General features: G+C 63.0%; 57 protein-coding genes, 1 tRNA gene and 4 pseudogenes (2 of these 62 cut by a window edge). 14 read left to right on the forward strand and 48 right to left on the reverse strand.

The genetic code is table 11. From position 1 onward, the window contains the following. The 3 genes and pseudogenes from tnpC to tnpA form a co-directional block, all read right to left on the reverse strand. On the reverse strand, positions 1-99 hold the 5' portion of the coding sequence (gene tnpC / locus P6U27_RS21300) for an IS66 family transposase (protein WP_122401599.1). It extends 1563 nt beyond the left edge of the window; 99 of the gene's 1662 nt are visible here — the first part of the coding sequence; its start codon is at positions 97-99; its stop codon lies beyond the left edge, outside the window. Positions 100-144: 45 nt separating this feature from the next. Further along, positions 145-491 (reverse strand): annotated as a pseudogene (tnpB, locus tag P6U27_RS21305) (IS66 family insertion sequence element accessory protein TnpB). Continuing rightward, complete coding sequence (tnpA, locus tag P6U27_RS21310) at positions 488-889, reverse strand: IS66-like element accessory protein TnpA (RefSeq protein ID WP_074448291.1); 402 nt, start codon at positions 887-889, stop codon at positions 488-490. The pseudogene tnpB and the gene tnpA overlap by 4 nt, the downstream one beginning before the upstream one ends. A gap of 316 nt (positions 890-1205) precedes the next feature. On the opposite strand from tnpA, the gene P6U27_RS21315 reads away from it, so the two are divergent. Then, positions 1206-1970 carry a hypothetical protein gene (locus P6U27_RS21315; protein WP_407192516.1) on the forward strand — a complete coding sequence of 255 codons (765 nt, stop codon included), beginning with the start codon at positions 1206-1208 and terminating at the stop codon, positions 1968-1970. A gap of 109 nt (positions 1971-2079) precedes the next feature. Continuing rightward, positions 2080-2292: a hypothetical protein gene (locus P6U27_RS21320; protein ID WP_407192517.1), complete on the forward strand. Its 213-nt coding sequence runs from the start codon at positions 2080-2082 to the stop codon at positions 2290-2292. A gap of 1152 nt (positions 2293-3444) precedes the next feature. Here P6U27_RS21320 and P6U27_RS21325 read toward each other — a convergent pair. The 6 genes and pseudogenes from P6U27_RS21325 to P6U27_RS21350 all read right to left on the reverse strand — a co-directional run bounded on the left by P6U27_RS21325 (position 3445) and on the right by P6U27_RS21350 (position 8390). Then, on the reverse strand, positions 3445-5703 hold the full coding sequence (locus tag P6U27_RS21325; protein ID WP_407192518.1) for a hypothetical protein: 2259 nt from the start codon (positions 5701-5703) through the stop codon (positions 3445-3447). Next, positions 5690-6019 carry a GTA-gp10 family protein gene (locus tag P6U27_RS21330; RefSeq protein ID WP_407192519.1) on the reverse strand — a complete coding sequence of 110 codons (330 nt, stop codon included), beginning with the start codon at positions 6017-6019 and terminating at the stop codon, positions 5690-5692. Before P6U27_RS21330 ends, P6U27_RS21325 begins: the two co-directional genes overlap by 14 nt. Then, positions 6012-6413 carry a hypothetical protein gene (locus tag P6U27_RS21335; protein WP_407192520.1) on the reverse strand — a complete coding sequence of 134 codons (402 nt, stop codon included), beginning with the start codon at positions 6411-6413 and terminating at the stop codon, positions 6012-6014. The genes P6U27_RS21330 and P6U27_RS21335 overlap by 8 nt, the downstream gene beginning before the upstream one ends. 3 nt (positions 6414-6416) lie before the next feature. Beyond that, positions 6417-7259 (reverse strand): terminase TerL endonuclease subunit, encoded by an 843-nt coding sequence (locus tag P6U27_RS21340; RefSeq protein ID WP_407192521.1) that lies wholly within the window; start codon positions 7257-7259, stop codon positions 6417-6419. Positions 7260-7405: 146 nt separating this feature from the next. Beyond that, positions 7406-8014, reverse strand: a pseudogene (locus P6U27_RS21345) (terminase large subunit domain-containing protein); the annotation flags it as partial. Further along, positions 7986-8390, reverse strand: a complete 405-nt coding sequence (locus P6U27_RS21350) for a phage terminase small subunit P27 family (protein ID WP_407192522.1) — start codon at positions 8388-8390, stop codon at positions 7986-7988. The gene P6U27_RS21350 and the pseudogene P6U27_RS21345, both read right to left, overlap by 29 nt. A 47-nt stretch (positions 8391-8437) precedes the next feature. Here P6U27_RS21350 and P6U27_RS21355 point away from each other — a divergent pair, with 47 nt between their 5' ends. Then, entirely contained in the window at positions 8438-9139 is a 702-nt protein-coding gene (locus P6U27_RS21355; RefSeq protein WP_407192523.1) for a hypothetical protein, read from the forward strand. A gap of 8 nt (positions 9140-9147) precedes the next feature. Here P6U27_RS21355 and P6U27_RS21360 read toward each other — a convergent pair whose 3' ends face one another. The 13 genes from P6U27_RS21360 to P6U27_RS21420 form a co-directional block, all read right to left on the reverse strand. After that, positions 9148-9465 carry a phage head closure protein gene (locus P6U27_RS21360; RefSeq protein ID WP_407192524.1) on the reverse strand — a complete coding sequence of 106 codons (318 nt, stop codon included), beginning with the start codon at positions 9463-9465 and terminating at the stop codon, positions 9148-9150. Between the two features lies 1 nt (position 9466). Then, on the reverse strand, positions 9467-9883 hold the full coding sequence (locus P6U27_RS21365; protein ID WP_407192525.1) for a DUF3168 domain-containing protein: 417 nt from the start codon (positions 9881-9883) through the stop codon (positions 9467-9469). Between the two features lies 1 nt (position 9884). Then, positions 9885-10172, reverse strand: a complete 288-nt coding sequence (locus P6U27_RS21370) for a head-tail connector protein (RefSeq protein WP_407192526.1) — start codon at positions 10170-10172, stop codon at positions 9885-9887. Positions 10173-10189: 17 nt separating this feature from the next. Next, a complete protein-coding gene (locus P6U27_RS21375; RefSeq protein ID WP_407192527.1) occupies positions 10190-10546 on the reverse strand; it encodes a hypothetical protein in 357 nt (118 codons plus the stop codon). Then, positions 10543-10821, reverse strand: coding sequence for an HNH endonuclease (locus P6U27_RS21380; RefSeq protein WP_407192528.1), 279 nt, complete (start codon positions 10819-10821; stop codon positions 10543-10545). The genes P6U27_RS21375 and P6U27_RS21380 overlap by 4 nt, the downstream gene beginning before the upstream one ends. 62 nt (positions 10822-10883) lie before the next feature. Further along, the gene (locus tag P6U27_RS21385; protein ID WP_407192529.1) at positions 10884-11459 is read right to left on the reverse strand and encodes a hypothetical protein; all 576 of its coding nucleotides are present in this window, start codon (positions 11457-11459) and stop codon (positions 10884-10886) included. Between the two features lie 10 nt (positions 11460-11469). Then, on the reverse strand, positions 11470-12600 hold the full coding sequence (locus P6U27_RS21390) for a phage major capsid protein (RefSeq protein ID WP_407192530.1): 1131 nt from the start codon (positions 12598-12600) through the stop codon (positions 11470-11472). A 26-nt stretch (positions 12601-12626) separates the two neighbouring features. Then, positions 12627-13085, reverse strand: coding sequence for an HK97 family phage prohead protease (locus P6U27_RS21395; protein ID WP_407192531.1), 459 nt, complete (start codon positions 13083-13085; stop codon positions 12627-12629). A 19-nt stretch (positions 13086-13104) separates the two neighbouring features. Continuing rightward, positions 13105-13437 (reverse strand): gene transfer agent family protein, encoded by a 333-nt coding sequence (locus P6U27_RS21400; protein ID WP_407192532.1) that lies wholly within the window; start codon positions 13435-13437, stop codon positions 13105-13107. Then, a complete protein-coding gene (locus P6U27_RS21405) occupies positions 13437-14114 on the reverse strand; it encodes a hypothetical protein (protein WP_407192533.1) in 678 nt (225 codons plus the stop codon). The genes P6U27_RS21400 and P6U27_RS21405 overlap by 1 nt, the downstream gene beginning before the upstream one ends. Continuing rightward, positions 14114-15361 (reverse strand): phage portal protein, encoded by a 1248-nt coding sequence (locus P6U27_RS21410; protein WP_407192534.1) that lies wholly within the window; start codon positions 15359-15361, stop codon positions 14114-14116. The genes P6U27_RS21405 and P6U27_RS21410 overlap by 1 nt, the downstream gene beginning before the upstream one ends. 282 nt (positions 15362-15643) lie before the next feature. Beyond that, a tRNA-Gln gene (locus P6U27_RS21415) sits at positions 15644-15717 on the reverse strand. Between the two features lie 310 nt (positions 15718-16027). Next, positions 16028-16348, reverse strand: coding sequence for a hypothetical protein (locus P6U27_RS21420; RefSeq protein ID WP_122403761.1), 321 nt, complete (start codon positions 16346-16348; stop codon positions 16028-16030). A gap of 556 nt (positions 16349-16904) precedes the next feature. Here P6U27_RS21420 and P6U27_RS21425 point away from each other — a divergent pair. From P6U27_RS21425 to P6U27_RS21435, 3 genes are read left to right on the forward strand one after another with little or no spacing between them, the layout of a single operon-like run. Beyond that, positions 16905-18956: a BTAD domain-containing putative transcriptional regulator gene (locus P6U27_RS21425; protein ID WP_160118833.1), complete on the forward strand. Its 2052-nt coding sequence runs from the start codon at positions 16905-16907 to the stop codon at positions 18954-18956. Positions 18957-18971: 15 nt separating this feature from the next. After that, entirely contained in the window at positions 18972-19922 is a 951-nt protein-coding gene (locus tag P6U27_RS21430; protein WP_122403763.1) for a phosphatase PAP2 family protein, read from the forward strand. Beyond that, entirely contained in the window at positions 19909-20889 is a 981-nt protein-coding gene (locus P6U27_RS21435) for a G1 family glutamic endopeptidase (RefSeq protein ID WP_122403764.1), read from the forward strand. Before P6U27_RS21430 ends, P6U27_RS21435 begins: the two co-directional genes overlap by 14 nt. Positions 20890-20981: 92 nt before the next feature. On the opposite strand, the gene P6U27_RS21440 is transcribed toward P6U27_RS21435, so the two are convergent. The 6 genes from P6U27_RS21440 to P6U27_RS21465 are packed head-to-tail and all read right to left on the reverse strand — an operon-like array spanning position 20982 to position 27687. After that, positions 20982-21953, reverse strand: coding sequence for a Bug family tripartite tricarboxylate transporter substrate binding protein (locus P6U27_RS21440; RefSeq protein ID WP_407192535.1), 972 nt, complete (start codon positions 21951-21953; stop codon positions 20982-20984). A 56-nt stretch (positions 21954-22009) separates the two neighbouring features. Further along, on the reverse strand, positions 22010-23140 hold the full coding sequence (locus P6U27_RS21445) for an iron-containing alcohol dehydrogenase (RefSeq protein ID WP_407192536.1): 1131 nt from the start codon (positions 23138-23140) through the stop codon (positions 22010-22012). A gap of 13 nt (positions 23141-23153) precedes the next feature. After that, complete coding sequence (gene pdxA, locus P6U27_RS21450) at positions 23154-24191, reverse strand: 4-hydroxythreonine-4-phosphate dehydrogenase PdxA (protein WP_407192537.1); 1038 nt, start codon at positions 24189-24191, stop codon at positions 23154-23156. Continuing rightward, positions 24188-25294, reverse strand: coding sequence for a four-carbon acid sugar kinase family protein (locus P6U27_RS21455; protein WP_407192538.1), 1107 nt, complete (start codon positions 25292-25294; stop codon positions 24188-24190). Before P6U27_RS21455 ends, pdxA begins: the two co-directional genes overlap by 4 nt. A gap of 2 nt (positions 25295-25296) precedes the next feature. Then, positions 25297-26736 carry an FAD-binding oxidoreductase gene (locus tag P6U27_RS21460; protein WP_407192539.1) on the reverse strand — a complete coding sequence of 480 codons (1440 nt, stop codon included), beginning with the start codon at positions 26734-26736 and terminating at the stop codon, positions 25297-25299. 27 nt (positions 26737-26763) lie between these two features. Next, on the reverse strand, positions 26764-27687 hold the full coding sequence (locus P6U27_RS21465) for a dihydrodipicolinate synthase family protein (protein ID WP_407192540.1): 924 nt from the start codon (positions 27685-27687) through the stop codon (positions 26764-26766). 119 nt (positions 27688-27806) lie between these two features. On the opposite strand from P6U27_RS21465, the gene P6U27_RS21470 reads away from it, so the two are divergent. Continuing rightward, a complete protein-coding gene (locus P6U27_RS21470) occupies positions 27807-28640 on the forward strand; it encodes an IclR family transcriptional regulator (RefSeq protein WP_407192541.1) in 834 nt (277 codons plus the stop codon). Positions 28641-28655: 15 nt separating this feature from the next. On the opposite strand, the pseudogene P6U27_RS21475 reads toward P6U27_RS21470, so the two are convergent. Both P6U27_RS21475 and P6U27_RS21480 read right to left on the reverse strand, forming a co-directional pair. Continuing rightward, a pseudogene (locus P6U27_RS21475) lies at positions 28656-29557 on the reverse strand (ribonuclease Z). Between the two features lie 58 nt (positions 29558-29615). Beyond that, complete coding sequence (locus P6U27_RS21480; protein ID WP_129143172.1) at positions 29616-30224, reverse strand: TetR/AcrR family transcriptional regulator; 609 nt, start codon at positions 30222-30224, stop codon at positions 29616-29618. 200 nt (positions 30225-30424) lie between these two features. On the opposite strand from P6U27_RS21480, the gene P6U27_RS21485 reads away from it, so the two are divergent. Both P6U27_RS21485 and P6U27_RS21490 read left to right on the forward strand, forming a co-directional pair. Next, complete coding sequence (locus P6U27_RS21485; protein ID WP_407192542.1) at positions 30425-31666, forward strand: efflux RND transporter periplasmic adaptor subunit; 1242 nt, start codon at positions 30425-30427, stop codon at positions 31664-31666. Between the two features lie 164 nt (positions 31667-31830). After that, complete coding sequence (locus P6U27_RS21490; RefSeq protein WP_407192543.1) at positions 31831-35019, forward strand: efflux RND transporter permease subunit; 3189 nt, start codon at positions 31831-31833, stop codon at positions 35017-35019. 1 nt (position 35020) lies between these two features. Here P6U27_RS21490 and P6U27_RS21495 read toward each other — a convergent pair whose 3' ends face one another. From P6U27_RS21495 to P6U27_RS21515, 5 genes are all read right to left on the reverse strand, one after another. Further along, positions 35021-35473, reverse strand: a complete 453-nt coding sequence (locus P6U27_RS21495; RefSeq protein ID WP_122403775.1) for a MaoC family dehydratase — start codon at positions 35471-35473, stop codon at positions 35021-35023. 391 nt (positions 35474-35864) lie between these two features. Continuing rightward, the gene (locus tag P6U27_RS21500) at positions 35865-36287 is read right to left on the reverse strand and encodes a hypothetical protein (protein ID WP_122403776.1); all 423 of its coding nucleotides are present in this window, start codon (positions 36285-36287) and stop codon (positions 35865-35867) included. Positions 36288-36299: 12 nt separating this feature from the next. Beyond that, complete coding sequence (locus P6U27_RS21505; protein ID WP_007592399.1) at positions 36300-36521, reverse strand: hypothetical protein; 222 nt, start codon at positions 36519-36521, stop codon at positions 36300-36302. A gap of 223 nt (positions 36522-36744) precedes the next feature. After that, positions 36745-37563: a lytic transglycosylase domain-containing protein gene (locus tag P6U27_RS21510; protein ID WP_122403777.1), complete on the reverse strand. Its 819-nt coding sequence runs from the start codon at positions 37561-37563 to the stop codon at positions 36745-36747. A gap of 38 nt (positions 37564-37601) precedes the next feature. Continuing rightward, positions 37602-39455: a flavin-containing monooxygenase gene (locus tag P6U27_RS21515; RefSeq protein ID WP_407192544.1), complete on the reverse strand. Its 1854-nt coding sequence runs from the start codon at positions 39453-39455 to the stop codon at positions 37602-37604. 177 nt (positions 39456-39632) lie between these two features. Here P6U27_RS21515 and P6U27_RS21520 point away from each other — a divergent pair, with 177 nt between their 5' ends. Next, the gene (locus tag P6U27_RS21520) at positions 39633-41258 is read left to right on the forward strand and encodes a long-chain fatty acid--CoA ligase (protein ID WP_407192545.1); all 1626 of its coding nucleotides are present in this window, start codon (positions 39633-39635) and stop codon (positions 41256-41258) included. A gap of 49 nt (positions 41259-41307) precedes the next feature. After that, positions 41308-42519, forward strand: coding sequence for an acyl-CoA dehydrogenase family protein (locus P6U27_RS21525; protein ID WP_407192546.1), 1212 nt, complete (start codon positions 41308-41310; stop codon positions 42517-42519). A gap of 21 nt (positions 42520-42540) precedes the next feature. On the opposite strand, the gene P6U27_RS21530 is transcribed toward P6U27_RS21525, so the two are convergent. The 5 genes from P6U27_RS21530 to P6U27_RS21550 all read right to left on the reverse strand — a co-directional run bounded on the left by P6U27_RS21530 (position 42541) and on the right by P6U27_RS21550 (position 47747). Continuing rightward, positions 42541-43449 (reverse strand): amino acid ABC transporter substrate-binding protein, encoded by a 909-nt coding sequence (locus P6U27_RS21530; RefSeq protein WP_407192547.1) that lies wholly within the window; start codon positions 43447-43449, stop codon positions 42541-42543. 149 nt (positions 43450-43598) lie between these two features. Then, positions 43599-45032, reverse strand: a complete 1434-nt coding sequence (locus P6U27_RS21535; RefSeq protein ID WP_407192548.1) for an amidohydrolase family protein — start codon at positions 45030-45032, stop codon at positions 43599-43601. Between the two features lie 16 nt (positions 45033-45048). Next, a complete protein-coding gene (locus P6U27_RS21540; RefSeq protein WP_129143166.1) occupies positions 45049-46074 on the reverse strand; it encodes an ABC transporter substrate-binding protein in 1026 nt (341 codons plus the stop codon). Between the two features lie 39 nt (positions 46075-46113). Further along, positions 46114-46890, reverse strand: a complete 777-nt coding sequence (locus tag P6U27_RS21545; RefSeq protein WP_407192549.1) for an ABC transporter permease — start codon at positions 46888-46890, stop codon at positions 46114-46116. Next, a complete protein-coding gene (locus P6U27_RS21550; protein WP_407192550.1) occupies positions 46890-47747 on the reverse strand; it encodes an ABC transporter ATP-binding protein in 858 nt (285 codons plus the stop codon). Before P6U27_RS21550 ends, P6U27_RS21545 begins: the two co-directional genes overlap by 1 nt. Positions 47748-47941: 194 nt before the next feature. On the opposite strand from P6U27_RS21550, the gene P6U27_RS21555 reads away from it, so the two are divergent. Further along, entirely contained in the window at positions 47942-48700 is a 759-nt protein-coding gene (locus P6U27_RS21555) for a GntR family transcriptional regulator (protein ID WP_122403786.1), read from the forward strand. On the opposite strand, the gene P6U27_RS21560 is transcribed toward P6U27_RS21555, so the two are convergent. Further along, complete coding sequence (locus P6U27_RS21560; protein WP_407192551.1) at positions 48697-49113, reverse strand: nuclear transport factor 2 family protein; 417 nt, start codon at positions 49111-49113, stop codon at positions 48697-48699. The two genes, P6U27_RS21555 and P6U27_RS21560, sit on opposite strands and share 4 nt — an antisense overlap. 148 nt (positions 49114-49261) lie before the next feature. On the opposite strand from P6U27_RS21560, the gene P6U27_RS21565 reads away from it, so the two are divergent. Together P6U27_RS21565 and P6U27_RS21570 are read left to right on the forward strand one after the other, a co-directional pair. Continuing rightward, positions 49262-50503, forward strand: a complete 1242-nt coding sequence (locus P6U27_RS21565) for an amidohydrolase family protein (RefSeq protein WP_407192552.1) — start codon at positions 49262-49264, stop codon at positions 50501-50503. 229 nt (positions 50504-50732) lie between these two features. After that, a complete protein-coding gene (locus P6U27_RS21570; RefSeq protein ID WP_407192553.1) occupies positions 50733-51047 on the forward strand; it encodes a hypothetical protein in 315 nt (104 codons plus the stop codon). 52 nt (positions 51048-51099) lie between these two features. On the opposite strand, the pseudogene P6U27_RS21575 reads toward P6U27_RS21570, so the two are convergent. The 7 genes and pseudogenes from P6U27_RS21575 to P6U27_RS21605 form a co-directional block, all read right to left on the reverse strand. Beyond that, positions 51100-51234 (reverse strand): annotated as a pseudogene (locus P6U27_RS21575) (NAD(P)-dependent oxidoreductase); the annotation flags it as partial. Further along, positions 51234-52103 (reverse strand): ABC transporter substrate-binding protein, encoded by an 870-nt coding sequence (locus tag P6U27_RS21580; protein WP_407192554.1) that lies wholly within the window; start codon positions 52101-52103, stop codon positions 51234-51236. The pseudogene P6U27_RS21575 and the gene P6U27_RS21580, both read right to left, overlap by 1 nt. 24 nt (positions 52104-52127) lie before the next feature. Next, a complete protein-coding gene (locus P6U27_RS21585) occupies positions 52128-52811 on the reverse strand; it encodes a 4-carboxy-4-hydroxy-2-oxoadipate aldolase/oxaloacetate decarboxylase (RefSeq protein ID WP_407192555.1) in 684 nt (227 codons plus the stop codon). After that, entirely contained in the window at positions 52808-53521 is a 714-nt protein-coding gene (locus P6U27_RS21590) for a PIG-L deacetylase family protein (RefSeq protein ID WP_122403792.1), read from the reverse strand. Before P6U27_RS21590 ends, P6U27_RS21585 begins: the two co-directional genes overlap by 4 nt. Positions 53522-53591: 70 nt before the next feature. Next, complete coding sequence (locus P6U27_RS21595; RefSeq protein WP_407192556.1) at positions 53592-54476, reverse strand: amidohydrolase family protein; 885 nt, start codon at positions 54474-54476, stop codon at positions 53592-53594. 31 nt (positions 54477-54507) lie between these two features. Next, positions 54508-55218, reverse strand: coding sequence for a TetR/AcrR family transcriptional regulator (locus tag P6U27_RS21600; protein ID WP_129143156.1), 711 nt, complete (start codon positions 55216-55218; stop codon positions 54508-54510). Positions 55219-55310: 92 nt separating this feature from the next. Beyond that, positions 55311-55497, reverse strand: the 3' portion of a protein-coding gene (locus tag P6U27_RS21605; RefSeq protein WP_407192557.1) for a mechanosensitive ion channel family protein. Its footprint extends 935 nt past the window's final position; 187 of the gene's 1122 nt are visible here — the last part of the coding sequence; its start codon lies beyond the right edge, outside the window; it ends in the stop codon at positions 55311-55313.

Below are 55497 nucleotides of genomic sequence, written 5' to 3' on the forward strand. Positions count from 1 at the left end.
TGCCACATCGCGTTCAGCCTGCAACGCCTCGCGCTCGGCCAGCAGCGCAAGGTAGGCGCTTGCGAGATCCGACGGAAGATCGTCCGGCTTCGATGTCATGAAGTCATTGAATCAGATCGAGCATCAGATTCAAACCCAAAACGATTATCCGACCCGCGTCGGGCGCTGGGTTTCTTGCGGATTGCGCCAGTCGATCCCGGACAGCAGGTAGCTCAACTGCGCCAGCGAGATCGTTACCGCTTCACCGGCAACCGATGGCCAGATAAACTTTCCTCTCTCGAGTTTTTTGTGAACAAGCAGGCTCCCTGACCATCGTGCCAGATCACCTTCACAAGATCGCTGCGGCGACCACGGAAGACAAACAAATGACCGCTAAGCGGTTCTTTGTGCAGCACCTCCTGCACTTGGAGGGCCAGCGATGGAAAGCCTCTGCGCATATCCGTGTAGCCTGTAGCCAGCCACACTCGCACATTCCCTGGTACAGAAATCATCGGCGTCCAAGCACATCGAGGACCCGCGCCAACGCCTCCGGATCGACGTGCGCATCCACCCGGATGCACCGTCGGTTGCCGAGATCGATCTCTATCAATCCAGTACGCGCAGCTGCCGCCGAACGAACTCGGCCATCAACCGTAGGCAAAAGCTTCGGAGTTTCTTCAGCCGAGGCTGCTACGGCGGCGATCTGCACCGGCGTAAAAGATGGCGCAACTTGTTCCGATGTCCGTGCTTGGCGACGCCAGGTAAACACCAGGCTGGCCGCTACTCCGTTGCGCCGCGCAACCTCAGTTACCTTCGCGCCCGGTGCCAGCGTCTCCTCGACAATCCGTGCCTTGTCGTCCTGCGACCAACGCCGCCGCCGCTCGAGCCCGCCCAAAACCTCGACCCGCATCGCCTGATGACCTTAAAGCTAGACTTAAGGTCACACGCTTCGCGAATTACCACCCGTCACGCAAGACGGTCCTCGTCGGAGGCGTACCACGGGAATCGAGATGCGCGATTTGCACTTTGCGGGCAAGCTCAGAAATTCTGCTTTGACGAATTATAAGCGGGTCCTGACATGCAAACTGGAGTAAAATCATCAACTAGAATGCGTGCGAAAAATTTTCGCGTAAGCGAGTCCTTACATTGCGCGCCGATTGCTCGCCCGCTAGAGTTGATCCATTTTAAGGTTGCTATCACGATCGATTTGAGCACGGGGGCGAATAATGACGCGCACAGGTGCCTTCTTTCTTGGAGCCCTTGGAGGGCTTTTGCCGATACTGGTGAGTTTGCTCACATTAGACTTAGCCCCGATAATTGATCACCATGAAACTCTAACGCTGGGCAACTACATCGGTTACGGGATCAGGGTGTGCGTGCTCCTCACACTCGGCGGAACGGTAGCGGTGCTTAACAACGAAGTAAGACAGCCCTTTTCACTCGTCCAGCTCGGCATCGCGGCACCTGCCTTGGTGACGTCTTTCATAAATGCAGCTCCCGCTGCCGCACGGCCGCAGCAACAAGCATTCTTTTCAATCATATCATCCGCCTATGCGAGCGACGCTGAACCCAAAAATTTTCGAGTGGCAGGCGGATTTCTCGGCGAAGTGTTAGAGGGCATTCAGCCTGGGTTTGGGCGCAATGGCATTCAACAGAACCAGATGAACTCGGTGGCACCCCAGGTGCAGCAATCAGCGCCTTCAATGCAGGCGCCAAACTATTCCCAGCCCTACGGTGCGCCGACACCAGGCTCGCTGGGGAACTATTGCCAGACTCAAGCCGGCATCTTTGGTCCGGGCCCGGTGAGCCCGATCGGGACATACTGCACGGCCAATACCGTTTACGGAGTTCTTCCTGGTCAGGTCGTCAATCCCGCCGGTGGACCGGTTCAGTATTTACCTCCCTCTGCGCCGTCGGCGACATCCTCGATTCCGTCTCAGCCGGTCCCAGCCCCTACAGCAACCCCAAATGTTGGAACAACCAAGGATTAGCATCAACTGACCTGAACAAACGCATTCCAAGGGAAACTTTCTCCCTTCAGAGAATAAGCAAAGAGCAACAGCTCAATTGCCTATCCCGAAGGGAGAGAAGTTCTAGGCATTGCCGAAATTCACCACCTTCAACGGCTACACTAACGTCTTTGCCGACAAAGACGGCCGTCGATACCTCAGCGGCATAGTTCATCCTTCAGCCGAAGCCGCGATAGCAATTCGATCAGTTAGTCAGCCTGTCGGTATCGCCGTTGGCGTGGCCCAGGTGATCTGGGATGAACCGGATGGCGCCGCATGGAAGCCATGGACGAGGAAGACATGATCCGCCCCGTAGCTCCCCGTAACTCCGTTGCGCATCCCGTTGGAGCGACCGGGTCCTCTTGCCTTGCACTCGGCGCAGCTTGCGGCTGAACGCGCTCCGAAGCTGCGATACTATTACTAGTTGACAATCCCAATTTGCCAACAAAGATCGAGGCGTTGCTTAACTGGGAGGATCTTGTGAAGGACTTTGCATTTGTTTTGATTGCGGCCGCGCTCTATTCGACCGCCGCTTTAGCTGATAGTCCGCTTGACGCTTGCGTCGGGAAGAAGGGAGAGGAGAAGGTCGACTGTATGCTAGACGTCATTCGGAAGGACTACGTCTACGTCGGTAGGACCATACGGCTGAACCATGAGACTGCTATCCCGAAGGGGTGTCTCTCTGCCACAACTACCAAGCCTGGCTTTCCTCAGGTCATTCCTATGCTTTGCGACAAGGACAATCGTCAACATTGGAAAGTTGAGGACTACGCTCGATAGTAGAACCCGAGCTAGTCAAACACCATTCCAAGGGAAACTTTCTCCCTCCAGAGACAAGCAGAGAGCAACAGCCCAAGTGCTTATCCCGAAGGGAGAGAGGTTCGAGGTTCATTCCATCGAAGGTTAATCTGGAGCGTAGCGTTGGTGATGACCAATGCGGCGAGGTGGCGTCCCGTGCCCTCGCCTTAAACTCCGCATCTCGATCGCAAGCGATCACGCGGTTATCCGGCCGTAGCCGGATGCCCAACCATCTGCCAGATGTCCATCAACAGAGTGGTTGGAGAAGGTTGCCGCAAGGCAGAGCCTTCATCTTTTTTGCGCATTCGACAATCTGACGATTGTCCGGTGCAACCTGACCAAGGCGTCCTGTTCGTCACAGGGGAGCGCTTGATTTAGACCGATATCCGTGCGCCTGCGGCTGGCTCATAGGTGACGTCATGTTCCGCCACACCGTTCTTTCTGGGCCGCTATACTGTCGCGCGAAGCGCAACAGGTTCTCATCAGAGACAGATATAGCGGCCGAGCGCTGGACTGCTCGATATTTTTTCTCAATCAATCAGAAAAAAGATCGGCAGAGCGAGGTGTGAAGTCGCTATATATACATTCGACACCGATCGCCGTGTGTCTCATCAGGGAAAGCCTCCGGTGTGGAAACTCCACCGGGGGCTTTTCTCTTTCATCGACGAAGGACTCCCCCCGGCCGCGTGGCCGTCCGAAGTTCGGCAGCAATCATGCTCCTGATGTGATGCTTTGCCGTCTGGGCAATGGTCTCGCCCATACGCTGGTGATCCTGGGGCGATTGTCCAGGCGAGCCTTGGACCGTGACAGCGATCTGGGGCGCGATCACAGCCTGGGGGCCGATCATGGGCGCCGCCGTGCCGCCAGAGCCAACAAGCCCACCATCGGCGAACCTTGGAATCCGATCGGCGTTGATCGCCTCCAGCACGGCCCGGTGCTTCGCCACGGCGGAGGCGCGCACCACGAATTCCCCGTTGCTGAGCCTCGCCGGGATGCTGTCCGACGTTCCGGTTCCTGGCCCTCTGATGTAGCCACCGTCCGCCTTGGCCACCGGCGCGGCGCTAACCAAGCCGCCCTCGCTGAAGCCGAACGCGCCACTCATGGAGCGCATCAGCGGCTGCACAATTAGCATCTTGATCATCGCCTCTTCCAGGGCGCGGACCACGGCCCTGGACATGTCGGCAAAGCCCGCCGACACGCTTTTGGTGCCGTCAAGGATGTCGGCGAGCCCGCTGGTAAGGCTGCTGCTCATGGTGCTGCTGATCGAGCGCATGGCCTCATTGGTCCGCATGGCCGAAGCCTCAACCGAGTTCAGGGCCTCGGAAACATTCGGATAGAGGCCTTTAAGCTGTTCGGCAATGTGCACGTCCTGGGGATCTAGCAGCGAGGTCTGCCGGCCGCGCCGGATCGATCGAGCAACGGTGGCCTTTTCGATGGCCTCAGTAGCCTTGGAATAGGCGTCAGCGACTTCCTCAATACGCTGCCGTTGCTCAGCAGTAATGACGCCTTCACCCTTCCCAGCGGCGGCGTTCGCCTGCATTGCGATGGTTTGGAGCTGTGCAGCGATCTTGGCGCGTTCGCGTGCGGCGGTGGTCAGGTCGAGGCCGGCTGCCTCTGCCTGCAACGCTGCAATGCGCTTCTCAACGCCGTCAGCGGCGCTGCCGAGCTTATCCACGCTGGTGCCCGTGCTGATCTTGGTCGGCGCAGGGCCGGTGCCGCGCGATTGACCGGGGACAGCCGGTCCATACTGATCGCCGGTCCCGGTCAGTGCGGCAATCTCCTTTTGCAGGCGGTCGCGGTGCGCCAGAAGGTTTTCCTGGGTCGAGTTGGTCAGCTTGACGCCGCCGATCTCGATAGCCGGAAGGTCGATCGAGCCAAACAGGCCGCTACCGATGCCGTTCAAGCGGGCCTTGACCTGGGCGAGCGCGTCCCGCTTGGCGTCTAGGTCGGTGGCGCTCGCCGGCATGCCGGGAATGCGCGGAAGCTGGTTCGATAGCTCCACCGCCTTGGCGATGTAGCCGATCACGTCGGCCCAGGCGGACTTGATATCCATCATGACGCTGGCGAGATCGTCCCAGGACGGCTTGAGCGCAGTAGAGAGGCGCTGATGGGCGATCTTGAGCTGATCGTCGACTTCCTTGGCTCGCTCAACCAGGACGTTGCTGAAAATGCCGTCGGCGTTCGCGCCGGCCTCTTTGATCGTCGCCAGCATGCTTTCGGCGCTGGTCTTACCCTGTCGCATGCGGTCGACGATCTGGGCGCCAAACATCCGTTCGCCAAGGTCCAGGCTGGCGGCATGCTGCCCGATCTTGTCGAGCTGGATCATGGCCGCGAGGACGGCCTTGATCTTGTCCTCTTGGGTCTGAGCATCCCGGAACAGGACCAGGCCTTGCAGCTGCTGGCCGGCCGTCTTGGCAAGGGTCTCATTGTAGACGCGCAAGGCCTTTTCAACGTCGGTGATCTTCTCTTCGCCGACGGTCCACTCTCCGATATCGACCGGAGACCTATCTTTGGTCGCCTGGAAGGCGTGGTCCAGGGCGGTCTCGAGCTCGCCGGCCTCAACCTTGAGCTTGCGCGCTTCGCTGGTAAAGGCCTGCAAGAATGCCGGCGAGACGCCAAGGTTATGGGCCTTGTCGGCGATGTCGACCATCTGCTGCATCTGCTCGCGGGCGCCGCTGATCGCGGCCGTCATAAGCTTAAAGGCGCCGACCGCCAGCGCGACCTTGCCGGCAAGCTCAACGGCGCCGCGTGCCATGGTCGCAAAGATCGCGTCCTTGGCGAGGTCCTTATTCATGTCGAGGAACTGCTTCGCGATCTGGCGGGTAGCGGTGCCGGTCAGTGACGAAGTTTGCCGGAGCTGTTCCTTCAGTTGATCGAGGTTGAGCTTGATCGGGATCGAGAGACTAGGCGCCGGCATTTTCGGCCCCCACAAGCAGAGTCGCCAGCACAGTGCTGGCAAGGGCAACGCTGGTTGCCATCGGCTGGCAGCGAACATGGGCGTCTAGCATGGCCTCAACGTCTCGCTCAGACATGCCGCCGCCGATCAGTCCCAATTCGATCACGCGCTCTACGTCTTCCGGGCCGTAGCTATCCGCACCGAAACGGGCGAGCAGAGCGGCCGGCGCGTGTCCGTTGATGCCCCGCCAAGAGATCACGCGGCGGACCCAAGGATGCCCCAAGTCAAATTTGTGGGTGCCGCCACCCCAGGTAAGTTCGCGGCTGGTCTCAGTCATTCAGAACCTCGCTAACTGCATCGTTGATTGCCTGCTGCATGTCATCGCGCATGGCTTCATAGGTGTTGTAAAAGAAGGGCCGCGCAGGCTGTCGGCTTGTCCCGAACTCGAAGGCGAGCGCGTAGTCGTATTCCACGCCGCTGCCTTCGCGAACCGGTTTCGTGGTCATGTCCCCGCCGGCTTGAACTAGATATTCGAGCTGATTTTCGCCCGGGGCCACGGTGCACGACGCTTCCAGCGCGCCGGTCTCTGCCGATTGTTCAAGCCCTCGCAATGCCGCCCGCTGCGCGTCGGACAGGCGGAATGCTTGCTCCCGCAGCACGTCCGATAGATGCTCCGTGAGCTGGTCGGGCAGAGATTGAAGGTATGCGTCGAGGTCGTCGTTATCGGCCATGTTTCACCACGAAAGAAGTTCAACTGCGTTGGGCAGGTCGTAGAGCGAGCGCGTGCTTTCGCCGGTTGATGCGCGCGACACGGCCATGGCAGTCGCAACAGCGCCGTCAATGGAAAGCCACCGCTTGGATTTGTGGAAGCGCACCGCATGCTGTTGCTTGTTTCGCTCCACCTCCGCATTCGCGAAGCAGAACCGCAGCACAGGATGCGCGCCATGCCTAAATCGTCGTGCAATGATCGCTCTTTCGAGTTCCGAAAGCGCCGGCATCATGAGGCTGGGGACTTGCCGGAAGTCGACGACCGGCAGGCCCTTTTCGAGCAACCGGGCCTGCATCATGCGGGCCATATAAGGATCGAATGCGATCTCTTGGACGTTGAACCGGCCGCAAAGGTTTTCAATGGTGGCTTGCACCTTGTCGAAGTCGATCACGTTCCCATCGGTGGCTGTGATCAGGCCATCGCGCTCCCATTGGACATAGGGCGCATTGGTTTTGTTCTCGCGCTCGCGAAGGTTGGCGCGAGGAACAAAGAACCAGGGGTGCACGTCGTAGCCCCCATCGTCATCAGGCCATGCTGCCGTGACGACTGACAGGTCGGTGTTCGATGACAAGTCGACCGCGAGCCAGCATGGGCGACACGCGAGCGCGTCCAGGTCAACCGGAACGTTGCCCTCGTCGTAAACTTCCATCGACACAAACGGACTAGACGCAGCGTCAATCCACTGATTGAGGTTGTAACAACAGAAGTCCTCACGATCGGCCGGCTTGTCAGCCGCCTCTGAGCGGCTTGCCGCATGCCCTTGATGTCCGGGAAGCCATACTTCAGGCCCGGGTTGACGCTGTGCCAAACCTTTTCGTCGCGCCAGTCGAATTTCGCCGGCGGCTCGAAGATGATCGGCAGATAGGATGGATTGACGATCTCGCCCGACGCTACCTTTTTGGCGTAGCTGTATTCCTCAAAGCCGAGGTTGTCCTGGCCGCGTCCCGCCGTCGTGATTATCACAAGCAACGTGTTCGGCACCTTGAGCAAACCGCTCTTCAGCGCCCGCCAGAGGCGGCGGTTCTTCCAGACGTGCAATTCATCGATCAGGACGAAGTAAGGCGTCTTGCCCTGCTGAACGTCGCCCTCAGCCGGAATAGCCTTCAAGGTCGAGCCGGAAGCAATGTGCTCAAGCTCCAACTCGGATTCGACAATATAGGTCGCTTTCGCGAGCGGAGCCGTTGCCCTAACGAAAGCTCGTGCTTCGTCAAAGGCTAGTTCGGCCTGATCTTCGGCGCTGGCAGCAAGGATGCAGGCGCCGCCGGGCACCTTCTCATGACCGCAAGAGTGCAAGAGGCTCAGCGCCGCGCCAAACGTCGTTTTTCGCGCGCCGCGCGGGATCTGAATAAAGACTGTCCGCACCTCACGATCGCCGTTGGCGTCAGAAGGGCCGTAGATGCGCCGCAGAATACGCTCCCAGAACGGCGCAAGCTCGAAAGCCCGCCGCGGCGCGATCGATTTGGGATGCTTCAAAGCCCGGAAGAACTTCACAGCGCGTTCGCCGCGCCCGTGCGGATCCGGGATGGGCGTTTGGTCAAACACCCAGGTCGGATGCACTGTCATCGTCTTCCTGGTCGGTTCGGATTGCTGGGCGGTTACGGCTGACCGGGGTCAGCCCAAGCTCGGCCGCGAGAAGGCGGGCGCGGGTCATCGCGTCGGCCTGAATGCGGACGGCCGGATGCGCGCGCGGGCCGCGCTCAGTCATGATGACACTGCCCTCGCGAGCAACGATCTTCTGCATCTCACGGACTTGACCCGCGGCGGTGCAGTAGTGCTCCAAGCTCGTCAAATCGGTGTTTGTGAGGATACGACGATCAATGAGGATTGGTGCGACGCGGTGCCATTCGACCTTCGCGTGCTTGCTTAGCCAGGACGGGGGTCTAATCTTGGCGTCCAGTGCATTCGCATCCGCAGCAAGTTGTGGTTTTCGACCCTTCATGCTGCAACCCTCTCGACAAAGGCCGTAGGAGGCGGCACTTTTGCCGCATGAATCAGCGCAACGACCTTCTCACCTTTTCTCTCCTGCTCTTCAGCGTTTTGCTGGTAGTTTTGATCAGCATGATGCCGAAAGACCTGGATAGCATTTGGCGTTGGCAGACACTTATTGGTAACACCATCGGCGGGACCATTACCGGCTTCGGTGTTCTGGTCGCTGCGTGGAACGTAACGCGTCAGATGCGTTTGGCCGCGCAAGCGCGGGAGGAAGACAGAATCGAGAGAGAGCTGCCGGCATTGAAGGCAGTCTTGCGACTCACTTGGCCGTTTGTTCTTGCTGCTCAGCAACTGCCAGGAACAGCCGGGTTGCTTCGGGCATTTGAAATGATGGGTGGCCGGTCCTTTGATCTGGACACGATCGCGGAAGCGATTGAGGAGAAGTGTGTCGGTATCCCGGACTTCATTAGCCGCGAAATGGGGTTTTTGCTGTATCCGGTCCATTCCGCGGCTATTGAGCTTAGAGCGCGAAATAACGACTACGAGCGAGCACGAGATGAGCAGCGGAGTGGATTTAATCCAACAGAGGAGGAATTGCGAATTGAAAGTAGATTTGAGTTGGCGCACAAAAGATGCTCTGAAACTCTGGAAGAGTTTTTGAAGTATCGCGATGGGTTGAAGGAGCGGACCAAGCTTGAGCGGCAGAGGCTCGACTTTTTGCGTCGCGAGCGCGACCGGATGCTTGGGTTGAGGTGAGCAATAGTTCATGGCCCAATCCGCTGACTGATAACATCCATTCCCACGCGCCGGCCGATTTCGGTGATGCCGGTGATCTCGTATTGCTGTCCGTCATAGAGCAGCCGGTCATTGAAGCTCAGACTGGGCATGTAATACATCCGGAAAGTCAGCACCGCGTCGGTAGTGTGCCCGCGCGCGCCCTCTCGGTCGTCGGTCGCGTTCTTGAGCAGCTGTGCCCGCATGGTGGTGAACGTGGTCCAGGTCTCTACGGGTGTGCCGTAGAGGTCCAGGCCGGTGGTGCGGCGCTGGATTTCAATGAGGCGGTCGAGACTACCGGCGCGCATGTCAATTTGCCTTCACGATTGCGGCGACGGTGACGACGCCATGGCTGAATGAGCCGTGCGGGTCGCGCATATACCGGGTCTGGGTGGTCTGCATGTCGAGCACGGTGAAGCCGTCGATTGGCAGCACGCCATCCGCCTGGGCGTCGATCCGCAGCACCGCGACGATGGCCGAAACGGCTTCCTTGCACTGGACCAAACCGGGCTCTTGGAACCAGACGTGCAGCGTGGCATGCGTCGTCGCAACCCAGCGCCGGAAAATGGTCTGGTCCTCGCCGATGTAGACGGCCGGCATGATTTCGGGCCGGCCGTTGGCGTCCAGAACGTGCTCAGGCTGGACCAGGGCCATCAGCTCCGGGCTCGCGATCAGGAGCGATCGGATGGCCTTCTGGAGGGCCAAAGAAGGGTCGGAAACGGTCATTTCAGAAGGCGAACGCGCGGTAAGGGGCCAACAAATCGAGGAAGCCGAACGGCAATTCCTGGGCGGTGACGCCAACCAAGCTGGCTTCCCGGTTCTGGTAGAGGTGCGCGGTCAGTTGCAGCACGGCTTCTCCGATCGGCGCCGGAGCGGTGTCGCCGTCAGGATCTGACGCGGTATAGGCGCCAACCCAGGCCTTTGCCGCCGCTAACTTGCCGGTGATAAGGGCGTCGTCGGCGTCGAGTGTGACGTTCAGATGGGCTTTGGCCTGGTTGAGGGTGATGCCGGGCATGATCAGAAAAACTCCAATTAGACGCTCTCTTGCGCGACCCGGGGGCACCGGTCGTTCGCGTTCTTTGAGGTGTTTTGACCCACCCCCCGGGTCTGCCTTGCCGAGAAGCGGACGCGGCGTTGCGGCGCGGGCTGAGGCATTGGCTGATCGTTCTTCACTGCCTCTGCGATCAGGGGCAGCACATGTTTGCGCACCCTGACCGGGTCCAACTCCGCAAGTCCGCAAACCTCTTCAAAGTCGGTGTTCGGCTCAATCAGCCATTCGCGGCTGCGCATCTGGTCGACGCGGATCGAACGCCGCTTGGTCGAGAGCGGTAGGGTGGCATCCGTGATCGCTTGCTGGACCACGGCGCGCCAAAGGGCCTTGTCGCTCATTGCCGGCGCTCCATGCGTTGCTTGCGGCTGGCATGACAAGGCGAGCTGGCGAGCGGCTGCCAGTTCTTCCGGTCCCAGAACAGCTTCATGTCGCCGCGATGGGGAATCTTGTGGTCGACGCAATCGGCGATGCGACCGCAGCCACATGCACAGAACCGGTTCTGAGGAAGCGCGAGGAAGTCTTTGCTCTCGCGGCGCCACTTCGAATCGTAACCACGATCGTTGGCGTTGGGCCGGCGCTTGTCGGCTTCCGTGCGTCGCTGGCTCTGGCACACGCAACGTGCATCGCCGGTGACAATCCGGCCGCAAGCACACACACGACCACATTTGTAGGGCATCAGCGCGCCCCCAATGAATGGACGGTCAGATCACCGATCGCGTTGAGGTCGGCCTTGATGCTCGCAAGATCGGACGTTTCGGCGCTCTGTTCCTTGCTGCCGAACAGAGCCTTGAGCATGTCCATACGGCCCTTCTGGGCGTTGATGATCTCGGAAGGCGTCGCTTCCCAGGTGTCATCGGGCGTCCAGCCAAGCCAGCCGGTCCCGATCTGGAAAAGCTGGGTGAGGAATTGATCGAACGGAATCGGCTTTTGGGTCGCGGCGTTGCCGCTGGGCTCGCCATCGGCGCCGGCGAGCACCAAGACGAATTCGATCATGTCGCCGGTTGCAGCCAGAAGGTCGCGGACAGCGGCGTTGCTATCTGCGAGGGCGTATGCAGCCCATGCATTTTGATCGACAATGGTTACGTTGATGATGTCGACGGCGGCGGTGACGCTGCCTTCCGCAAGGTAGCGCGAGAGGTTCTGAAAGCCGTCGTATTTCTCGTTCAAGACGAATGCGGCCCGCAGCGTCGGCTTCAGGTCAAACGACCGGTTGCCAAGCTGGAGGCTGAAAGTATTCGCTGCGAGCCGCATGTTCTTGTCCTTAGGTCGCCGAGACCTTGAGCTTCACGAAGCGATCGGGATGAGTCACGTCGGCGCCGACGCGCTTGCGCGCGTGGAAGCGGACTTGACCCTTGGTCGCCAGCGTATAGGGGTCACGAAGGATCGAAATGCCGACGCGATCGACGATGCGGTAACCCTTGAGGTCGCCAAACATGACCGGGAACGCATTGGCCGCGATGTCAGGCATATCGACCGCTTCAACGATCGGGCGGCCAAGCAACGTGGTCGGTGCGCCTTCCGAGATGGGATCGAGCACGAGGTAACGGCCATTGCCGTCTTTCCAGGTGCGGATCGTGCCAAGCGTGTTGCGGTTCATGAGCCACACGCCGTTCTGGGCATGCACGCCCGGGAGCTTGTGGAACATGCCGATCAGAACGTCGGCCGGCGTCGACGACGGGAAGTTGGAGGCGTTGCCGGTGATGACGGTGGTGATGCCCGCCGCGTTCAGCAGGCCCATCGGCTGAGTGGTGCCGTTGCCCTTGACGAAGTGGTTGCCCTCACCAATGCCGAAAGCCTCGCCGAATTCCGAGTGAAGTTCGCCCTCGATGCCGTAGGCGTTGTCTTCCAGAAGCCAGTTCGAAATGTCCGTATAGGTCGCATACTCATACGGGGTGATGCCGATCTGCTCATAGGACGGCTCGCTACCGGTGCGGTCGTCGGTTTCGCCGACGATCACGGCAGCCGGGCTGCCGGTGCGCCGGGGATACTTCACCTGACCGGCGCCGATGGTGCGGACGTTCGCATATTGGCGGATGGGCGAGAACTGGCGCAGGAGCTTCAGGATCTCATTGCCGAATTCCGGCGGTGCGATCGCCTGGTTATTGGTGACGACCAGCGACTTCTTTTCGAGATCGTCCATCTTGTCGGCGCCGCCGCGAAGGAACGACTCGAAAGCCTTAGTTTCGATCTTGGGCTCATTGTCGTTCGCGGCACGATTGGCGGGCCGGTTCACCTTGGCCTCGATACGGTCCAGGCGCTCGGTGAGCTTGGTATTGTCGTTGGCCGCCTTCGTCTCGAGAGCGGTCTTCAGGTCGGCCAATTCCTTGGCGACCGCCGCCACCGGATCGGCGTCGTCGGCGTCTTTGAATTCAAGTGCGTTCGTCGTCTTCATTGGTCGTCTTAGCTCCAGGTTTTGGATTACAGCGTCGCCGTGAAACGCCTGATTAGGTCGGCCACGGCACGTGCCGCGTCGTCGGATTTCGCGCCGGTGATCCGAGCGCGGGGATGGGCGGGATCGCGAACCAAGCTGATTTCAGCGAGGTCGAGCGCGTCGATGATGCGGCCACGAGCTTGCTTGCGGGCAGCCTTGGTCCGGAAGCCGATTGAAAGTCCGGTGATAAGACGCGTCTTCAGCATTGCGCGGATTGAGCGCGAGCGCGGCTGGTCGAGATGAAGCTGACCTTTGACGGTCAAACCTTCGTCCGTCTCTTTCACCTCGTTCCAGGTGCCGACTAGATCGTCGGGCCGGTGCTGATACAGAATTGGCAGATCCGGAAGGATCGTGCCGAAAGCGCCCTTGGTGATCAGGTCGTCATAGCTATCGGGGCCAGCATTGAACGGCCAAGCGAGGCCAGTGATCTCGCCTTCATCGCTCACGTCGAGCGTTGCCTTGATTTCAAGCCTTTCCATTGCTCGCCTCGTTAGGATTGCCGAACAGAGTCCGCTCAAGGATCTTGGCGGCGAGTTCGTATGTTTCGACCAGCGGCCGGCCGTCGACATAGGCGGCGATCAACTCATGGGCGCGTTTGGGCGTGGTGCCGCCGCCGATCAGAGCGAGCCGGAGGGTTTCGTTGATGTCGGCCTGGGCGAAGTTGCGCGCGAACAGCCGGTTGGCAATCATGCCGATGCCAGAGCCGCATTTGGCTTCAAGCTCGCGGATCAATGCCGGCGTGAGTTTGAACGTGTGTTCGTCGTCGCCAAAGAACGCGGTGTAAGAGAGATCAGCCATCAGCCGACCTCCCCAAAAGCGGTTTCGATCGATCCGTTGTTGTCGGCGTAGACGTCGATGTCCTCGATGTCCGACCAGACAGAAACCGGCGTCGACCCGACCAAGCACTCGCCATAAATCAGCGGCATGGCGTCGCCTTGCCGGCCCGAATTGCCGATGTTGCCGCCGTTGACGCTAAGAACGCTGGAGGCCTGAGCTTCCTCGGCAGCAGGCTTGCTGAGCAGTGTGGAGGCGCCTGACAGAGCGAGGCCGAGACCAAGGGCGGCCACGGTGCCGTAAGTTGTGCCACCCAACAGCGGAACACCACTAAGCGCGCCAATGGGCGTGGCGAGCATGCCGCCGGACAGGAAGATTGCACCTCCGACCAGAGCTGCACCGAGCACAACCTTGGTGGTGCCCTTCGCAGTATTGGAGGCCGCACCCTTTGCGACCGGGATGATATGGAGGTCGGCGAGACCGAGATTGAAGCCGTTGACCAAGTCGAGGTCGAGCTGCATTCCGTGGCGCTTGTCGCCGCGCACGATCTTGTAAGCGCCTTGCTCAATCGCCTTCACGAAGCGACCAGGGAAAGCACAGTTGAGCGCGCGTAGCGCTTCGGCGGCGGTTGCTACCTCAAACCGATGGGCAGCGCCGAAGTCTTTGCCGAGCTTGCCGTGGAGATGGACTGTCCGGAGCATCAGGCGGCCTCTTGGTTGTTGTTGTCGTTCTGCGCATTGAGGGCGCCGCCGGCATGCGCGGACGACGTGTTGAAGTTTTCGAATACGTCGCCGCCCTCGTAAGCCGGCAAGCCAAAGCCAATCTGGCGAGCTTCATTCGGATTGAGGATGCGCGCTGAGACGGTCGCGCTCAGGGCCTGCGCGCGCGCGCGCAAGTCGGCGCGGGCGAAACCGTCGATGTTGAATTCGATGGCATATTGATCGCGCTCTTCCGGCGTCAGAAGCTTCAACTCAAGCTCTTGCTCAAATGACTTCAGCCTGGGCAACAGCGCCTGCGACAGAAATTCTTGCCCAATCGATTCAGTGCTGCGGGGTTGAGCACGATCAACCTGCATCAACATGTGCAGCGGCACGCGATACAGCCGCGCGATCTCCGCGACGGCATACGTGCGCATTTCTAGGAATTGGCTATCGACAGAATTAAACGTCAGGGGTTGCCAAGCGGCGTCGGTCGGCAAAACGGCGGTGCCGCCGGATTTGTCGCCACCCTGCGATGCCTGCCAAGCGGCCTTCGCCGTCGTAAGCGTGTCAGCCGTAACGTTGCCCTTGAGCGACAACACACCGGAGGGACGCGCGGCGTTACCGAATAGACGCGAACCGTGGCGCTCAAGCACAAGCGCCAACGCGATGACCTCCCTGCCCTCGCCAACCAAGCCTTTACGCTGGTCGTAAGCCGGCGTCGGAATATGGATGAGGTCAGCGCCAGCGATCTCGCGACCGTTCACCTTGTAGGTCGGTTCAAGCTCCCGGTCGTCTACGGCCACGGATGCGGTCCTAGGGTCAAGCCGGATCAGTTCGGCGGGCTTGCCGCCATCAACGCGGACAATTTGCGCAAAGCCACCCCAGGGCTGGAGCAGAGCATCCGCCATGAGCTGGGTGCGAAACAGCGCGGCCGGCGCAAAGCTGTTCGGCGCGTCGTGAAGCATCTTGTAAAGGGGGTGGTCTGTCGCCTTCTCTTTGCCGCCGTCCGGAAGCCGCTTGTAGACGTGAAGGGGCAGCGAACCGGCCGCTTCGCTGATCGAGCGCACCGCGCACGCTACGGGCGCGCACGTCATGGCGCTGTGCGGCGTGACGGTCACGCCGGCCAGGGTCGGTGTCGCGCCGAAGAGATCGAAGTAGTAGCCGCTCGCGTCAGCGAGGCTGGGCGCGGCTTTGACTTCGAGGCCAACGAGTCGACGGAATCGATCAGTGAGGGAAGTGCGAGACATAATCCGAGCGTGGGTTGGGTTCAGCTTTTCGGCCGAACCTCTCCGCACTCACTCGGGAAAGGTCAGTGCCCCGCTAAGGGCGTTGCGTTTGCCGTCCCACACTGTCTCGGAGACCACGAACGCAATTCGATTGAAATATTATTGCGCAATTTTGTTGCGCAAGCAACCCTACTATAATACCTAATTTGCAGTTCGTAACGTTACGGCGCAGTGTTACGAGGTGTTACGGTTTTTTGAGCTTGCGGCGCGCCAAGCCATTGATTTTATTGGGATTAATGTCAGTGGCTGGGGAACCTGGATTCGAACCAAGACAAACAGAGTCAGAGTCTGTTGTGCTACCGTTACACCATTCCCCACCGAAGCGCTTGAAATCGCTAAGCTTTCTTCGGAGTCTTGCGAGGCTGGCTGAAAATTTTGCAAATCAGCGGCTCGCAGGCCGCTCATATAGCCGCGCTGATCTTCGCGGTCCAGCCCTTCTGTGAACATCGTTGCTTGTTCTTGCTGCGTTCACGCCCGAGCGAAACGTCTTGGCGCTCCTTTTCGGAATAAGCGCGGAGCGCATGTTCGCGGCACCGCGTCTGCAAGCTCACCTCGGTGATCTCGGCGTGCACGGGACGTGCGCGCAATGGCCGGATCGGATGCGACCATTCCGACCAGAGCACGCCATCAATGCGTGCGACCGATGTGGACAACGATCTCACCCTTGCCGTTCGCAATCATCACCTGGCCGTATTCGTCCTGCGGCGGACTTTCCTCGTAGCGGAGCGGGATCGTCGTGATCTCCTGCAGAGCTTCCCCGCTCGGCTCCTGGGCATTCACGTCGAGGATCAGGATCTTCGGATTGATCCCCTGCGGCGTGCGCTTTGTCAGGCGGGCTTGCCAGCCGTTGGTCGGCACCCGCACGTCTCCCGTCATGATCAGCTTGGGCGGCGCGCCGGGCGCGCGATCGATCCAGGCTTTGAAGGTGTTTCTCAGCAGGACAGTCATGATACGCCTCTCCCTTGCCAAGTTGCGCGACACTTCGGTCACGAACGAAGCTTAGGACCGGCGAAGCGAAGTCGACCGTGAATCAGCCGTGAATCCGGCGTGCGCGCAACGCGCCGCGTCGACGGGCGCGGGACTTGCCGTACACGATACCGTCATCTCTCCCTGCCGGCCTTCCGCCGCCGCGCACGATATGTCGGACAAGGCGAACAAGTCAGATCGAGTTCGCGCGTGAGTTGTCGACGGCGCGGCGACTGCCCCGCATACCGCCGAAGAGCCGCCGATTCACGCTGATTTCACGCTCCTCGGCTCGAAGTAGCGAGCTTTTTTCATTCCGCCCGCAAGTCGCATTTCGATCATTCCGCAACCCTTGACCATCCGACGACGCGAGATGTACCATTCCCGAATTGCATCAGATCCGGCGGGCTGTATTCCTGAGCTCACCTGTCATTGGCTTCGCAGACCGCGCGAACCGATCGTTTGCATTCTGCCAAGTCTGGCCACCCGGAACCTGCCCTCCTACAGCGTCGTCGACATCATCGACGGGGGATGGGACGAGATGTCGGGAGTCAACAGCAACGAGGCGGTTGGCGCAGACGAGCCCCGCCACCTGACACTTAAAATCATCGGAGCATTTTCGGCGTCCGTGGACGGGCACGAGGTCGGGCTCGGCCGAAAGGCGCAAGCGCTTCTCGGCTACATGATGCTCTCCTCCGCACGCCAGTTGCCCAGGAGCAAGTTGGTCGGGCTGCTCTGGAGCGAGAAGGAAGACCCGCTCGCAAAGGGTTCGCTGCGCCAATCCTTAAGCCAGATTCAGCGCGAGCTAAAGGCGCTCGGTTGCCCGCACTTCCATGCAGACCAAATCCACGTGGCACTCGAGATCGAGCGGGTGACGTGTGATCTGGTCGAGATCATCTCGGATGCCGAGCGCGGTATCGTCCATCCACTACTGCTCACGCGCGAACGCCTGACCGACGATATCCTCGACGACCTGGAGGGCGTCGATCCGGCATTCTCGGAATGGCTCGCAGAGACGCGCCCCCTGATCCACGAACGGCTGATCGACGCGCTGACGAGGCTGCTGCCCAGTGAGACCGACCCCGTCGTGGCGGCAACCGCGGAAGCTGCTGCGAAGGCGATCCACCGGCTGGATTCCGAAAACGAGCGGGCCATTCGTGTTCTCATCAAGAGCCATCTCGCGACCGGGAGCATTGGCGCGGCACTCGCGATCTATGCGCGCCTCTGGCGCCAACTCGAAGATGCTTACGACATCGAGCCGCACAAACTGACGCAGGACTTGATCGCCGGCCTGCGGCAGCAGCAGCCCGAAACCGTCGTGCGGCCGGCTGCGTCCGCCGTAGCAGCACCCGCTGTCGCCCTGGCCGGATCCGTCGTCAGCCGGCCGTCGGTCGCCGTCCTTCCCTTTCGCGCGCTCTCGCCCACCCTGGAGCCTCAATTCACGATCGGCGTCGTCGACAGTGTCGTCCAGGCTCTGTCGGGATTGAAAGAGCTGTTCGTCATTTCCCGCGGCTCCACGATGATCCCGGCATCGCAGACGCCGGATCTGCGTGCAATTGGCCGCGATCTCAATGCGCAGTACCTGCTTCATGGAAGCATTCAGCGCGCCGGCGATCAGATCCGGATCTCGACCGAGCTCGTTGCCGCCGAAACGGTCGAAGTCGTCCGCGTCAATCGTCTCAGCGGGACTGTAGCCGATGTCTTCGACTTGCAGGATCGCATCGCCGTCGAGGTCATCCGCTCGCTGGCGCCCCAAGTCCGCGATCGGGAGCTTCATCGCGCTATGCAGAAGAGACCAGACGATCTCGACGCCTATCAACTGGCGTTGGTCGGTTACGATCAGATGTTCAGTCCGGATTACACGACGTTCGTGACGGCGCGAACCAACTTCGAGCGGGCGCACATGCTCAGCCCCAATTGGGCTCCGCCGCTGTCGTACAGCGCGATCTGGCACATGCAGCGCGTGGCGCGCGGATGGTCCGCGAATGCATTGAACGAGCGCGATACCGCGCGTGCCCTCGCCGAAAGAGCGCTGGAGCGCAACTCGGCAGATCCGCTCGCCAACGCCGTCGGCGGTTACACGTTGTCGCAGTGCAAGCACGACCATGTCGGTGCCCTCAGCCAGCTTGACCGCGCGATCGAGCTTACGCCGAACCTGGCGCTCGCATTCGCGTACCGGGCCGCGGTGCATGTCCGCTGCGAAAACTACGAAGATGCGCTCCGCGATGCGGCAGTCAATCTGCGCCTGTCCCCGAGAGACCGGCACGCATGGTTCGCCGAGATGATCTCGGCTCAGGCCTATTTTGCCAAGCGGGATCTCACATCTGCCATCGAACACGCGATGCGGGTTGCGATGCAATTGCCCAGCAACCAGGTGAACCTGCGCGTCCTCGTTGCCGCACTCGTGGAGAGCGGACGTCTCGACGATGCGCAGACTTTTGCCCAACCCCTGATGACGGCGGGCGAGATCGATCTGAGGTGGATCACGACGTCGCCGTGGCCGAAGCCGACCCTGACGCGGGTCGAAGCAGCGCTCTCACGGCTGGCGGCACTTCAACACGGAGACGGCACGAGCGGCACCGACGAATTCTAAACAGAGGAGGCACACATGGCAGGCGGATACGGGGGATATGGCGGTTACGGCGGATATGGCGGCTATGGAGGCTACGGCGGGTATGGCGGGTATGGAGGCTACGGCGGCAACGCGGGCGGATCAGGCGGCGCCATGTTCACCGATCGCGTCGATCGCCCGTTCATAAGCGAGCGCGATATCGCCGGCGCCAGATTCGATCCCAGCGGCTTTGGCATGAGGCTGTGGTCGACCCGTTGGTACGCCTGGGTCGTGATGTCCGATCTTGCCAGCCGGGCAGATTGGCTCGACAGGCTCGGCGGATTTGCACTGCTCGGCGCCGGGCCAACCCCTTGGGCCGGGGCGCTTGACGACGATATCAGCGCCTTGAGAAACATGGCAGTTCACGAGCGCGCTGCGGCCCTCGACGACATCGTATCCGAGGCCGACGAATTCATCAGCAAGTTCCTGCATCTGGTGTCCGCGACGGCGACGACGCACCCGGCGACATCGCGCATGCTGATCGTCGCCGACGCGCTCACGGCATTGATCACGATGCACTACAAGGCTCATTTCAATCGTCCGCGTCCAACCCAGGTCGTGCCCGGCCTCATGTCGCCGATCCAGCACGGCGGGCATGCGTCCTACCCAAGCGGTCACGCTACCCAGGCTCACGTCTTCGCGGCTCTGCTCACGGAGGTCGTACCGCCATCCCTCGGCGTTCCAGACCCCGCGCCGGGAGCCGCGGGGAGAACCACGATCGGAAAGACGCTTGGTGCCCTTGCCGACAGAGTGGCGCGCAATCGCGAAATCGCCGGCCTCCACTATCGCTCGGATACCGTGGCAGGCGTGACACTCGCAGCCGCGATCACTGACAAAATTCTCCTCGATCGGACATACCTGCCGAAGTTCAGGGAGCTCGTCGACAACGCCAGGCGCGAGTGGGCGGACACCGGTGTCTTCGCAGGAGGGAAAGATGCGCAAGAGTGATGGCTACGGCTTGTACGAGGTCGTGCCGGAGGGCTTCAATCTTCTAGAGGCCAGCTCGGACAAGCTCGATCTCTACGGCATTCCGCAAAAGCCGGATGTTCTCACCGAGCCGGAGCTGTTCAAATTTTGGACAACTCTCGTTTCGCCGCGCTTTTCCGCGAAGCGACCGACGTTCAGCACCATCGACCCCCCATCGCTCGGAGGAGCACTTGAATCGATGTTGAATTGGTCGGGGGCGCTGGTCTCCACGCCCTGGCCGCAGCGGATCGTTTTCGCAGCAGGCGGATGGAAGGTGCCGGCCGTGCGTCAGCCGTCCGCGCCGGCGCTGAACACGCACTCCGACGACCCCAAATCGTTGTTGTGGGTGGGCCTCGACGGCCGCAACGGCAGGTTACCCAATACGTCCCTTCCTCAAATCGGCACCGGCCACTGGCCCAACCGCAAGCCAAATCACTTCGCCTGGTGGGACTGGTGGCACAACTCGGACGAAAAGGATATGACGCCGCAAGCGATCACGGTGATCGACAACCTGCCGATCGAGACCGGCGATGAGATCCTCGCGGGTCTTGCGGTGCAGGTCAGCGGAGACGTTCTGTACTTCATCAAGAACCAGAGCACCGGCGAATTCCGCTCGTTTCTCGTCCGACAGCCGCCCGGAGAGATCGAACCGCTCGGATCATCGGTGGAATGGGTGATGGAGCGGCCGACCGACCCGGGCAGCGGCGACCTGTTTCCGCTTCCGGATTATGGTTCCGTGGATTTCAGCTACTGTGTGGCGCGGGCTGCGGACGGAGCGGTCGGGTCAGGACGCATGATGACGCTCGCCGACAACGCACTCATGATCGAGATGCGCGAGAATTTCGCCAATCCCGAGCGAACCGTCATTGTGTCACGCGCGGCACTACGGCAGGAGAACGCGAGCGCCCCGATCGGCGTCACGTGTACATTCCAGGATCCCATGGCGTGAGCTAACAAAGCGCATTTCGGGCCGGACCGCGGAGAAGCGGCCGCGTCGTGATCCGGCCCGTTTCAGCTGGCGAAAGACCAGCAACGGTGCGCCTACTCCAGCTTGATGTTCGCCGCCTCGATCACCTTCTTCCAGCGCACCGTCTCGGAGGCGATGTAGGCTGCGAAGGGCTCCGAATCCACCGCCACCGCAGCGGCACCAAGCTCGGCCATCTTCTGCACCGTCTCCGGCTGCTGCATGAAGGCGCGGATTTCGGCCGAGAGCTTTTCGACGATCGGCTTCGGCGTGCCCGCAGGGACGAAGAAGCCGTGCCAGGCCACCGCCTCGAAGCCCGGCAGAAATTCGGCCACCGCGGGGACTTCGCGATCGAAGTCGGCGCGCTTGGGGGTTGCGGTCGCCAGCATCGCGAGCTGGCCGGTCTTCACCTGCGGCAGCAGCAGCGGCACATTGTCGAAGGCGAGATCGATCTGGCCGCTGAGCAGGTCCGTCAGCATCTGGCTCGACCCCTTGTAGGGCACGTGCACCATCTTGGTGCCGGTCATCTGCTGGAACAGCTCGCCGGCCAGATGCTGCGAAGTGCCGACGCCGGCGGAGCCGAACGAGACCTTGTCGGGGTTCGCCTTCAGATACGCGATCAGTTCCGGCACGGTGCGCGCCTTGATCTTGCTGGGGTTCACTACGAGCACGTTGGGCACGACGCTGATCTGGGCGACCGGCGCCAGATCCTTGTCCGGCTGGTAACTCAGCTTCGGGCCGTAGAGCGACGGATTGATCGCGAGCGCGGAGGTGCTGGCAAGGCCGAGCGTGATGCCGTCAGGCGCCGACTTCGCCAGCCGCGTGACGCCAAGGATCGAGCCCGCGCCGCCCACATTCTCGACCACGAACGGCTTGCCGAATTTCGTCTGCAATTGGTTCGAGACCATGCGCGCGAAGATATCCGCTGTGCCGCCGGCGGCGAAGGGAACGATCACAGTTACCTGCTTGGACGGATAGGCGTCCTGCGCCTGCACCGGCGACGTCGTCAGCAGCACTGCCGACACAAGACCAAGCCACATCGATCTCATCGAAGTTTCCTCTACTTTCATTGTGTTGTTGATTGGCGCCGCGCGCAGCAGGCGTGTCAGAACGCGACCTCGTACATGTTGAGGATCGCATCCCGGCTCAAATCGCGCGGATTGTTGTCGAGCAGGCGACGAATGGCGTGCGCCTCGTCCGCCATCACGCCGAGATCGTTTCTGGGCACGCCGAGCGCGGACAGTCGCATCTCGATGCCGAGGTCCTTGCAGAACTCATAGCTGGCATCGAATGCAAGCTCGGGATCATTGCGTTCCGGCAGCCCCAGTGCACCCAGCACGGCGACTGTCTTCTCTTCCACCGCCGGCATGTTGAAAGCGAGCGTGTGCGGGAAGATCACCGCGCAGGCGAGACCGTGCGCAACGTGATGGCGCGTGCCGAGCGGATAGGCCACGGCGTGGCCCGCCGTCGTATTCACCGGCCCGAGGCAATAGCCGCCATAGAGCGAGGCCAGTGACAGGCCGGCACGCGCCTCGCGGTCGCTGCCATCGGTGACCGCGCGCTTGAGATAGCGTCCGACCAGCCGTGCGCCTTCGAGCGCATAGAGGTCGATCGTCGGATGGGCCTTGCGGCTGGTGTAGGCCTCGACGCAATGCGCCAAGGCGTCGACGCCGGTCGCCGCAGTCACTTGCTTCGGCACGGTCATCGTCAGGTCCGGATCGATGATCGCGATGTCGGCCAGCATGAAGCGGCTCTGCACTGCCTGCTTGTTCTGGCTGACGGGATCGGTGACCAGCGCGCGGGTGCCGGCCTCGCTGCCGGTACCCGAGGTGGTTGGGATCTGCATCAGTGCCACGTTGCGTCCGGCCACCTTCTCGGGCCCGACGATGTCGGCGAATGCGATCTCGTTCGTGCACATCACCGCGACCAGCTTGGCGAGATCCATCGCGCTGCCGCCGCCGAAGCCGACGACGAGATCGGGCTTGACCTCCTTCGCCATCGCCACCGCCTTCTCGAGATTGGGCAGGTCAGGCTCGGGCTTGACGTCGCCGAACACTTTCACCGCCCCCGGCAGCGCCAGCGTGTCGACACGGCGCGCGTTGAACGGGTCCGAGATCACCAGCGGCCGCCTGGCGCCGATCCGCTCGGCGAAGCGCGCTGCAGCGGTGATCGTGCCGTTGCCGAACTCCAGGATGGTGGGACGTTGGATTTCGATGGGCGTGAAGGCGTTGGTCATCGTGCGTTCGATCTCATGATTTGGCTGCGGAGGTGCCGGCGGCCAGCCGCTCGGCATAATCGATGGCCTCGATCAGGCTGTGCTCGTTGGCGATGCCCTTGCCGGCGATGTCGAAGGCGGTGCCGTGATCGACGGAGGTGCGGATGATCGGCAAGCCGAGCGTGATGTTGACGCCGGAGAGCTCCTGCCAGCGGCCGGTCGCCGGGTCGACCTGGAAGCCGAGCAGCTTGACGGGAATGTGCCCCTGATCGTGATACATCGCGACCGCGGCATCGAACTGGCCGGCACGCAGCTTGACGAAAATGGTATCGCCCGGCACCGGACCGACGACGTCGAGGCCATCCGCCACGGCCTTCGCGATCGTCGGCGCCGATACGTCGATATCCTGCCGGCCGAACAGACCGCCCTCGCCGGCATGCGGATTGAGGGCGGCGATCGCGATCTTCGGCCTGGCAATGCCAAGCCGGCGCAACGCGTCATTGGTGAGGTCGATCACCATGCGCAGCCGCTCCGGCGTCAGTCGTTTCGGCACGTCCTCGAGCGCAACATGGGTCGAGACATGGCTGACGCGCATGTTGCCGTGGGCGAGCAGCATCACCGAGCCGCGCACGCCGGTGAGATGCGCCAGCATCTCGGTATGGCCCGGGAAATGATAGCCGGCCTTGTTGAGGGCCTCCTTGTTGAGCGGCTCGGTGACGATGGCCGCGGTCCGGCCGGCCTGCGTCAAGCGCACGCCCTGCTCGATCGCCTTGTAGGCAAAGCGGCCGCCATCGGCGCTGAGCACGCCCGGCTTGATCGGATCGCCCTCGACGTCGGCCTGCAGGTAGCAGAGATCGGGCCACTCGCGATCGTCGGCCGTCACCTTCGGGATCGCAACATCGGCGCCGAGCGCGGACTTGGCACCATCGAGCGCTGCGCCGCTGCCGATGATGAGCAGGCGCAGATCGCCCTTCGCGATCCGCTCCTTCAGCCCGACGCAGGCCTTGACGATGATCTCCGGCCCGATCCCGGCCGGATCGCCCATGGTGATGGCAAGATGACGAGAGGTCATGTCGGACTCTCCATTCTGAGCAGATGATTGTCCCGGAGTAGGTCACGCCACAGCCCGCTGGGACCGAATGCGCCGGATTTCGAGATCACGTCGACGCCGGCCCAGCGCCCGCCTTGCAGGATCGAGCGCGGTAATCCAGGAACGATACGTCCTGTCACCTGGAGCGCATGCGCGCCAAGGGCAACGCATGCGGCCTTCAGGGTCTCACCGCCGGCGACGATCAGCGTGCCGGGCGGGTCGAGCGCCGCAATCAATGCCGCCATTTCGCGCGCGATCCGCCGCGCCGCTTCAGTGCGCATCAAGCCTTCGGCGAGAGAGAATTTGACCATCGCGACGCGGTCGTCGCCCAGCTTGCGCTGGACGCGCGCCGCGCCCTCGCCTTCCGCAAGCGCAATCGTCGCCGCGCCACACGCAGCCAGCTGAGAGGCGGTGGCGGGCTGGTCGGAGCCGAACAACCCCAGCACCGGCAACTTCAATTGGCTCGGCGCATCGGCACGGTGGCTGCGTGCAAGCGCACCGGCCAATCCGCCGCTTCCGCACCACAGTACGGGTCCCGGCATGCGTCGTGCCATCTCGACGACGCGATCGAGGTCGATGTCGCTCTCGGCATCGAACACCTGAACGCCGCCCAGCGCCAGCGTATCGGAGCTGCCCTGCCGCGCCTCGATGCCGTCCTGCCTCAACTGATCGAGCAAATTGTCGCCGACCCGGTGCCACTCGCCTTGCATCGTGCGCGCGAATTGCTGGCCGCCCGCGGTGCGGCGCCCCTGATAGTCGAACGCGGGCGCGACCACGCAGGATACCCAGTGGCCGCTGCGCAGGCAGGCGCCGAGCTCGGCCGCCCACGCGCCACGCAGGAGGCTGTCGACCTTCTTGTAGGCAATCGTCGCCCCCTCGAGCTGCGGCGCCAGCCGCGCGACGATCTCGACGCTCTCGGCCTTCGACCGCTCGCGGGTACCGCTGTCGATCGCGAGACTCCCGGAGCCGGACGTCGCAGGTGCGTCCGGCCAGGTGACGTCAAACGGTCCGCACAGGCCGACGAACTCCGCCGCGGTGTCGAGCGCACCGGTGAGATCGTCAGCAAGCAGGCGGACGCTCGTCATGGTCAGGCTACGCCCATGCTGAAGATTTTGCCGGGATTCATCAGGCGATGCGGATCGAGCAATTGCTTGATGTCGCGCATCAGCTCGATATCGAGAGGATCGGCGACCCGCGCAAGCCTGCCGCGATTGGTAATGCCGATGCCGTGCTCGGCACTGATCGCTCCATCCTGCGCCGCGGTCTCGTCGTCGACGATCTCGTTGATGTGCGCCACGAGCCTCGCTGTCGTATCCGGATCCTGGCAATGCACGCGATCGATCAGGGCCACGACGTGGATGTTGCCGTCGCCGATATGGCCGTGCATGACGACTTTCGCATGCGGGACGGCCGCCTTGATGCGGGCTTCGACATTGTTGACGAAGGCTGCCTGGCGCTCCAGCGGCACCACGCTGTCGTGCGACACCACATAGCCGCTGCGCTTGTTGCCTTCGGACACGCTGTGCCTGACAGACCAGATCGCCTTCGCCTGGGTCAGATTGGAAGCCAATATGGCGTCGTCAGCGAGCCCGGCTTCCATCGCATCCGCGAGGACCGCGGCCAGCGGCTCATTGAGGTCAACGCCCGCGAGCGTATCGGTCAGCTCGACGATCAGATACCACGGCGTCGTCAGCTCGAAGGGAATGGTGACATGCGGCACCGTCGCGGCGATCGCCTCGACCTGCGAGCGCGACATGATCTCGAGGCTGCCGAGCCGGTCGCCGACTGCGCCGCGCAGGCGCTGCATGATCTCGAGCGCCTGCTCCACGCCTTGCAGCTTCAACAACGCCAGGGCCGAGCTGCGCGGGGTTGCGAACAGCTTCAGCACTGCCGCGGTGACGATGCCGAGCGTGCCCTCCGCGCCGATGAAGAGCTGCTTGAGCGCATAGCCCGTATTGTCCTTGCGCAGTGCGCGCAGGCCATTGAGGACGCGGCCATCGGGCAAGACGACCTCCAGCCCGAGCACGAGATCGCGCGTCGGACCGTAACGCAGCACGGCGGTGCCGCCGGCGTTGGTCGAGATGTTGCCGCCGATCTGGCAGGAGCCCTCGGCGCCAAGGCTCAAGGGAAAGTAGCGGTCGACGTCCCGCGCCGCGTTCTGTACCTCCGCGAGGATGCAGCCGGCCTCCACCGTGATGGTGTTGGCGAGCGGACTGACGTCGCGCACGGCCCGCATGCGGTCGAGCCGGATCACGACATTGCCCGCGCGATCGTCGGGCGTCGCCGCCCCGCACATGCCGGTGTTGCCGCCCTGCGGCACGATGGCGAGCCGCCTTGCGGCGCAGAATTTCACGACGGCGGCGACCTCGGCGGTCGAGCCCGGCTTCACCACCGCGACCGCACGGCCGTGATAGCGCCCGCGCCAGTCCACCACATAGGGCTCCTGGTCGGGTCCGGACGCGATGACATGCTTGTCGCCGACGATCGCGGCGAGCCCGGCCAGCGCATCCTGGAAAGCATCGGACATCGGTTCGCCTCGTCGCTTCGGTCGAGTCTACACGGTGGCGGCGGCGAATGCCGCCGCATCCGCAAGCAGCTCTTTCACTTGGACCGGCGGCAGAGATTCCAGCGGCGGCCGCAGGCGCTGCCATCCGGCATGACCGGTGCGCTCGGCAACGATCGTCTTCAGCGACGCCATCTGCGGGAAACGCGAGACCAGCTCGCGCGCCTTCACGATGCGCTCCTGCGCCGCCTTGAGCCCCGCATCATCGTTGCTGTCGCGAAAATGCTTGTAGACGTAGGCAAGGTCGCGCGCGACGAGATTGGAGGTTGCGGTGATGCAGCCTGCCCCGCCCTTGCGCAGCAGCGGCAAGAGCAGTGGATCTGCCCCGACGAGAACCGAAAAACCCGGGAAACGCTCGACCATCGCGGTCATGTTGGCGAAGTCGCCGGAGGAATCCTTGATGCCGGTGAAGATCGCCGGATAGGCCTTGCGCAGCCTCTCGATCAGCGCATGCGAGATCGGCTGCGCCGACATCTGCGGGATGTGGTAGAGCACGATCCTCAGCCTGGCATCGCCGATGCGCTGCACGACTTCGCTGTAGGACGCGTAGATGCCGTCGTCGCTGACGCCCTTGTAGTAGAACGGTGGCAGCATCACCACGGTGTCGACCCCGACCGAGAGCGCGTGACGCGTCAGCGCAATGGTCTCAGTGAGCGCAGCGACGCCGGTGCCTGGCAGAAGCCGCTGCGGCGCGATGCCCGCGGCCACCACTGCCTCGAGCAGCGCCATGCGCTCGGCTGCGGAGAAGGAGTTCGCTTCGCCGGTGGTGCCCAGCAGCGCGATGCCGTCACAGCCTTCGTCCAGCAGGTAACGGCAATGCGCGACGAAGCGCGCATGATCGGGGGCGAGCCCGGCGTCGAGGGGCGTCAACGCGGCGGAGAACACGCCATGAGGGTGCAGCGATGATGTCGACAAACTTCCTCCGATCGCCAAATCGACATTGTTCGGAATGCGAACATTTGTTATGCTCTATCCCGTTGGTAGGATCCAGCTGCCGCCGCGTCAAGGGCAGCTGTCATGGCGGGCATTCGAGGATGGCAAAGGCTGAGAACAAGGCCGCAAAGCGTAAACCTGAATCCACACCGAAAAATCCAAAGAATTACGTCGCTTCCGTCGGCAAGGCGTTCGCCGTGCTCAAGAGTTTCACCAGCGAGGCCTTCGAGCTCACCCTGAGTGAGATTGCCGCACGGGCCGATCTCGATCGCGGAACCGCCTTCCGGCTGATCCAGACCCTGATCGAGCTCGGATATCTCCAGGCGGTTCCGCAGAGCCGCCGATTCCGCCTCGGCGTCGCCTGCCTCGATCTCGGCTACACCGTGCTGTCGCACGGATCCTTACGGACCATCGTCGAGCCGCTGCTGCGCGAGCTCGTGCCTGCGGTGGGCGATGCGGCTTCGCTCGGCATCCTCGACGGCGGCGACGTGGTCTATCTTGCCCGCGTCGGTGCCGGCCTCGATCGCCACAAGATGGATCGCCGGCCGGGCTCGCGCATCCCCGCCTACAGCGCCGCGCTCGGCCACGTCATGCTGGCGCATCTGGCGCGCGACGAGCAGATCGCGCGGCTCGAGTTGCGCCCCCGCGTAAAGCTGTCGGAGCGAACGCTCACCGACCTCGATGCCCTGCTCTCCCGCCTCGATCAGGTCAAGAAGAAAGGCCATGCCGTCTCCGACGGTGAGAACGCCTATGGCCTGCGCACGCTGGCAACGCCGATCTTCGACGCGCAAGGTCTGGTGATCGCCGGATTGAGCGTCACCGTCGATGCGATGCGGATGGACATGGCGGCCTTCCGCGATCAGGCGCTGCCGCGACTGGTGCAGTTGACGAGCCAGGCGCAGGATCTCGCGATCAAGTCGGGATTGTCGAGCTGAGCGCGGTCGCGGCGCCTAGATCACGAGACGATCGAAGTCGGCAGCGATCCGGCTGTTCGGAAATATCCTTGTCGCCTCCGCCAGGATCTCCTCGTCTTCGTAGCGCCCTGACATATGGGTCAGCACGAGCTGGCCGACTTATTCGCGGCCGCGAAGGAAGCGGCCTCCGCCGCTGTGAGATGGCCGTAATTCCGCGCGGTCGGCGCGTCGCGATCGAGGAACGTCGCCTCGATCACCATCATGTTGGCGTCGGCTACGTATGGGGACAGCCCCTCGGTGGTCTCGATGTCGCCGATCACGACGAGCCTCCTTCCGCGGCTCGGGGGGCCGAGCACGTCTTCCGGATCGATGGTTCGGCTGGCAAGCACGATCGGTCGGCCCGCGGCCAACTCGCCCCGCAAGGGACCGTCGGGGACACCCAGCGCTACGAGGCGATCAGGCCGAAGATGACGGCGCGCGGGGCTTTGGAAGACGAAACCAAAACTGTCGGTGTCGCGATGGCGGACCGGAAAACAGTCAATGGTGAATTCATCGGCATCGATGACCCGTCCCGCGCTCAGCGGTGCGAACTTGACCGCGATCGGCGCCCTGCCCGCGCCCCACAGGCCTGCGAGCATTCGGATGACGATGTCGAGCGTTCCCTGCCCGCCGTGAATTGTCATCGCGTCGGAGGTCTGCCGCAAGCCCAGCGTCGAGAACAGGCCGGGGATGCCGAGCACGTGATCGAGATGCGCGTGCGTCAGCAGGATGCGGTCGAGCCGCCGAAAGCCGGCGCCGCTGCGCAGCAACTGGCGCTGCGTGCCCTCGCCGCAATCAATCAGGACACGCTTGCCTGCGGCCTCCACGAGGAGCGCCGGATGGTTGCGCTCCGCTGAGGGAACGCTCGCCGATGTCCCGAGAAATATCAGCGCGAACATGGTCGCTGCAAATCCAAGAGAGGCGCCGAGGCGGCGCGCAAGATGAGGTCCGGCGAGGCTATTGGGGCCTGTCGGCCGACTGCGCCTCGACCGCCTGCACGGCGACGCTCGCGACCTGCCGCAGCGCTTCGCGATCGGCGCCCGAAGACGCCATCACGCCCATGCCGACGGACACCGCCGAGACGTAGCGCGCGAGCGCGGCGGGATCGGCGCTTTCCTTGAGATCGCCCTCCGCCTTTGCGCGGACGAAACGGTCGCGAAGCTGGTCCTCGTTCTGGGCACGGCGGGCGGCGAGCTCGAAGGGGACGTTCTCGGAGCCGGTGCCGCAGGCGATGCCGCCTTGCACCAGCAGGCAGCCCGGCGGATTGGCGGGATCGGTCTGTTTTTCGGCGATGCCCATCAGCATCCGCTCGGCGACGGCGCGGGCGGTCGGCGCTGCCACCACCTCGTCCATCCAGGCGCCGCGCAGTTTGGTGTACCGATCGAGCGCGGCCTTCAACAAGCCTTCCTTGTTGCCGAAGCAGGCATAGAGGCTGGGCGGATTGATACCCATGGCCTCCGTGAGCTGGGCGATCGTCGCGCCCTCATAGCCATGGCGCCAAAACACTTCCATCGCCTGATCCAACGCCATTTCGGCGTCGAATTCGCGGGGGCGTCCCATGCCCATGTACCTACCTCCTCGGAATTCAGGTTCTGCCTAAGACTTAATGCCGGATCCTAACTATTTGTTCTAATTCTACTTTCCTAGTGCCTTCCAATTCTTGCGGTATCGCGCTACAATTTTCTTAGCGAATGGTACATAAGTATCTTGCGCTGCGGTATCCAGCTCCACATCTGTAGCGAACACTACATATCTGGAGCGCGCAAATGCACCCCTCCCAAAATACCTCCCGCACCGGCCGTTTCCGCCGCCTTCTGAGTGGCGTTGCCATCGTGGGCGCCCTCGCCGCGGCCGGCTCGATCGCCACCGGCCGCTATTTTCATGCCGCGCAAGCGACCGCACCGGCGGCGGCTGAACAAGCTGTCTCCGTCACCGTCGCGATGATCGAGCCACGGCAGACCGTGCTGTGGGACGATTTCTCCGGCCGGCTCGAGGCCATTAACCGCGTCGAGCTCCGCCCGCGCGTCGCGGGTGCGATCCTGTCGGCAAACTTCACCGAAGGTGCGCTGGTGAAGGCCGGCGACGTGCTGTTCAAGATTGATCCCGCCCCTTATGCGGCCGAGGTCGACAAGGCTGCGGCCCAGCTCGAGGCTGCGAAAGCCCGCGTCGTTTTCACCCAGAGCGAGCTCGAGCGCGGCGCGCAGCTCGTCGGCAATGCCGTGGTCACCCGGCGCGACTACGACCAGCGCGACAATGCCCATCGTGAAGCCATCGCCAACGTCAAGGCGGCCGAGGCGACGCTGCAGACGGCAAAGCTCAATCTCGACTACACCGAGGTGCGCGCACCCGTGGATGGCCGCGTCGGCAAGATCGAGGTCACCGTCGGCAATCTCGTCGCCGCCGGCACCGCATCCCCGGTCTTGACCTCGCTGGTCTCGGTCAATCCGATCTACGCCTCGTTCGATGCGGATGAAGAGGTCGTGCTGCGCGCGCTGAACTCGATCGCAGATGGCGCCGGCCGGCGCGGCAAGCTTGACCAGATCCCGGTCGAGATGACGACCTCGGGCGGCTTGTCCGCGAAGGGCCACATCCAGCTCATCGACAACCAGGTCAACGGCCAGAGCGGCACCATCCGCGTCCGCGCGGTATTCAAGAACGATGACGGCCGCCTCATCCCCGGGCAGTTCGCCCGCGTGCGCATGGGCCAGCCGAAGCAACAGGCGCTGGTGATGATCGACGAGCGCGCGATCGGCACCGACCAGGACAAGAAGTTCGTGATGGCGGTGGGCGATGACAATCGCGCCGTCTACCGGCCGGTTACTCTCGGTGGCGCCGTCGACGGGCTTCGTATCGTCACCTCGGGCCTGAAGTCCGGCGACCGCATCGTCGTCAACGGCCTGCAGCGCGTGCGTCCCGGCGCCCTCCTCAAGACGGAGATCGCGCAGATGGGCGCGCGGGGGCCGCAGCAGGCGTCCAACCACAGCAACCAGGACGTGGTGCAACGCTAGTGCTTTCCGTCATCCCGGGGCGCGCGTAGCGCGAACCCGGGATCGAACAGTTACGAAACTCCGATCACTTCACCTCTGGATTCCGGATTCGCGCGCAACGCGCGCGCCCCGGAACGACGGTGAGGCGGCCAGAGATCGGAATGATATTGCCCAGGGGCAAGGCCATGAATCTCTCAAAATTCTTCATCGATCGTCCGATTTTCGCCGGCGTGCTGTCGGTCCTGATTTTCCTCGCCGGCCTGATCTCGCTGTTCGCGATGCCGATCTCGGAATATCCGGACGTGGTGCCGCCCTCCGTCGTGGTGCGCGCGACCTATCCCGGCGCCAACCCCAAGGTGATCGCGGAGACGGTGGCGACACCGATCGAAGAGCAGATCAACGGCGTTGAGAATATGCTCTACATGTCGAGCCAGGCGACCACCGATGGCGCCATGACGCTGACGGTGACGTTCCGCCTCGGCACCGACCCCGACAAGGCGACGCAGCTGGTGCAAAACCGCGTGCAGCAGGCCGAGCCGCGCCTGCCCAATGTGGTGCGCCAGCTCGGTATCATCACCAAGAAGTCGTCGCCCGACCTCACCATGGTGGTGCATCTGTTGTCGCCGAACGGCCGCTACGACATGACGTATTTGCGCAACTATGCCGTGCTCAACGTCAAGGACCGGCTGGCGCGGATCGATGGCGTCGGCGACGTCCAGCTCTACGGCGCCGGCGACTATTCGATGCGGGTCTGGGTCGATCCGCAGAAGGCGGCCGAGCATGGGCTGACCGCGAGCGACATCGTGCGGGCGATCCAGGCGCAGAACGTCGAGGCCGCCGCTGGCGTCGTCGGCTCTTCCCCGAACATCAAAGGCATTGATCTTCAGCTCTCGGTCAATGCGGAAGGCCGGCTCGCAAATGAGGGGCAGTTCGGCGACATCGTGGTCAAGACCGGCGCACGCGGCGAAGTGGTGCGGCTGCGCGACGTCGCACGCATCGAGCTTGGCGCGTCCGAGTACGGCCTGCGCTCGCTGCTCGACAACAAGCAGGCGGTGGCAATCCCGATCTTCCAGGCGCCCGGCTCCAACGCGCTGCAGATTTCCGACCACGTCCGGGCCACCATGGCCGAGATCAAGAAGAACATGCCGGAAGGCGTGTCCTACCAGATCGTCTACGATCCCACCCAGTTCGTGCGCTCCTCGATCGAGGCCGTCATCCACACGCTGCTGGAGGCGATCGCGCTGGTGGTGCTGGTCGTGATCCTGTTCCTGCAGACCTGGCGGGCCTCGATCATTCCCCTTCTCGCCGTGCCCGTGTCGATCGTCGGCACGTTTGCGGTGATGCACGTGTTCGGCTTCTCGATCAACGCGCTCAGCCTGTTCGGCCTCGTGCTCGCGATCGGCATCGTCGTCGACGATGCCATCGTCGTGGTCGAAAATGTCGAGCGCAATATCGAGGCCGGACTGTCGCCGCGGGATGCCACCTATCAGGCCATGCGTGAGGTGTCGGGTCCGATCATCGCGATCGCGCTGGTGCTGATCGCGGTGTTCGTGCCGCTCGCCTTCATCTCCGGTCTCACCGGGCAGTTCTACAAGCAGTTCGCGCTGACGATCGCGATTTCGACGGTCATCTCCGCCATCAACTCGTTGACGCTGTCACCGGCGCTGTCGGCGCTGCTGCTCAAGGGCCATGACGAGCCGAAGGACAAGCTGACGATCGTCATGGAAAAGAGCCTTGGCTGGTTCTTCCGCCGCTTCAATCGGGCGTTCACCTACTCGTCGGAGAGTTACAGCGGCACCATTACCAAGGTGATCTCGGGCAAGGCCGCGGTGATGGGCCTCTATGTGGGGCTGGTCGGCCTCACTGCCCTGCTGTTCCAGCAGGTGCCGAGCGGCTTCGTGCCGGGACAGGACAAGCAATACCTCGTCGGCTTCGCTCGCCTGCCCGATGGCGCCACGCTCGACCGTACCGAAGAAGTCATCCGCAAGATGAGCGACATCGCGCTGACCCAGCCCGGCGTCGAGAGCTCGGTGGCCTTTCCAGGCCTGTCGATCTCCGGCTTCACCAATTCCTCCAATGCCGGCATCGTGTTCTCGACGCTGAAGCCGTTCGACGAACGCAAGGATCCCTCGCTCAGCGGGCCAGCGATCGCGGCCGAGCTGAACAAGAAATATGCCGGCATCCAGGAGGCGTTCATCGCCATGTTCCCGCCTCCGCCGGTCAACGGCCTCGGCACCATCGGCGGCTTCAAGCTGCAGATCGAGGACCGCGCCGGCCTCGGCTATGACGCCTTGAACGAAGCCACCAAGGCGTTCATGGCGGCGATGCAGAAGGCGCCGGAGATCGCCAGCGTGTTCTCGAGCTTCCAGGTCAACGTGCCCCAGCTCTTCGCCGACATCGACCGCACCAAGGCGCTCCAGCTTGGCGTGCCCGTGACTGAAGTATTCAACACACTGCAGATCTACCTCGGGTCCTACTACGTCAACGACTTCAACAAGTTTGGCCGCACCTACTCCGTCCGGGTCCAGGCTGACGCGCCGTTCCGCGCCCGCGCCGACGACATCAGGCAGTTGAAAGTGCGCTCGTCCTCAGGCGACATGGTGCCGCTGTCGGCGCTGCTCAAGATCCGCCAGAGCGCAGGACCAGAGCGCGCGATCCGCTACAACGGCTTCCTGTCATCCGACATAAACGCGGCGGCAGCCCCCGGCTTTTCGTCGGGCCAGGCACAAGAAGCCGCGACGCGGATTGCCGCGGAGGTGCTGCCGCCCGGCTTTGCCTTCGAATGGACTGACCTGACCTATCAGGAGTTCATCGCCGGCAATTCAGGCATCTGGGTATTCCCGCTGGCAATCCTGCTGGTGTTCCTCGTGCTGGCCGCGCTCTATGAGAGCCTGACCCTGCCGCTCTCGATCATCATGATCGTGCCGATGGGCCTGCTCGCTGCGATGTTCGGCGTCTGGATCTCGAAGGGCGACAACAACGTCTTCACCCAGATCGGCCTCATCGTGCTCGTCGGCCTCTCCGCCAAGAACGCGATCCTGATCGTCGAATTCGCGCGCGAGCTCGAGTTTGCGGGGCGCACGCCGATCCGGGCCGCGATCGAAGCCAGCCGGCTGCGACTGCGCCCGATCCTGATGACGTCGATGGCGTTCATCATGGGCGTGCTGCCGCTGGTGCTCTCGACGGGCGCAGGCTCGGAGATGCGGCGCGCCATGGGCGTCGCCGTGTTCTCCGGCATGATCGGTGTCACCGTGTTCGGCCTGTTCCTGACACCGGTGTTCTATGTGTTGCTCAGAACCGTCACCGGCATGAAGCCGCTGACGCATCACGGCAGCGACATCAGCGCGGCGCCGGTTCAGGGGCTCGCCGAATGATTCAACGCGAGTCCCGCCGCGGTACGATGGCGATGGGAGTAAAGGTGTAAACTTCCTCGCCGTTCTGGTTGAGCATGGTCCATTTGACCAGCGCGATACCCTGAGGCTTCGACTTGGACGGCGTCAGGCTCATAACCTCGCCGACCAGATGCAGACGATCATTGGGCCGCACCGGCATCGTCCAGCGCAGGCCATCGACACCGGCGCCAATCAGCGGATGCGGACCGAACGGGCGGGTCTGGATCGCGAGGTTCATGGCGATCGCGGCGGTGTGCCATCCCGAGGCAGCAAGCCCCTTGAACAGGGTCGTCTTGGCGGCCTCATCGTCGAGATGCATCGGCTGCGGATCGAACTCGGCAGCGAAGCGCTTGATGTCGGCCTCGGTGACCAGAACTTCGGGGGACTTGAACCGCATTCCGACGGTGAGATCGTCGAACCACTCGACCTGCGCCATGATTTTGCCTCGCAATATGATGCGCCGCTCCCGAGGAGACGGCTTAAATGGCCCTGAGCGATAGCGGGATATAGCGGGCCCGCAGCGCACAAACCAGCGCAGGGTTCCGCGCGAAACCCCTTTCCCGATGCGACGAAACACGCCTGAAACAGATGGCCAGTTAAGTGGTTGTCAAAACAAATACAGGGACGGCCACCCATGCAATTCATCCTGGACCTGATCTACGAATATTCCTGCTGCCAAAATCTTGTCGCCCAGCCGCTACTGGAGGACGAGCTATGATTGAGCTGATCTCAGCCCTGCTCGCGCTTTGCAGCATCGGCATCTTCGCGGCGCATGCGCTGGACGCCTACCGCACCACGCACTCCTGACCGCCTCGCCCTTACCCGCGCTAGAAAGGCCGTCGGTAGAAGTGCTCGGAATGCGTGGCCGGCGGAAACCGGTTGGCGAGCGCAAGCGCTCCCTTCTCGTCCGTCTCGAGCGCGATCTTCTGCGCCAGCATCACGTCGCCCGGCACCAGGAAGCCTGACGGGACGAAGCACCACCCCATCGTCGCGTGCCCTTCAACATCGATCTCATGGACGTTGGCGGCCGTGCCGTAATGGATGCGATAGGTCCTGCCGGTGTCGCAGCCGACGACGTCGAAATACCGGTGCTGCTCGAACTGCGCGCGCTGCGCCGGCGTCAGCCATTCGGCCAGAAGCCGGCGGCCGCGGGCATCCGGCGTGTTCTCGCCGAAGAAGCGGCGATAGAGTTCACGCAGCGCATGCAAACGCGCACGCGCCGGTGCGCGAAGCCAAACTGCCGCGATCATGAGCAGCTCAGATCAGCCGCCGACCAGGCGGGGATAGAACAACGTTTCCTGCGCGGTCGGATCGAACGATCTGATACGGGTGACTTCGCCGGGCCCGGTTCGAAGCGCGGCGGTGAAGCCGGCTCCGGTCAGCTCCCGAAAGCGCCGTTCGGCTCGCGCCAGCGCTTCGGCATTGCCAGGATCAAACTCGTGGCGCGTATCGCCCGTCTGGTCCATCACGATCTGGGTAGCCATATTGAGTCTCCTCATGCCCAGCCCTGAACTTGATAAAAGCAAACCTCGTGCCGCCGGTTCCCAATGGCAACAACTTTCTCGCGTCGGCGCATCACGCCTTGCTGAGCAACCTTCAGCGCGATGAGATCGTCATCGCGCTTTAGGTTATTGTTTCAGCATGATCTTTTCGAAAAAGCCGCGCAACACTTTTCGCTAACGCCGCCCTTCGGGTCTGGATCATACTCTAGCGCGAGGCTGCGGCGCCCCCACCCTCGTCGATCTGCCGGCCCATCAGCGCGATTGCCTTCTGATAGACGCCTGCGGCATTCCAAGCCTCGATGGCAGCGAAATTCGGCTCGCCCGGCTGGTACCCGGCTCCCGCGCGCCAGCCATGCGCCTTGAGAAAATTCGCTGTCGAGCTCAGCGCATTTGCAGCAACGTCGAGATTGCCAGTGCCGTAGGCCAAAATGTTCTTGGGCATGAACTGGGTCTGGCCGACCTCGCCATGCATGGAGCCGCGGGTCGATCCCGACAGCGTGCCGCGGTCGATCAGCTTCAAGGCGGCGTAGAGCTGGTCCGTAAAGAATTCGGGACGGCGGCAATCATACGCGAGGGTCGCGATCGACGACAGCATGTTCTGGTTGCCGCGCTGACTGCCGAAGCCGGTCTCCATGCCCCAGATCGCGATCAACGGCCCGGGCGGGACGCCATAGCGCTGCTGGATCGAGGCGAACAAGGCGGCCTGCGACTGCTTGAGCTGCCGGCCCTTGGCGACGATGGTGGTGGCGCCACGCTTGGCCAGGAACTGATCGAGCGTCAGCGAAAAGCTGCGCTGGCCGCGGTCGGCCGCAATGGTCGCGCTGGCGTAATTGGTCTGCATCAGCGCCGACAGTGCGGTGGGGCCGATGCCCTTGCCCTGCGCCTCCGCGCTGAACTCGCGCTTCCAGGCCTCGAAGCCGGCCGGCGAGCTGCCGCATTGCGCCGCTTCGGCGGAGGATGCCAGGCAGCCGAGCAGCGTCATGGCGCCCAAAACCGCTCCCGCAACAGTCCCGCCCCTCATCATACCCAGTCTCCCGTCCTGTACCGCTCGGCGGCGCAATCTTACCCGGTGGAACGCGCCGACTCCATGGCCTGATGATAGGACAATTCGAGGCCTTCCAGATTGCCCTCCTTGCGCCATTTGTCGAGCAGCCGCAGGAATGCCACCGGCCCGCGCCAATATTGGCTGTTTCTTGCCGCGATCGGATCGAATACGCCTTCGTTGTTGTAGTAGCCCGGCGTACATTCGGCGAGATAGGTCTGCCGGCCGAGTGCGGCCTTGACGACCTCGTCCACCCAGGCGTTCTCGGCGGCAAGCGTCGGCTCCAGGGTGCGCGCCTTGCGCTCGCGGGCCTGCTTGATGACATAGGCGATGTGCCGCGACTGCTCGTCGATGATGTGCGGGAAGTTGGCGCTCTGTCCGGCTTGCACAGTGACGATCAGGAAGCAGTTCGGGAAGCCGCGGCTGTAGAAGCCGTGCAGCGTCTTGACGCCGTCGCGCCAGCGCTGGGACAGGCTGATGCCGTCCCGGCCATAGACCTCGAAGCCCATGCGGCGCGCGTAATCGGTGCCGACCTCGAAACCGCTGGCATAGATCAGGCAGTCGAGCTCATAGGCTTTGCCGCCGACCACGACAGCGTTCTCCGTGATGCGCTCGACGCCCTGCCCTCTGGTATCCACGAGATGCACGTTGGGACGATTGAACGTGTCGAGATACTCGTCGTGGAAGCACGGCCGCTTGCAGAATGCCTTGTACCAGGGCTTGAGCGCGGAAGCGGTCGCCTCGTCCGTCACCACGGCATCGACGCGGGCGCGGATCTCCTCCATCTTGCGGTAGTCCGCCTGCTCGATGACCTGCAGCGCCTCCTCCATCGAGGTCACCGGCTGCTTCTGGCGGCGCGGCGCCAGCAGGATCTCGCCGAGCAGGCCGGTCCAGCCGTCCTGCACCAGATCCTGTTCGAACGGCTCGCCTGAAATCACGGACGTAAAATTATCCATGCGTTCGCGCTGCCAGCCTGGCTTGAGGTTCTGCGCCCAGGCCGGATCCGTTGGCCGGTCGTCGCGAACACCGATCGCGGACGGCGTGCGCTGAAAGACATAGAGCTCCTTCGCCGAACGGCCGAGGTGCGGCACGCATTGCACGGCGGTTGCGCCGGTGCCGATGATGCCGACGCGCTTGTCGGCAAGACCGGTCAGGCCACCATCGGCATTGCCGCCGGTGTAGTCGTAGTCCCAACGACTGGTGTGGAAGCTGTGCCCCTTGAACGTCTCTATGCCGGGAATGCCCGGCAGCTTCGGACGGCTCAGCGGTCCTCCGGCAAGAATGACGAAGCGTGCGCGGATCTGGTCGCCCCGATCGGTCTCGACCAGCCAGCGCGCCTCCTGCTCCTGCCACGTCATCCGCGAGATGACGGTCTGAAACAGTGCGCGCTCGTAGAGCCCGAAATGACGGCCGATGCGGCGCGAGTGCTCGTAGATCTCCGGCGCCCGGGCGTATTTGCGCACCGGCATGTAGCCTGTCTCTTCCAGGAGCGGCAGATAGATATAGCTCTCGGTATCGCAGGCAGCGCCGGGGTAACGATTCCAGTACCAGGTGCCGCCGAAGTCGGCGGCCTTTTCCACGATGCGAAAATCCGCGATGCCGGCCTCGCGCAATCGTGCGCCACACAACAGACCACCGAAGCCGCCGCCGACGATGAGCACTTCGGTCGCTTCGCTGATGGCTGGCCGCGCAAAGCCGGGATCGGCCCAGGGGTCGTCGAGATAGCGGCTGAACTCGCCTGTGATCTCGACATATTGCGCCTTGCCCTCCCCGCGCAGGCGACGATCGCGCTCGTCGCGGTAGCGGGCACGGAGAGCGGAAACGTCGACCATAGATGCGTCGGCTGTATCGATCTTGTGTCTTTCCGCTGACATCCATCTCCTCCACCGCAAAGGCTGCTTCGCCGGCGGCTCACCTCACGTTAGCCTCGAAAAAGCGCTGCATGCAATCGCGCTCGCTGTTTTTTGCGTGAAGGCTCCGCGACGTTCCGCTAACCTTCCGCGCAAATCAAAAATCTGCGCCACGCAACGACGCGGCATCCGGAGGAGACCATGCAGGGATTGATGATGGACATGCCGCTTCTGATCAGCGGCCTGATCCAATATGCGGCCGACTATCACGGCGAAGCCGAGATCGTCGCGCGCGAGATCGAGGGCGACATCCATCGCTACACCTACGCGGACGCCCATCCGCGCATCAAGCGCATGGCGCTCGCGTTGAAGCGGCTTGGCATGAATCCCGGCGACCGCGTCGGCACGCTGGCCTGGAATACGCACCGGCATTTCGAGATGTTCTACGCCGCGCCGGGCATGAGCTATGTACTGCACACCATCAACCCGCGCCTGTTTCCCGAGCAGCTCGTCTACATCATCAACCACGCCGAAGATCGCCTGCTGTTCATCGACCGTGCCACGCTGCCGATCGTCGAGGCCATCGCGCCGCAGCTCGAGACGATCGAGGCCTATGTCGTGATGTCCTCGCGCGAGCGGATGCCGGAGACGAAGCTCGCGAACGTGCATTGTTACGAAGAGCTTCTGGAGAAGGAGAACGACACCGGCTTTGCCTGGCCGGAATTCGACGAAAAATCCGCCTCGACGATCTGCTACACCTCGGGCACCACCGGCAATCCCAAGGGCGTGATCTACTCGCACCGCGCGGCGATCCTGCAGACCATGACCTGCTGCAGTTTCGACTTCCTGCCGGGCCACGTCGAAGGCGTGCGCGAGGTTATGATGCCGATGGCACCGCTGTTCCACGGCAATGGCTGGAACATGCCGTTCACCGCGCCCTACACCGGCTCGAAGCTGGTGCTGCCCGGCCGCAACTACGAGCCCGACAAGCTCTATGAATTGCTCGAGGGCGAGAAGGTGACACTCTCGGCGGGCGTGCCGAGCTTCTGGCTGATCCTGCTCGACTGGCTTGGGCGCACCGGCAACAAATTCTCGGCGCTCCGCGCGACGCTGTCGTCGGGCTCCGCCCCGCCCCGCGCGATGGTCGAGAAGCTCAAACGCGAGTACAATGTCGATTACATCCAGGCCTGGGGCATGACCGAGGCCTTGGGCTGCTCGATGCCGAGCCTCCGGCCTGGCTCGGAACACCTGAGCGACAAGGAGAAATTCGATCGGCGCCAAGTCTCGGGGCGTGCCTGTTTCGGCACCGCCTTGCGCATCGTCGACGATGCCGGCGTTGCGCTGCCGCGCGATGGCAAGACCGTCGGCCATCTGCGCGCCCGTGGGCCCTGGGTCGCCTCCGGCTACATGAAGCTCGACGAGGGCCTCGACCGCGACGGCTGGCTGATCACCGGCGACATGGCCGTGATCGACGGCCAAGGCCACGTCACGTTGACCGACCGCTCCAAGGACGTGATCAAGTCCGGCGGCGAATGGATCTCCTCGATCCAGCTCGAGGACATTGCGCTGTCCCATCCCGACGTGCTGCAAGCGGCTGTGGTCGCGATCACACACGAGAAATGGCAGGAGCGCCCGCTCCTCCTCGTCGTCCGCAAGAAGGGCGCGACCGTCGACGGCAAGACGCTGCTCGACCACATGCGTCCGAAGATCGCGAGCTGGTGGCTGCCGGACGCCGTCGAATTCCTCGATGAATTCCCGATGACCGGCACCGGCAAGGTGCTGAAATCCGCGCTGCGCGAGAGATTTAGGGAGTATCGCGTCACATGAAGCGGCCCGCGATCGCGTCCGTGCCGCCCATCGATCAAGGAGACCAAAGATGCTCTACCCGATGTCGCCCAAAGTCGTCGAGCTCAAGCGCAGGCTCGAAAGCTTCATGGACCGGCACATCTATCCGAACGAGGAGCGGTTCTATCGCGAGGCCGAAGAGCTCGGGCCGTGGAAGGTCTATCCGGTCATCGAGGAGCTGAAGCCGCTGGCGCGCGCCGAGGGGCTGTGGAATCTGTTCCTGCCCGAGAGCAATCACGGCGCGGGTCTTTCCAATCTCGAATACGCGCCGCTCTGCGAGGCGATGGGCCGCTCGCATCTCGCACCGGAGGTGTTCAACTGCTCGGCACCCGACACCGGCAACATGGAGGTACTGGAGCGCTACGGCTCGGAGCAGGACAAGGAGCGCTGGCTGAAGCCACTGCTTGCAGGCGAGATCCGCTCCTGCTTCGCCATGACCGAGCCGGCGGTCGCATCATCCGATGCGACCAACATCGAAAGCTCGATCGTGCGCGACGGCGACCATTACGTCATCAACGGCCGCAAATGGTACACGACCAACGCGACCGACCCTCGCTGCAAGATCTGCATCTTCATGGGCAAGACCGACCCAGACAATCCGGATCGTCACAAGCAGCAATCCATGATCCTGGTGCCGATGGACACGCCGGGTATCGAGGTGAAACGTCCCCTGCCCGTGTTCGGCTTCTACGGCGTGCCGGACCGCGCTTCCGAAGTGATCTTCACAAATGTACGCGTGCCCAAAGAGAACATGCTGCTCGGCGAGGGCCGCGGTTTCGAGATCGCGCAGGGCCGCCTCGGGCCCGGCCGCATCCATCATTGCATGCGCCTGATCGGCCTTGCCGAACGCACGCTTGAGAAGATGTGCCGGCGCGTGCGCAGCCGGGTTGCCTTCGGCAAGCCGGTCTCGGAGCAGACGGTGACGCAGGAGCGCATTGCGGAAGCCCGCATCATGATCGAGCAGGCGCGGCTGCTCACGCTGAATGCGGCCCACGCGATGGACACGGTCGGCAACAAGGTCGCGAAGGCCGAGATCGCCATGATCAAGGTTGCCGTACCCAACATGGCCTGCCAGATCATCGACTGGGCAATCCAGGCCCATGGCGGCGGCGGCACCTCGAACGATTTCGGACTGACCCAAGCTTACGCCACCGCGCGTCTGCTGCGTCTTGCCGATGGGCCGGATGAGGTTCACCGGAACCAGATTGCGCGATTCGAACTGAAGAAGTATTCGAACGCTTAAGCAGAGCGCTCTTCCTTCGCCTCAGTTCGCCACATACACATCGGGATCGGCGCTGGAGCTCGGTTTCTTGAACGCGTTGCGCAAGGCTGATGACATCGGGACGTTGTAGTTGAGGCCGTTCGGCGGTGTCGGCGATTGCAGCCATTTCTTGTAGAGGACCTCGATCTCCGGGCTCGCATAAAGCTCCGCGGTTGCGCGATCGGCGAGCGCCTTGAATGGAGCGTCCTCTCGCCGCAACATGATGCCGTAGGGCTCCGGTTTGGAGAACGCCTCCTCGCTGATCATGAATGCTTGCGGCTCCTTCGACCGCGCGATCGCGACCGCAAGCTGGACGTCGTCGAGTGCGTAGGCCTGGGCGCGGTCGGTCTCCAGCAACAGGAAGGCCTCGGCCTGGTCCTTGGCCGGCATGATGTTGATGCCGAGGTTGCGGTCGGTGTTGACCTTGGCGAGTTGCGTCAGATTCACAGATCCCGCGACCGCCGTGACCGCCTTGCCCTTGAGATCGTCGATGGTGTTGATCTTGGCGGCCTTCTTGGCGGCAAACCGCGTCGCGCTGAGGAAATGCGTGTTGGTGAAGGCGACCTGCTTCTGGCGGTCGGCGTTGTTGGTGGTCGCCGAGCAATGCAGGTCGAGCGTGCCGTTGACCATTAAGGGGATCCGGTTCGACGAGGTCACGGCGAGATAATCGACTGCGATGTCGGGCATGCCGAGCTGCTTCTTCACGGCATCGACGATCCTGAGGCAGATGTCCATCGCGAAGCCGACCGGCTTCTGGTTGCCGTCGAGATAGCTGAATGGCACCGAGGCTTCCTGATAGCCTAACGTGATCTTCTTGGTCTCCTTGACCTTCTGGAGCGTGCCCGTGAGGTCTTCGGCTGAAGCTGCGCCCGCAAGACATGTCAGGGCCAGGAGAATGGTAGGTAGGCGCATCAGGGACTCCTCGAACGGACTGGTGTCGAACTATCTAGGAGCTGATAGCCTACAGGTCCGTCAAGCGCCAGACGCGGCTGCGTCTACCAGCCATCGCTCTTTGATATACATTCCGTGATATACATTCCGTCGCGGCGCCGTTCGGCATGTCACTCGCAGGTCAGCTGCTGTTCGAACCAGCCCTCCAGTCGCTGTGACAGCGGCGGCCACACACGCTGGAAGCTGTGGAGCTTGCCGACATTGGCGCGGTACATTGCCCGCAATTCCTGTTCGATCACCGGCAGATCGACGCCAGAACAGACCCCTTCCCTCGCGATGGTCTTGCCGGCGACGACGACCTCCTTCACAAGCGACGCATTGCCGCGCGCGAACAGCAGCGCCATCGGATCGACCGGCATGATCGCGTCGCGATCGAGCCGGTCGAGATCGATGACGACGTAGTCGGCGGGGTTGCCAGCAGCGAGTTCGCCGGTACCCGGCGCGCCGGTGGCGCGGCGCCCGTTGCGGATGGCGAGTGCAAACATTTCGGCCGGTGTCCATGTCGCCTCGAAGCCGAGGCCGCCATGGACCATCAGCACCAGCCGCATTTCGCGGAGGATATCGTCATCCTCATCCAGCGCCAGCCCGTCGACGCCGACAGTGATGGGGCAGCCGCATTTGTGGGCGCCCGGGATCGGGGCGAGGCCGGAGCGCAGATGCATATTCGAGCTGAAGTTAGTGACGATGCGTGCGCCGGAGGCTGCAATCATCTCCAGCTCGTCCGGGCGGGCGTGGACGCAATGCGCCAGCGTCAGCCGCTCGGAGAGGAAGCCAACGTCGCGCAGCCAACGCACCATATCGGGAAAATTCTGGTCGGCCCAGGCACGCTGGTACACCGTTTCCAGGAGGTGCATGTGAATGCGGCGGCCGGTCCGCGCGGAGTTCTCGGCCACCGCTTCCAGCAGCGGCTTCGAGCACCATTGCACGCCGGCGGGCCCGAGTTGCACGTCGACCATCGGGCCGGCGATGGCGGCGGCAATGGCGTCGGTCAGCTCGATATAAGCCTTGGGCGAGATCGGCGTGCGAACGAAGAGGTCCTCGATGGTCTTGCGGTCCTCCCTGGGAAGTCCCGAGAGCACCGGCTCGGCATCACCATAGACGATCGGGTTGCGGTCACGCACGGCCATCGCAAACGCGATGCGGATGCCGACGTCGGACGCAGCTTTCGCGACGGCCTTGGCCTCGTCGACCAACGGCATCGTCCCGCTCGGGCGGGCATAGTGGACCATCATGGCCGCGCAGCCTGCCTTGGCGGAACGGGCCAACGCAGAGGCTGCCGTCAGATAGGGATCGACTGGTGAGCCCAATGCGGTCCGCAGGATCCAGCTTTCCAGGGGCATGCCGACGGCGCCGAAGGACGACGCTGTGGCGCGGGCATGATCATGGGCGTTGACGAAGGCCGGGATGACGAAGGAGCGAGGCCCCGGCCCCGCTCCTTCCGAGATATCGGTGATGACGCCCCCGTCGTGCCGCAGCACGACATTGTCGCTGACGCCGCGATCAGGGTCACGGAACAGGCTGGTTGCCGCAATCTGCGTGACCATGGCTGTCCCTCCGAAATCAGTTGGCAGTATACACCAGCTCCCGCTCCGCGCGCGGTGGCAGGAATTCGCGTGAGAACACTTCTGCCGGCGTCGGCGCGCGGGCGAGCTGATAGCCCTCGACCACAATGCCGATGGCGCGTGTCATGCGGTCGTCCTTGATGTCGCCGATGCCGATCTCCCTCATCTCCGGCGAGACGATCAGCTTCTCGAAGGAATATTGCAGCCGGCGCTTCTCGACATCGGCATTAATGAGGTTGTCGTAGTTCAGCGCCGCCTTCATTCCGGCATTCTGGTCCTTGGCAACCGCGATCGCGCCCTTGTTGATGGCGCGCACCAGGCCCGCGACGGCCTTCGGGTTCGAGGCGATCAGCTTGCGGGAGACCATCACGCCGTTCGAATAGAGATCGAGGCCGTACTCACCGAACGAGAACCATTTGAAGTCCTTGTCCGGATCCTGGCGGTTGAGCACCAGGTTGAAATAGCTGGTGATATTGAAGACCAGGGCGGCATCGATATCGCCCTTGATCAGCATCGGCTCCTGCAGATTCGGCGCCATGTTGGAGATCTTGATCTTTTCACCGTCGAGCCCATTCTTGCGCGTGAACACCGGCAGAAGGCGCGTCGTCGGCGTGCCCTGCGCGCCGCCGAGCGTGTGGCCTTCGAAATCCTTGATGGTGTTGATGCCACTGGTCTTCTTGGCGACGATGGCGAACGGCGGCTGATTCCACATCATGTAGACCATCACCGGCGCCTCCTGCGGCTTGGTCGAGGCGTTCTGGATGATGGCATTGACGTCGCCGAAGCCGGCGTCATAGGCGCCGGACATCACGCGCGTGACGGTGGCGCCGGAGCCCTCGCCCTGGTCGATGACGACGTTGAGGCCCTCTTCCTTGAAGAAACCGTGGTCCTTGGCATAGAAGAATGCGGCGTCGCTGCCCTGGGTTTTCCAGCCCAGTGTGAACTTGATCGTGGTTTCCTCCGCCGTAGCGGCGCCTGCGGACAGCGCCAATCCCACCAGCGCCGCACTTAACATCCTCAACATCGAGACCTCCTCAGCTTCGTTGCGTGACGGTTCAAGAATTCAGGTGGCGATCACGTCGTTCTTGCGCGTGGCCCAGCCGGTGACCTGGCCCTCGATCAGCGAGAACACGACGTAGAGCGCGACGCCGAGGCCGGCGAGCACGAACAGGCCGGCGAACACCAGCGGCACGTTGAAGTTGGAGGACGCGGTCATCATGACGTTGCCGATGCCGCGGTTGGAGGCGACCGTTTCCGACAGCACTGCACCGACGAAAGCGTAGGAGATCGCGACCTTCAGCGAAGCGAAGAAGAACGGCATGGTCCTGGGCAGACCGACATTCCAGAGGATGTCGAGCTTGCTGGCGCCGAGCGCCTTCAAGACGTCCTCGAGCTCGGGCTCGGTGGTCGCAAGGCCTGTCGCGATATTGACGACGATCGGGAAGAAGCAGATCGACAGCGCGGTCAGCACCGCCGGCACCGTGCCGGAGCCGAACCACAGGACGAAGATCGGCACGACAGCGACCTTGGGGATCGAGGAGAAGCCGATCAGGAGCGGATAGCAGGTGTCATAGGCCGTCTTGGAGACGCCGATGATCGCGCCGAGGGCGACACCGAGCACGACGCCGAGGACGAAGCCGAACATGGTGGTGGCGAGCGTCTGCACGATGTGCGGCCACAGCACCGGGAAACGCTGGACCAGCGTCACGAATACCTGCGAGGGCCGCGGCAACACCAGGTCGGACATGCCGGTCATCAGGCAGAACAGCTCCCAGGCGAGGAAGAACAGCACGATCAGCCCCGCCGACCACGCCTTCTGCCTGACATCGATCCCGAACATCAGCCTGCCCCCTGCTCAGCCGCGCTGCGCGCATCTTCGATGAAGGCGCGCAGCTTCTGGTTCAGCGCGACGAAATCCGGCTCGAAGGTCATCGCGACCGTGCGCGGCCGCGCGAACCCGACGCGGCTGTCGTCGAGGATGCGGCCGGGGCGCGCGCTCATCACGCAGATGCGGCTGGCTAGGAAACCGGCCTCGCGCAGATCGTGAGTGACCAGCAGCACGGTCGGCTTGTGCGTCATCCAGAGGGTCTGAAGGATCGCCCACAGTTCCTCGCGGGTGAACTGGTCGAGCGCGCCGAAAGGCTCATCCAGCAGCAGCATGCGTGGCTCGTGGATCAGCGCGCGGCAGAGATTGGCGCGCTGGAGCATGCCGCCGGAGAGTTGCCAGGGATAACGGCTGCCGAACCCCTTGAGGCCGACCTGCTCCAGCAGCGCGTTGGCCTTGTCGCGAAACTCGGTCTTGCGCAGCCTGCGGAAATTCGAGCGGAACGGCTCGACGATCTTCAGCGGCAGCATGATATTCCGCTCGATCGTCATCCACGGCAGCATGGTCGGGTTCTGGAAGGCCATGCCGACTCGCATCGCCCGCGCCGCCACCTCGCGGCCGCCGACGATGACGACGCCGCTGGTCGGCTGCACCAAGCCACTGACGAGACGCAAAATGGTCGATTTGCCGCATCCGGACGGGCCGACCAGTGCGACAAACTCGCCGTCAGCGATTTTCAGCGTGGTCTTCGATAGAGCCGGCACGGCGCGGTCGCCGCGCCCGAAGGTCACGGACGCTTCCGACAGCTCGATAGCAGTCGCGGCGGCGCCTTCGGGACGGGGCTGGCGGTCAAGCTGGGTCTTGGGTTGCATGCGCATCACGGTCAAAGTGCATGCAAGCCAGATGCCAGAGATCGGCGCCCGCGAATTCAATGACCTCGCCAAAACCTGCGCCAAATCACCGGATTCGATTTGGGCAGCGCGGGCCCCAAACTGCATGCAATTCGAGCGCTGAATTGACGCGAGCCTATGCTAAAGAGAGATCTCACCTCGTATGGGATTCGCTGATGCCGGCGCGCGCGAGCAGCAGGACTTCTGAATCATCGGACAAGGTCAGCGTGATCTGCCGCGCGTTGCGGCGCGCCATCATCGAGCAGGCGCTGGAGCCCGGCGCAAAGCTGCCCGAGGACGCGCTCGGCGAGCGCTTTGGCGTCAGCCGCACCATTGCCCGCCACGCGCTGGGCCAACTCGCCGCCGAAGGTCTCGTCGAGCTCCGCCGCAACCGGATCGCGGTGGTGGCGACGCCGAGCTGGCAGGAGGCGCGCGACGCATTCGACATCCGCATCGAGCTCGAACGTCTCGTCGTGCGTCAGCTCGCGGGCAAGCTGACCAAGGCGCAGATCGCCGAGCTGAACGCCCATGTCGACGCCGAGGATCGCGCCCGCGGCGGCACGGATGCGGTCTCGATCCGGCTCGCGACCGAATTCCACATCCTGCTCGCGCATATGACGAACAGCCCGATCCTGGTGCGCTATGTCAGCGAGGTCGCCTATCGCTGCTGCCTGACGCTGTCGCTCTACAGCCGGCCGCATTCCACCGAATGCGCCATCAACGAGCATCGCGCCATTATATCAGCGCTGGCCAAGGGCGACGCGGCCAAGGTGATGGAACTGATGCATCATCACCTCGATTCCGTGGCCAATCGCGCGCTGGTCGCTCCGACTCCGCAGCGCGGCCGTGATCTGCTCGATATTCTGGCGCCCTATGCCGACGAGGTGACGAGCGACCGCGTCGTCAAGCTGCCGAAAATCGCGCGGAGGGGCTAAGCCTCGATGCCGCGCTGAACGAGGATGCGCTCGGCGCTGTCATTCCAGACATCCATCTTGACGATCTGCCCGCCCCGGACGACGAAGCGGTCGACATAGCGGTTGCCCTCGAACGGCGTACCGTCCATCCATTCGCCGTAGAGCGTGCCGACACTGTAGACGACGGTCTCCTCCGCACCGGGGCAGACGTCGAAGCGGTCCATCTTCTTCTTGACCCAGCGATATCGTTTCGCATTGAAGCCGGTCGGCCCACGCGGATGATCGAACTCGCGTCCGCCGGTGAACGTGATCACCGTCCCCGGCTTCATGTAAGCCACCGCTGCGTCGGGATCGGGTATCATCGAAGCCGTGAGATAGGCCTCCACGATTTCGGCGTCGGTCACCGGACGTTCGGCTTTGGCGGGCACGGACATGGCGGGTTCTCCAGAGTGCCGGCATTCTACAATTCAGCCCTCAAAGTGCATGCATATTTTTTGAACAATCCGACACCCCGACTGCACACATTCTGGAGCTGCCTGCTGCCACGGCTTCCGCTAGGCTGCCGCAGTTGAATTCCACGCCATGCTGACCCAGAGCTCCCTAGACCTGATCTTCCGCAACGCGCTGTTGCGATCATCCGCCGCACCCCTCGATATCGGCGTGAAGGGCGGACGTATCGCAGCGATCGAGCCCCACCTCGCCTGCGAGGCTGTCGAGATCGATCTCAGTGGGCATCTCGCCCTGCCCGGGTTCGTCGACACGCACATCCATCTCGACAAGGCCTGCCTGCTCGGCCGCTGCGCGCACGATCACGGCAGCCTCTCGGAAGCGATCCGCGCCGTTGCCGGGATGAAGAAGGATTTCACGGTCGAGGACGTCTACGCGCGCGGCGCAAAAGTGCTCGAACGCGCCATCGTCCACGGCACGACGCGGATGCGAACGCATGTCGAGATGGACCCGCGCATCGGCTTGCGCGGCTTCGAGGCGGTGAAGGCGCTTCAGCGCGACTACGCCTGGGCGATCGATCTGGAGCTCTGCGTCTTCCCGCAGGAAGGCCTGACCAACGATCCCGGAGCCGAGGAGTTGCTGATCCAGGCGCTGCGCGACGGTGGTGAGGTCATCGGCGGCTGTCCCTACATGGACGCCGACCCAAATGCGCATCTCGCGCGCGTCTTCGATCTCGCTGAGGAATTCGACGTCGATGTCGACCTGCATCTCGATTTCGATCTCGACCCCACCTGGTGGCATCTCGATGAGGTTTGCCGCCAGACCGGGCGGCGCAACTACGGGGGACGTGTGGCGATCGGCCACGCGACAAAACTCTCCGCACTGCCGCCGGAGCGTATGAAGGCCGCCACCGCGCAGCTGGCAAAGGCCGGCATCGCCGTCACCGTGCTGCCCGCGACCGATCTCTATCTGATGGGGCGCGAAGCTCCCTGCAACGCGCCACGCGGGCTGACGCTTGCACACAAGCTCGCGGGCGACGGCGTCGTGTGCTCGATCGCGACCAACAACGTGCTCAACCCCTTCACGCCGTTCGGCGATGCCTCGCTGCTGCGGATGGCGAATTTCTACGCAAATGTCGCGCACGCCTCGGTGAGCGATTTCGACACCTGCCTCGATCTCGTGACCGAGCTCCCGGCCCGGCTGATGAACCTCAGCGATTACGGTATCAAGGTCGGCAATCCCGCCGATCTCATCGTGCTCGATACAAAGGACAGCCGCTTCGCTATCGGTGAGCTGCCCGATGTCCTGATGGGCTTCAAGGGCGGCCGGCAGACATTTGCGCGGCAGCGGCCCACCCTGTTCAGTCCGAAGAGGTGAGAGCGGTTCCGCTGGATATCCCGGGATCGCGTGACACTGCACGCGGAACGTTCCGAATTGGTCATTACGGCGTCGTACGAGCGGTCCCCGCAGTTCGATTTTACCGCCGGCTCGAGCCTACCGAAGTCGGTAGAATCCCGGACCGTAGCCCAACGCATTGCGAGGCTGGCCACGCCGACCATAACTACGGCCTGCACTGACCATATGCGTTCAGTGGGGAAGTAGGGGTATGTTCAGCGCATTCAGCAGCATCGATGATGATTCCGTCCCGGCCCGTACACCCACCGATTCGGCGGTGAAGCGGCTCGACGGCATCGGCCATGTTCTCTCGGGTCTCGATATCACGGCGATCCAGACGCAGGCCGACGTGAACCGTACGCTCTGGACGCTCGATGCCGCCAACAAATGCGTTCGCGCCGTGCTAGCGGAATTCCGCACACAACAGGCCACGGAACAGCTCGTCCGCAAATCCAGAAATCTGATCGACCTGATCGAACGCGCGCGCGACCAGGTCGTGAGCTTTCGGGTCTTGGCACGATCTTGATCTGATTACTCGGTGCGATTGATCTTGGCGAGGATCCGGTCCGCCTCGGTTCGCCCTGCTCGCCACCGAGCTTGATGTCGTAGGCGGCCACCTTGATGTCCTGCTGACGCAAATCCTCGGCCAGAATCCTGCCGACCTCGCCATAGCCGACCAGCCCTGTCTGCCAGCGCCTGGGATCATCTGCCATCAGTTCAATCCTCGCGTCGTCACATCGAAAAGCTCTTCGACCGCGTAGCACCGCGGAATCAGCGCCTGCTGAAACGCATAGTCGACGATCAGCTCGAGCGGCTTCCTAATGGCCTCGATCCCGAACGGGACGAGGTCGGGTGTTGCCGCAGGTCCTGCCTGCTCCTTGTTCCGCTTGAGCAGATCATAAACGCCCGCGACCACATCGGGGCGCGATTTCGCGAGTTGCTCGGTCACGACCACCAGATGATTGACCGGCACGGCGCCGCGCCGCGCGTACCATTTGGCGGCCTCGCCGGCGGGATCAGGAAACAGCGGCTTCAGCTTGGGATGATCCGAGGTCTCGCCGAGCGCGGCGTCGAGCTCGCCGTCGAGCAGCATCTGGAGAATCTTCTTGTCCTTCGGCGCGCGCTCGGTGCTGTCGACATATTCGGCGACATGGGGATCCTCGAACGTCACCCATTTGACCTTGTCGAGATTGACGCCGTAGTCGTTGGCAAGGATGCCCCTGATCCAGGCCCCCGTCGTGGTCGTGAAGGAGCGGATGCCGACGCGCTTGCCTTCGAGATCGGTCGGCCGCAGCGTTCGATGCGCGGGGTTGTACAGCGCATGGGAATGCTGAAAGCGGCCGAGCATGGTTGCCGGCAGCAGCACCAATGGCTTGCCGTGGGCTTTCGCCATCAGATAGGTGACGATCGCCATCTCGCAGACGTCGAAGGCTTGCTCGCGCACCATCGGTTTGAACGCCGCGTTGGTTGGCGTGTACTCGACAAAGTCGAGATCGAAGAGGTCGGAGCGGAGTTCGCCGCTCTTCACCGCCTTGACGTGAGGGTGACCACCGAGCACGGTCTTCAACTTGAGACGATCCATGCACCCGCTCCGCTTCCCGTCGCTTCAGACGTCCTCGGGATTGTCGACATAGACGAGGCCGACCTTCGCCAGTGCCTCGCGCATGCCGTACATGTCGAGGCCGAGCTCGCCCGAGGCCAGCCGCGTGCGCTTGCCTGCTTCACCCGCGTTGCGCTTCTTCGCCTTCTCGGCGACTTCAGGAGCATAGCGTTTCGCGACCACCACCACGCCGTCATCATCGGCCACGACGATGTCGCCGGGATCGACGTTGACGCCGGCGCAGACCACGGGGACGTTGACCGAGCCGGGCGTGGCCTTCACCGTGCCCTTGGCCGAGATAGCGCGGGACCACACCGGAAATTTCATCTCGTGCAGCGCTTTGACATCGCGGCAGCCGGCATCGATGATCAGCCCCTGCACGCCGCGGGCCTGGAGCGAGGTGGCGAGCAGCTCGCCGAACATGCCGTCGGTATTATCGGTGGTGCAGCCGACGACGAGGATGTCGCCCTTCCTGCACTGCTCGACCGCGACATGGATCATCCAGTTGTCGCCGGGTTGCGCCAGCACGGTGACGGCGGGACCGGCGATCGACGCGCCTGCCCAGACGGGGCGCAAGTAAGGCTTCATCAGGCCAATGCGGCCATAGGCCTCGTGCACGGTCGAGACGCCGTACTCCGCCATTGCGGCGGGATCGGCGCGCTTGATGTTGCGAACGACGACCGACTTCATGCCAGTTCCTCCGCAACCGTCGGAAACAGGCGCTGATAAGCCTCGCCATAGGTCATGGGCACGCCGGTGTTGCGGCTGCCCTGGATGCCGCGGTTGAGCGCAACGCGTTCGTAATAGCCCCAGAGATGCTTCTGCGCGGCGAGGATCTGGAACGCCTCGTGCTTCTCGTTCCAGACCTCGTCGATCTTGAGGATCGTGTCGGGCTTGTAGTTGCACTGCTCGGGCTGGTGCGGCTCGAACAGGAACACCGGCGGTGCCGAATATTTGTACTGCGCGCCGGGCTTATGGCCCATCGCCTGCGCGACCACGCGCGTCTCCTGCGCGAAATGCGCCGCGTTCGGATGGTCGAAATTATAGGGGTCCTCCAGCGCGTGCGTCAGCACGAAGCTCGGATTGAGCTCCCGGTAGATGTCGACCATGCGATCGAAGTGTGCCTCGGTGAGCTTGAGCGGATAATCGCCGCAGTCGAAGAACTCGATTTCGGCACCAAGCAGCTTTGCGGCGCGCTCCGCCTCGTCCCTGCGGCCGGCCTTGACCGATTCCAGCGTCGCGCCCTTCTCCTTCCAGGCGAACTGACTCTCGCCGCGCTCGCCGAAGGACAAGCAGACGATCTTCATGCGATAGCCCTTCTTCGCATGCAGCGCGATGGCGCCGCCGGCGCGCCAGACGAAATCGCCCGGATGAGCGGTGATCACGAGACCTGTTTTCATGGGTCACTCCTTTGGTAGCCGTTGGCCGGCGTCCCCTGCGGCGCGCCGCTTCTCGATCTCAGCAACGTCGTCATGCCTCGAACTCGAACAGGCGCGCGGGATTGTCGACGAGGATCTTGTTCTGGAACTCCGGCTCCGGCGCGAACAACGGAATCAGGTCGACGAGGTCACCGTCATTCGGCATCACCTTGACGTTGGGATGCGGCCAATCGGTGCCCCAGACGACGCGATCCGGCGCGGTCTCGATGATCTTTCGCGCGAACGGCACCGCGTCGGTGAACGGCGAACCGCGCGAGGACACCCGCTCCGGGCCGCAGATCTTGACCCAGCACTTCTCATCGCGCTGCATCAGCTCGATCAGAATCCTGAACGGCAATTGATCGAGCCCTTCCGACGCCTTCACCCGGCCCATATGGTCGATGGTGTAGCGCAGCGGCAGCCTGGTCAGCATGTTGGCATATTCCGGCAGGTCGATCGCATCGAAATGCAGATCGACGTGCCAGCCGAGCGGCGTGACCATCGCGATGATGCGGTCGAACACGCGCTTGTCGGGAACGCCGCCGAGATGGCGGACGAAATTGAAGCGGCAGCCGCGGAAGCCGCCCTCGTGCAGCACGCGAAGCCCGCGCTCGGTGATGCTGTCGTCGATATTGGCGACCGCCCGATAGGCGCCGTTGCTCTGCGCGATGGCATCGAGCGCCACCCTGTTGTCGGTGCCGTGCACGCTGGCATTGACGATGACGGCGCGCTCGACGCCGAGCTTGGCGTGCAACGCGCGGAAATCCTCCAGCGGCGCATCCGGCGGCGTGTAGGAGCGGTCCGGCGCGTAAGGATATTTCGCGCCGGGCCCGAAGATGTGGCAATGCGCATCGCACGACAGTTTCGGCAGCTTGAACGTCGGCCTGCGCGTGTTCGGATCGGGCGGCGGAATGGTCGGCGTGTACATCATCGTCATCGGGTGAACCGCCGAAGCGAGATCGCTTGCTTCAAGTTTTGCTGCTGAGGGCCGGCCGCCGCCGCGCCGGCGCCGTCTGATCCAGCGCCGGCGCCTGGAAGGCGGCGACGGTGGCCTGCACCAATTGCTCGATGGCGCCCGCGGCATCACTGCCGTCGGCCTCGCCGCGCGACAGGCGCGACACGCGCTCCGGCGTCACCAGCGAATAATAGAGTGCACCGAGCAGGAAATGGCTGCGCCAGACGATGTCGGCGCGCGGGATGTGCGGCAGGCTCTCATGGATCGCGTCGATGAAGGCATGGCTGGTGTCGTCAAAGGTCTGCGCGATGATCTTTCGCGCGACCTCGTTGCCCTCCGCGGACATCACCGCGCGCAGCCGCGTGAAGCGCGCACCACCACCGGCAAGATCGCTGCCCGAGGTGAACGCCGGCACCACATAGGCGCGCACGATCGCCTCTAACCGGTCCTGAAGATCGCGCACGCGCCTGGCGGCGGCGAGCAGCTCGGAACGGCGCAGATTCATCGGCCCGCAATGGCGCCGATAGATCTCCAGCAGCAGGCCGTCCTTGGTCTTGAAGTGGTAAGTGACGCTGCCCGGATTAGCCCCTGCGGCCTGCGCGATGTCGCGTACCGAGACGGCGTTGAAGCCGTTGATGGCGAACAGCTCCTCGGCCGCGGCGAGGATCGCCTCGCGCATGTTCGGCTTGCGGGCCGTCTCCTTGCTGGTGGATTTGCGGACCATGGGATTTGTACTATCGTACAAAAGATAAGGTCTCGTCAACAAAAACCGTCGGCAATGGCAGGACGGTCCAGCAACGGGCCTGGGCCGTTCAGTTATGGACCCGCGCCGGCATTTGCTCCGGCGGTGCGGGTCCGTCGCACCAAATCGGCATCATCGTCGCCCGACGGGATCAGGATCGCGCGCTCGCGCGGCAGCGCCTCCGGCATCTCGTCGCGGATGAAGGCCACGAGCTTCTCCCTGATCTCGCAGCGCAGGTCCCAGGATTGCGGTGCATTCCGC

The sequence above is a fragment of the Bradyrhizobium sp. STM 3566 genome, assembly GCF_045571445.1.
GTDB lineage: Bacteria > Pseudomonadota > Alphaproteobacteria > Rhizobiales > Xanthobacteraceae > Bradyrhizobium > Bradyrhizobium vignae.

Coding starts and splice junctions, on each gene's coding strand:
- P6U27_RS21420 (WP_122403761.1), bottom strand. CDS start 16,348: ATGACTGTCCTGCTGAGAAACACCTTCAAAGCCTGGATCGATCGCGCG.
- P6U27_RS21445 (WP_407192536.1), bottom strand. CDS start 23,140: ATGACCAACGCCTTCACGCCCATCGAAATCCAACGTCCCACCATCCTG.
- P6U27_RS21370 (WP_407192526.1), bottom strand. CDS start 10,172: ATGCCCGGCATCACCCTCAACCAGGCCAAAGCCCATCTGAACGTCACA.
- P6U27_RS21430 (WP_122403763.1), top strand. CDS start 18,972: ATGGCAGGCGGATACGGGGGATATGGCGGTTACGGCGGATATGGCGGC.
- P6U27_RS21510 (WP_122403777.1), bottom strand. CDS start 37,563: ATGATGAGGGGCGGGACTGTTGCGGGAGCGGTTTTGGGCGCCATGACG.
- P6U27_RS21590 (WP_122403792.1), bottom strand. CDS start 53,521: ATGAAAACAGGTCTCGTGATCACCGCTCATCCGGGCGATTTCGTCTGG.
- P6U27_RS21330 (WP_407192519.1), bottom strand. CDS start 6,019: ATGACTGAGACCAGCCGCGAACTTACCTGGGGTGGCGGCACCCACAAA.
- pdxA (WP_407192537.1), bottom strand. CDS start 24,191: ATGACCTCTCGTCATCTTGCCATCACCATGGGCGATCCGGCCGGGATC.
- P6U27_RS21540 (WP_129143166.1), bottom strand. CDS start 46,074: ATGTTGAGGATGTTAAGTGCGGCGCTGGTGGGATTGGCGCTGTCCGCA.
- P6U27_RS21365 (WP_407192525.1), bottom strand. CDS start 9,883: ATGACCGTTTCCGACCCTTCTTTGGCCCTCCAGAAGGCCATCCGATCG.
- P6U27_RS21500 (WP_122403776.1), bottom strand. CDS start 36,287: ATGATCGCGGCAGTTTGGCTTCGCGCACCGGCGCGTGCGCGTTTGCAT.
- P6U27_RS21350 (WP_407192522.1), bottom strand. CDS start 8,390: ATGAAGGGTCGAAAACCACAACTTGCTGCGGATGCGAATGCACTGGAC.
- tnpA (WP_074448291.1), bottom strand. CDS start 889: ATGCGGGTCGAGGTTTTGGGCGGGCTCGAGCGGCGGCGGCGTTGGTCG.
- P6U27_RS21355 (WP_407192523.1), top strand. CDS start 8,438: ATGAATCAGCGCAACGACCTTCTCACCTTTTCTCTCCTGCTCTTCAGC.
- P6U27_RS21435 (WP_122403764.1), top strand. CDS start 19,909: ATGCGCAAGAGTGATGGCTACGGCTTGTACGAGGTCGTGCCGGAGGGC.
- P6U27_RS21390 (WP_407192530.1), bottom strand. CDS start 12,600: ATGAAGACGACGAACGCACTTGAATTCAAAGACGCCGACGACGCCGAT.
- P6U27_RS21520 (WP_407192545.1), top strand. CDS start 39,633: ATGCAGGGATTGATGATGGACATGCCGCTTCTGATCAGCGGCCTGATC.
- P6U27_RS21515 (WP_407192544.1), bottom strand. CDS start 39,455: ATGTCAGCGGAAAGACACAAGATCGATACAGCCGACGCATCTATGGTC.
- P6U27_RS21485 (WP_407192542.1), top strand. CDS start 30,425: ATGCACCCCTCCCAAAATACCTCCCGCACCGGCCGTTTCCGCCGCCTT.
- P6U27_RS21325 (WP_407192518.1), bottom strand. CDS start 5,703: ATGCCGGCGCCTAGTCTCTCGATCCCGATCAAGCTCAACCTCGATCAA.
- P6U27_RS21400 (WP_407192532.1), bottom strand. CDS start 13,437: ATGGCTGATCTCTCTTACACCGCGTTCTTTGGCGACGACGAACACACG.
- P6U27_RS21480 (WP_129143172.1), bottom strand. CDS start 30,224: ATGGGCATGGGACGCCCCCGCGAATTCGACGCCGAAATGGCGTTGGAT.
- P6U27_RS21535 (WP_407192548.1), bottom strand. CDS start 45,032: ATGGTCACGCAGATTGCGGCAACCAGCCTGTTCCGTGACCCTGATCGC.
- P6U27_RS21585 (WP_407192555.1), bottom strand. CDS start 52,811: ATGAAGTCGGTCGTCGTTCGCAACATCAAGCGCGCCGATCCCGCCGCA.
- P6U27_RS21490 (WP_407192543.1), top strand. CDS start 31,831: ATGAATCTCTCAAAATTCTTCATCGATCGTCCGATTTTCGCCGGCGTG.
- P6U27_RS21595 (WP_407192556.1), bottom strand. CDS start 54,476: ATGACGATGATGTACACGCCGACCATTCCGCCGCCCGATCCGAACACG.
- P6U27_RS21440 (WP_407192535.1), bottom strand. CDS start 21,953: ATGAGATCGATGTGGCTTGGTCTTGTGTCGGCAGTGCTGCTGACGACG.
- P6U27_RS21385 (WP_407192529.1), bottom strand. CDS start 11,459: ATGCGGCTCGCAGCGAATACTTTCAGCCTCCAGCTTGGCAACCGGTCG.
- P6U27_RS21525 (WP_407192546.1), top strand. CDS start 41,308: ATGCTCTACCCGATGTCGCCCAAAGTCGTCGAGCTCAAGCGCAGGCTC.
- P6U27_RS21570 (WP_407192553.1), top strand. CDS start 50,733: ATGTTCAGCGCATTCAGCAGCATCGATGATGATTCCGTCCCGGCCCGT.
- P6U27_RS21410 (WP_407192534.1), bottom strand. CDS start 15,361: ATGTCTCGCACTTCCCTCACTGATCGATTCCGTCGACTCGTTGGCCTC.
- P6U27_RS21545 (WP_407192549.1), bottom strand. CDS start 46,890: ATGTTCGGGATCGATGTCAGGCAGAAGGCGTGGTCGGCGGGGCTGATC.
- P6U27_RS21580 (WP_407192554.1), bottom strand. CDS start 52,103: ATGGATCGTCTCAAGTTGAAGACCGTGCTCGGTGGTCACCCTCACGTC.
- P6U27_RS21405 (WP_407192533.1), bottom strand. CDS start 14,114: ATGCTCCGGACAGTCCATCTCCACGGCAAGCTCGGCAAAGACTTCGGC.
- P6U27_RS21505 (WP_007592399.1), bottom strand. CDS start 36,521: ATGGCTACCCAGATCGTGATGGACCAGACGGGCGATACGCGCCACGAG.
- P6U27_RS21375 (WP_407192527.1), bottom strand. CDS start 10,546: ATGAGCGACAAGGCCCTTTGGCGCGCCGTGGTCCAGCAAGCGATCACG.
- P6U27_RS21335 (WP_407192520.1), bottom strand. CDS start 6,413: ATGGCCGATAACGACGACCTCGACGCATACCTTCAATCTCTGCCCGAC.
- P6U27_RS21550 (WP_407192550.1), bottom strand. CDS start 47,747: ATGCAACCCAAGACCCAGCTTGACCGCCAGCCCCGTCCCGAAGGCGCC.
- P6U27_RS21560 (WP_407192551.1), bottom strand. CDS start 49,113: ATGTCCGTGCCCGCCAAAGCCGAACGTCCGGTGACCGACGCCGAAATC.
- P6U27_RS21425 (WP_160118833.1), top strand. CDS start 16,905: ATGTCGGGAGTCAACAGCAACGAGGCGGTTGGCGCAGACGAGCCCCGC.
- P6U27_RS21315 (WP_407192516.1), top strand. CDS start 1,206: ATGACGCGCACAGGTGCCTTCTTTCTTGGAGCCCTTGGAGGGCTTTTG.
- P6U27_RS21495 (WP_122403775.1), bottom strand. CDS start 35,473: ATGGCGCAGGTCGAGTGGTTCGACGATCTCACCGTCGGAATGCGGTTC.
- P6U27_RS21555 (WP_122403786.1), top strand. CDS start 47,942: ATGCCGGCGCGCGCGAGCAGCAGGACTTCTGAATCATCGGACAAGGTC.
- P6U27_RS21530 (WP_407192547.1), bottom strand. CDS start 43,449: ATGCGCCTACCTACCATTCTCCTGGCCCTGACATGTCTTGCGGGCGCA.
- P6U27_RS21460 (WP_407192539.1), bottom strand. CDS start 26,736: ATGTCCGATGCTTTCCAGGATGCGCTGGCCGGGCTCGCCGCGATCGTC.
- P6U27_RS21565 (WP_407192552.1), top strand. CDS start 49,262: ATGCTGACCCAGAGCTCCCTAGACCTGATCTTCCGCAACGCGCTGTTG.
- P6U27_RS21600 (WP_129143156.1), bottom strand. CDS start 55,218: ATGGTCCGCAAATCCACCAGCAAGGAGACGGCCCGCAAGCCGAACATG.
- P6U27_RS21360 (WP_407192524.1), bottom strand. CDS start 9,465: ATGCGCGCCGGTAGTCTCGACCGCCTCATTGAAATCCAGCGCCGCACC.
- P6U27_RS21470 (WP_407192541.1), top strand. CDS start 27,807: ATGGCAAAGGCTGAGAACAAGGCCGCAAAGCGTAAACCTGAATCCACA.
- P6U27_RS21455 (WP_407192538.1), bottom strand. CDS start 25,294: ATGACGAGCGTCCGCCTGCTTGCTGACGATCTCACCGGTGCGCTCGAC.